Origin of the sequence: Amycolatopsis cynarae, from assembly GCF_026802195.1 — a bacterium.
Classification (GTDB): Bacteria; Actinomycetota; Actinomycetes; order Mycobacteriales; family Pseudonocardiaceae; genus Amycolatopsis_E; species Amycolatopsis_E rhizosphaerae.
On the sequence record NZ_CP113836.1, the window covers coordinates 4,293,750 to 4,349,216 of the forward strand.

Sequence of the window (55,467 nt, forward strand, 5' to 3'; positions counted from 1 at the left end):
CCGTAGGGACGTTCGGCGGGCTCCTGCAGGAAGGTCACCCCGCGGGACCGGAGTTCCTCGTAGGTCGCACGGCAGTCGCCGGTCGCCCACACCACGGAGGTCAGCGCCCCCTTCGCGACCAGGTCGCGGATCTGCTTCTCGGTCTCCGGGTCGTGCTGGGGCGGCCCCGGCTTCATCAGGATCAGGGTGACCTCCGGCTGCCCCTCCGGGCCCACCGTCAGCCAGCGGAAGTCCCCGATGCGCAGGTCGTCGCGCACCTCGAAACCGAGTCTCCCGGTGTAGAACTCCTTCGCCGCATCCTGGTCGAGCACGTACACGGTTGTGTGCGAAAGTGCGGTGATACCTGCCCTGCTCATGGCGTTCTCCCTCGTCTCAGTGGGTACGCCGAAAATCTAGGCCCCGGGCGGCCCGGACCGCTTATCCGAATGTGCTGGGCCGGGTCCACATCATGAGGAAACATCCGGGCACGGCAGGGGCGCCCTGCGCCCGCATCCGGGCCCGGTAGTCCGAAGGCGACTCGCCCACCAGCTCGGTGAACCGGCGGCTGAAGGTGCCGAGGCTGGTGAACCCGACCGCGAGGCAGATCTCGGTCACCGTGAGGTTGGCCGAACGCAGCAGGTCCTGCGCCCGCTCGAGGCGACGGCGCGTCAGGTAGGCCTTGGGCGACTCGCCGTAGAGCGCGGCGAAGGACCGGCCGAAGTGGAACCTCGACCAGCCCGCCACCGCGGCGAGCCGGTCGAGGTCGAGCGGTTCGGCGAAACGCGCGTCCATGTGGTCCTTGGCTCGGCGCAGATGCGGGATGGCGGCAGCAGGCACCGCGGGCACCCGCACCGCGCTCACGCGTCCTCCTTAGTGCGCCGCATCGTTCCACGACCGGCCGGAGCCGACCGAGACCTCCAGCGGCACCGCCAGTGCACACGCCGCGCCCATCTCCTTGCGCACCAGCGCTTCCACCGCCTCGTGCTCCCCCTCGGCCACCTCGAGCACCAGTTCGTCGTGGACCTGCAGCAGCAGCCTGGTGCCCAGGCCCTCCTGCCGCAGTGCCCGGTGCACGTTGAGCATCGCCACCTTGATGATGTCGGCGGCACTGCCCTGGATCGGGGCGTTGAGCGCCATCCGCTCGGCCATCTCGCGGCGCTGGCGGTTGTCGCTGTTGAGGTCGGGCAGGTAACGGCGGCGGCCGAAGATGGTTTCGGTGTAACCGACCTTCCCGGCCTCCACCACCACACTCTGCAGGTAGTCGCGGACCCCGCCGAAGCGGGCGAAGTAGTCGTCCATCAGCGTCTTGGCCTCCTCGGTGGAGATCCGCAGCTGCTGGGACAGCCCGTAGGCGGAAAGGCCGTAGGCCAGCCCGTAGTTCATCGCCTTGATCTTCGCCCGCTGCGCCCCGGTGACCTCCCCGGGCTCGACCGCGAACACCTTCGCCGCGGTGGCCGCGTGGAAGTCGAACCCGGACTGGAAGGCCTCGATCAGGGCCTCGTCCCCGGACAGGTGCGCCATGATCCGCATCTCGATCTGGCTGTAGTCCGCCGTCATCAGCTCGGCGTAACCGGTGCCCACCACGAAGGCGTCCCGGATCCGGCGGCCCTCCTCGGTGCGGATCGGGATGTTCTGCAGGTTCGGGTCCACGGAGGACAACCGGCCGGTGGCGGCGATGGTCTGGTGCAGAGTGGTGTGGATCCGGCCGTCGTCGGCGATCGCCTTGATCAGACCCTCCACAGTGGAGCGCAGACGGCTGGCGTCGCGGTGCTCCAGCAGGTGCTGCAGGAACGGGTGCTCGGTCTTCTCGAACAGCGTCTGCAGGGCGTCGGCGTCGGTGGTGTAGCCGGTCTTGGTGCGCTTGGTCTTCGGCATGGCGAGCTCGTCGAACAGCACCACCTGCAGCTGCTTCGGCGAGCCGAGGTTGATCTGCTTGCCGATGACCTGGAAAGCGTTCTCTTCGGCCTGCCGCACGCGGGCCGCGTAGTGCGACTCCAGTTCGGTGAGCTGCTCGATGTCGACGGCCACCCCGGCTGCTTCGAGCTCGGTGATCACCTCGAGCAGGGGCAGCTCGATCTCCTCGAGCAGGCGGGTGCCACCGATCTTGCCGAGCTCGGCGGTGAGCGAACCGGCGAGTTCGGCCACCGCACGGGCGCGGACGAGCTCGGACTGCACGAGCTTCTGGTCCCCGTCCCCGGCGTCGAGCAGCGACAGCTGACCGTCGCCCTCGGCGCCATCGGAACGCAGCTCACGCTGCAGGTAGCGCAGCACGAGGTCGTCCAGTTCGAACGACCGCTGGCCGGGGCGCACCAGGTAGGCCGCCAGCGCGGTGTCCATGGCCAGCCCGGCGAAGGACCAGCCGCGCAGGAGCACCGCGTGCAGCGCGGGCTTCAGCGCGTGCCCGGCCTTGGCTACCTGCGGGTCGGCCAGCCAGGCCGCGAGCGCCTTCTCGTCCGCCTCGTCCATCGTGGACGGATCGAGGTAGGCGCCCTGTCCGTCCGGGGCGGCCAGCGCGATCGAACGCACGTCCGCGGCCACCGACGAGCCCGTGGTGCGGAAGGACAGGCCGAACGGCCTGCCGCTTTCGCTGTGCTCGGCCAGCCACGCGGTCAGCCCGCCGGTGGGCACCGCGTCACCGGAGACCTCGAAGCCCTCCTCGGCCTCGGGCTCGGCGCTCTGCAGCGTCGCGAACAGGCGATCCCGCAGGACGCGGAACTCCAGCTCGTCGAACAGCCGGTGCACGGCGTCCCGGTCCCACGGGCGCAGCGCCAGATCGTCCGGCACGGCCTCCAGCGGCACGTCGCGCACCAGTTCGGTCAGGTGCCGGTTGAGCAGCACCGCGTCCACATGGGCCCGCAGCGCGTCACCGACCTTGCCCTTGACCTCGTCGACCCGGTCGATGAGGGTGGCCAGCGAGCCGAACTGCTGGATCCACTTCGTCGCGGTCTTCTCCCCCACCCCGGGAATGCCGGGCAGGTTGTCCGAGGGGTCGCCGCGCAGGGCCGCGAAATCCGGGTACTGCTCGGGGCTCAGGCCGTACTTCTCCGCCACCGCGGCCGGGTCGTAGCGGACCAGGTCGGACACGCCCTTGCGCGGGTACAGCACGGTGACCGAATCGTTGACCAGCTGCAGGGCGTCCCGGTCGCCGGTGCAGATGAGGACCCGGTAGTCCTCGGCCACCGCCTGCGTGGCGAGCGTGGCGATGATGTCGTCGGCCTCGTAGCCCTCCTTGACCAGCACCGGGATGCCGAGCACCCCCAGCACCTCCTTGACCAGGTCGACCTGGCCCTTGAAGTCGTCCGGAGTAGCCGAGCGGGTGGCCTTGTAGTCGGCGTAGGTCTCGGAGCGGAAGGTCTGGCGCGACACGTCGAAGGCCACCGCGAGATGGGTGGGCTGCTCGTCGCGCAGCAGGTTGATCAGCATCGAGGTGAACCCGAAGACCGCGTTGGTGACCTGCCCGGTCGAGGTACGGAACCGGTCCGCGGGGACGGCGAAGAAGGCGCGGTAGGCCATCGAATGGCCGTCGATCAGCAGCAGCCGCGCCTGCTCGGCGGTGGCCAAGGTCGCTGTGGCGTTCGCTACGGATTGGTTCTCGCTGGGGCTCACGACAGCGAGTCTAGGGTGAGGGTCTGACAGCTTTGCCTGTCGTATCGGATTAGGAGCCATGCGTGACCGAACACGTGTCAGAAGAGGTCCTCGCCCAGTTCGCGGGGATCGACCTGGCTGCCGCTGACCAGCAGCTCGACGCCAAGATCGGCCTCACACTCGTCGAGGCGAGCGCCGAGCGGGTGGTCGCCACGATGCCGGTGGACGGCAACCGCCAGCCCTACGGTCTGCTGCACGGCGGCGCCAACGCGGTGCTGGCCGAATCGCTCGGCTCCATGCTGGCCGCGCTCAACGCGGGCCCCGACAAGATCACCCTGGGCTTCGAACTGTCCTGCACCCACCACCGCGGTGTGCGCGAGGGGATGGTCACCGGTACCGCCGTCCCGGTGCACGTCGGCCGCGGCACCATCACCGCCGAGATCGTCCTGACCGACGACGCGGGCCGCCGCACCTGCACCGCACGCCTGAGCTGCATCGTCCGCGACCGCCCGCGCGCCTGAACCGCGGGGCTGCGCTTTCCCGCGGAGCCCCTCACGGTCGATACGGCCAGGGTCCCGGCAAAATCCGGTCGGCTCGGCGGTGCGCGGCGCCCCTTCCGCCGGGCGAGTCCCACCCTCCGGCGCTTGTGTCCCACGCTGGTGCGCCCGTGTCCCACACTCAGCCGGGTGAGTCCCAGGCTGGGGCCGGGGCGCGATGCCCTGAAGGTCGCCTTCAGAGTCATAAACGCCCTCAAGGCCACCTTGAGGGCACACCCCACGAACAGGGCCGTGAGGGGGATCCCTCACGGCCCTGTTCGTGTCCGGGGCGGGGTCAGGCGACGCCCAGGTAGGCCTCCTTGACGGAGGTGTCGGCGAGCAGTTCACGGCCGGTGCCGGTCCGGGTGATCCGGCCCGTTTCGAGCACGTAGGCGCGGTGGGCGCGGGAGAGCGCCTGCTGCGCGTTCTGCTCGACCAGCAGCACCGTGGTGCCCTGCCGGTTGATCTCGGTGATGATGCGGAAGATCTGCTGGATGAACTGGGGCGCCAGCCCCATCGACGGCTCGTCCAGCAGCAGCAGCTTCGGCTTGGCCATCAGTGCCCGCCCGATCGCCAGCATCTGCTGCTCCCCGCCCGACAGCGTCCCGCCCGCCTGCGTGCGACGTTCCAGCAGGCGCGGGAACAGCTCGAAGACCCGGTCCAGGTCCTCCTGCAGGTTCTTGCGGTCCTTACGGGCGTAGGCGCCCATGTCGAGGTTCTCCGCGACCGTCATGCCCGGGAACACCCCGCGGCCCTCCGGCACCTGGGAGATGCCCCGCACCACCCGCAGGTCGCCCCGCAGGCGCGTGATGTCCTCGCCGTCGAAGACGACCCGGCCCGCCGAGACCGGCCGGATGCCGGAGATCGCCCGCATCGTGGTCGACTTCCCGGCACCGTTGGCGCCGATCAGGGCGACGATCTCGCCCTCCTCGACCGTGATCGACAGCTCCGACACCGCCTGGATCCGGCCGTAGTGCACGGAAACCCCGGCAAGCTCAAGCAGCGTCATCGTCAGGCACTCCCAAGTAGGCCGCGATCACCGCGGGGTTCTCCCGGATCTCGGCGGGCAGCCCGTCGGCGATCTTCTTCCCGAACTCCAGCACCACGATGCGGTCGGTGACCCCCATGACCAGTTTCATGTCATGTTCGATCAGCAGCACCGTGTAGCCGTCGGCGCGGATCTTGCGGATCAGCGCCATGAGCTCTTCCTTTTCCGCCGGGTTGAAACCGGCGGCGGGCTCGTCCAGGCACAGCAGTTTCGGCTCGGTGGCCAGCGCCCGCGCGATCTCCAGGCGCCGCTGGTAGCCGTAGGGCAGGTTCTTCGCCTTGTCCGCGGCCCGGTCGGCGATGCCCACGAACTCCAGCAGCGCCATCGCGCGCTCCACCGCCTGGCGTTCCTCTTGGTGGTGCCGGGGCAGGCGCAGGAGTGCGCCGATGACGCTCGTCTTGTGCCGGGCGTCCGCGCCCACGACCACGTTCTCCAGCGCCGTCATCTCGTCGAACAGACGGATGTTCTGGAAGGTCCGCGCCACCCCGAGCTGGGTGATCTTGTGCCGCGAGGCCTTGGCCAGCGGCTTGCCCTCCAGCAGCACCTGCCCCGAGGTGGGCCGGTACACGCCGGTCATCGCGTTGAAGCAGGTGGTCTTCCCGGCACCGTTGGGCCCGATCAGCCCGAGGATCTCGCCGCGGCGGATGCCGAAGGAAACCCCGTCCAGTGCGGTCAGGCCGCCGAAGCGCAGGGTCACGTCCCGCATCTCCAGCAGCGTCTCGCCGACCTCGACCTCGATCTCGCGATCGGGCGCGACCACCTCGGCGACCTCGGCCTCGTGCTCGGCACGCTGCTCCGGGGTCATGTGCGCGACCTCGGCGACGATGCCGCCTTCCTCGTTGAGTTCCGTCATTCCTGGACCCCCGTCGGCTCGGGCTCGGGCGCGAGGGCGCTCTCTCCGCTGACCTGGTCACCGCGCCCGAGCAGGCGCCGGTAGGCCATGCGCCCCTTGGCCAGCAGGTGCTGGCGGGCGCCGAGCAGGCCCTGCGGGCGGAAGATCATCAGGATGATCAGCGCGACGCCGAAGATCAGGTATTTCCACTCGGCGATCTGCGAGAACCGCGCCGGCAGGTAGGACACCACGGCCGCGCCGAGCATTACGCCGGCCTTGTTGCCCGCGCCGCCGAGGACCACGGCGGCGAGGAACAGCATCGAGGTGACCACGTCGAAGGACTGGTTGTTGACGAACGCGTAGGTGCCCGCGTAGATGCCTCCGGACAGCCCGCCGATCGCGGCGCCGATGACGAACGCCCAGATCTTGAACTTGTAGGTGGCCACGCCCATGATCTCGGCGACATCCTCGTCCTCGCGGATGGCCACCCAGGCGCGCCCGACGCGGGATCGTTCCAGGTTCCCGACCAGCAGCAGCACCGCGATGATGACGGTGACCGTGAACCAGTACCACTGCGTCGCATCGGCGAAGAACGGCTGGCCTGCCGCGTTGGTGCCGACCCGTTCGAAACCGGACTGGCCGCGCAGCGGGGTGACGTTGTCGGCCAGCAGCCGGATGATCTCACCGAAGCCGAGGGTGACGATGGCGAGGTAGTCACCGCGCAGGCGCAGCGTCGGCGTGCCCAGGATGATGCCGAAGATCATCGTGACCGCCATCGCCAGCGGCAGCGTCCACAGGAACGGCAGCCTGTGCAGCGAGGAGTTCGGGCTGGTGAACAACGCCGTCACGTACGCGCCGACAGCGAAGAACCCGACATAGCCCAGGTCGAGCAGACCGGCCTGGCCGACCACCACGTTCAGGCCGACCGCGACCAGCGCGAAGCGCGCGACGTCGAACATCGCGGTCGGGAAGTCGGTACCAGGAGCGGTGGAGATCAACGGCGGGTTGAGCACCGGCAGCGCGTAGATCAGCACCGCGATCGGGATCAGCACCGCCCACTGCGCCGGACGGGAGAGATTGCTCCACCATTCACGGATGTTGGTCATACTCGTGCCTTCCCGAGCGACTCGCCGAGGAGACCGGTCGGCCGGAACATCAGCACGACGACCAGCACCACGAAGGCGACGACGTCCTTCCATTCCCCGCCGAACAGGGACTGGCCGTAGTTCTCCACCAGGCCGAGCACCAGCCCGCCCAGCAGGGCGCCGCGCAGGTTGCCGATGCCGCCGAGCACGGCCGCGGTGAACGCCTTGATGCCGAGCACGAAACCGCCGTTGTAGATGGCGCCCTGCGGGATCTTCATCATGTAGAACAGCGCCGCCGCACCGGCCAGCAGGCCACCGGCGAGGAACGTCACCACGATGACCCGTTCCTTGTTCACGCCCATCAGGGTGGCCGTGTCCGGATCCTGCGCCACCGCGCGGATGCCGCGGCCCAGGCGGGTCCGGTTGACGAAGTAGTCCGCGACGAACCACAGGAGGATGGCCGCGACGAACAGGATGATCTGGATGTTCGTCACCGCGGCCCCGAAGATTTCGAACATCTTCTGCGGCTGGAGGAGCCGGATCTGCGGCTGCTGGTTCTTGCCGAAGATCAGCATCAGCGCCTGCTGGATGGCGAACGAGGCGCCGATCGCGGTGATCAGGAAGACCAGGCGGGGGGCGTTGCGGTCCCGCAGCGGCTTGTAGGCCACTCGTTCCAGGAGCACCGCGACCCCGCCGGAAGCGGCCATCGAGGCGATACCCGCTATCGCGAGGAAAAGGATGATCTCCACCAGCGACAGGTCCGGTGTGGCACCGGAACGGAAACCGAGCAGGTAGAAGGTGCCCCAGGTGGCGAAGGCGCCCACCACGAACACTTCGGAATGGGCGAAGTTGATCAGTTTGAGCACACCGTAGACGAGGGTGTAGCCCAGCGCGATCAACGCGTAGATACCGCCTTGGGCGAGGCCGTCGACGGTGTTGTTCCAGAACTGCTGGCCCAGGCCGTGGACATCGAATTGGATCCAGCTGTCGGCCTGCACCAGGGAAGTGGTCAGCACGGGGTTCAAGGGTTCACTCTATTCCCGGGTACGGAGCGGGCATGCATGCGGCGATCGGCCGCATGCATGCCCGGGACGGTCAGGAGGCTCAGCTGATCTGGCCGTTGTTCACGATCTTGCCGTTTTCGACTTTGTAGCTCCACACGGGCGTGTCGGACAGCTCGCCCTTGTCGTTCCAGTGGAACTTCTTGGTCAGGCCCTGGCCGTTGTAGTTCTTGACGAAGTTGAGCAGGCCGGCCCGGTCCTTGATGCCGGAGTCGATGCCCTTCAGCATGACCGTGGTGACGTCGTAGCCCTCGGGCGAGTAGGTGCCCGGGTCCGCGCCCTCGATCTGCTTGAAGGCGGCCGTGAAGTCCTTGAAGTTGTCCTCAGGGACGCACGGGCAGGTGAAGTAGGCGTTGGCCGAGGCCGAGCCCGCACCCTTGATGAACTCGTTGTCCTTGACGCCGTCCGGTCCGACGAACTTCGCGGTCACGCCCTTGTCGCTGAGCTGCTGGGCGAACGGGCCCGCCTCGGGGTAGTAGCCCGCGTAGAAGATCGCGTCGACGCCGGCCGAGGAGATCTTGTTGACCACCGCGGAGAAGTCGGTCTGGCCGGTCTTGACCTTGTCGCTGCAGGTGGCCTTGGCGCCCAGCGCCTGGGTCACCTGGCTGGCCAGGCCCATGCCGTAGTCGGAGTCGTCCTCGACCACGCAGACCTTGCCCGCCTTGAGCGTGTCGGTCAGGAACTTCGCGGCGGCGGGACCCTGCACGGCGTCGTTGCCCATGCCGCGGAAGAAGGTCTTCCAGCCGTTGTTGGCCAGGCCCGGGTTCGTGGCCGACGGCGAGATGCTGACCAGGCCGGCCTGGTTGAACAGGTTGCCCGCGGCCTTCGACTCGCCCGAGAAGGGCAGGCCCACGACGCCGATGATGTCCGCCTCGGCGATGACCTGGGTGACGATGCCGGGGGCCTTGTCGGGCTTGCCCTCGGTGTCGAACTGCTTGAGCGTCACCTGGCAGTTCGGGTTGGCCTTGTTGTGCTGCTTGACGGCAAGATCAGCACCCCGAAGGATGTTCTGCCCCAGTGCGGCGCTCGCACCGTTGATGGTGCCCGCGTACGCCAGCGACACGCCGGAACAGACGGCCTTGCCGTCGCCCGCGGGGTTGGCCGCGTCGGCGGCCTGCGAGGGCGCCGCCGCCGAGCCGGTGTTGGTACCCGACGAGCTTCCCTGGTCACGCGCCGCGCATGCGCCCAGCGCAAGCGAGGCCGCCGCGGCCAGCGCGATGACTCCGGTGAGCCGTGCTCTTGACACTCGTTCCTCCCAATGCCGGTGTGGCCGCGGGGTTGGCGGCCCTCCCCCTTTTCGGGGGACCTGACTTGGCCGCTGACCGTAGCGTTCCGACAGAGGGCTGCCCAGCGTCACCCCAGGGTTGTTTCCACATCGTGACGGTGGCACCTATTGTTCATTCACGATTTACACCCGACTGTTGGAATACAACAGCCGGGTGGTAGCAATCAGTGACTTCCGCTCGTCCGAGCGAGTTATGGATCAGCGCTGGCCGATGCTTTCCACCACCGCCTGCGCGACGGCCTTCATGGTGGTGCGCCGGTCCATGGCGGTGCGCTGGATCCAGCGGAACGCGTCCGGCTCGGACAGCCCCTGGTGGGTCATCAGCAGGCCCTTGGCCCGGTCGATGACCTTGCGGGTCTCCAGGCGGTCGGTCAGGCCGGCCACCTCCGCCTCCAGCGCCTGCAGCTCGGCGAACCGGCTGATCGCCAGCTCGATGGCCGGGACCAGGTCACGCTTGGCGAACGGCTTGACCAGGTAGGCCATGGTGCCGGCGTCGCGGGCGCGTTCGACAAGGTCGCGCTGACTGAAGGCGGTGAGTATGACAACGGGTGCGATACGGTCGCCGGTGATCTTCGCCGCCGCCTCGATGCCGTCCAGCTTGGGCATCTTGACGTCCAGGATCACCAGGTCCGGTTTGAGTTCGGCAGCGAGCTTGATGGCCTCTTCGCCGTCGCCTGCCTCGCCCACCACCTGGTATCCCTCTTCGCGCAACATCTCGACGAGGTCAAGCCGGATCAGTGCTTCGTCTTCGGCGACGAGCACCCGACGCTGCGGCTCGGTGGCGACACCGTTGGCCTCGGCAGCCACTTCGGTCACCGGGGTCCTCCTGCGTGCTCGACGGAATGGGAATTCGCGGCGTTTCGCCGCGATCCGAGCCTACCCGGAACGATCCAGTTCGTGAGATGGCGTTCACCACGTGGTGTAAACCGTCCATCCGGTGTAAACCTTCGTCACGCAGGGCTACCCCCGGTGCCCGGCCCGCATGCCCGTGCGCGTAGAGTCTGCCCCCAGCGCCCCCGTAGCCCAACTGGCAGAGGCAACGGATTCAAAACCCGTCCAGTGTGAGTTCGAATCTCACCGGGGGCACACGCAGCAATCACACTAGCGTTGACCTGCGGTTTCGCCGGAGTCCCCGATCATCGGCGGTGGCCGTCGATGGCGCCTGCGCGTCGTGGTGATCGAGTTCGGCGAGCGCGTTGTATCGCTCCCTCAGCCCCTGAGTGCGGGGATCGGCTGGGTCGGCATTCTCAGCCTGACCGAGCAGGTTGCTCTGCTTACGCATCAGGTCGGCGGCATGCTTCTGCAGGCGCACGCGACGCTCGGCACGTCCCGACGTTGACGGTTGTCGACTTGCTCCGGGTGCGGCGGCGCGGTGCCGCGCGCACTCATACTCATCGCCCGATCCGCGGGCAACGGCGAAAATCAGCAAAGAAATCCCTCGGCTCAGCCCGCGAGGACCCGCGGCCCTCGACGTCGCCCCCCTGCTCATGTTTCCCCCGCTGACGCATCTCAGCAGGTCGGAACCCTTTTTTATCGCTTCTTTTCGTGGTTGGAAGCGCTGTTGAAGCGCTTGTGTCACGGTCGTGATGCGGGCGTGAGGCGGTTTCGATGCACCCTGCGTGGCGTCCTGGTGGCCCACCATCCGCTCAATGTCAGGAGCGCACATTTATCTTGGCCGGAAAACGACGGGAAGGACCATGTTATCTTTGTCCGGCGCAATCCGAATTTCGTGACCGACCCTTCGCGTGAATACATCGGCACCTTTGCAGGTGAGCGTGAAAGATGTCATTAAATTGGACATGAACGTCGCCATGTTCGCGATTGGGCTCGCGGCAACGCGAGCGGGTGGCGGTCGGAACTCGTGCGTGCCTTCGGTGAACGGGTTTTCCTGGAGGCGGAACTTTTCGACTTTGCCGGTGGGTGTCACGGGCAGCGCTGGGAGGATTTCGACCCCGCTGATCAAGGACTCGCCCGACCCTCACTCCCCGGCGGTCAACCCTTGCAGTGGGCCGGAGGCCAGGACTCTGGTGACGAAGTTCGCCAAACGTGTCCTCATTCTTTCCCGCGGAACGCGCTCTTCGCCGGCCAGGTGCTCGACGAGGTCGGCTCGTGTGGCGGCGAGAAGGGCGTGGGCGGTGAAGTCGCTGTCGGTCAGGCCGGGGATCTGCTCCAGTACGGCTCGGAGCAGGCTGTGCCACCGCTCGTAGTGCTCCGCCCGGTACGGGCTGCTGCTGGCCCCGCCTTCCTCCAGGGCCAGCGCGAGGCGCCGGTTGTCGAGTTTGAAGCACAGGACGGCATCGAGCAGGGCGGGTACGCGATCCCGCGGTGGGGTCGCGGGCCCCAGGGGTGGCGGGCCGGTCTCGATGGCCTTCCTGATCGGTTCGAGCCGTGCCTCGTACAGCGCGCGGAGCAACCCGGCGCGATCGCCGAAGGCCCGGAAGAGCGTGCCCTTGCCGACGCCGGCCGCAGCCGCGACGTCGGCCATGGTGACGTCCTCGGGACTCTCGCGGCGGGTGAAGAGTGCGTCGGCGGCCGCGAGCACGGCCTCCCGGTTGCGGATGGCGTCCTTGCGAGACGACTGGCGTTCGGGCATGCCGCTCCTTCACTTGCAAAACGGACCCCGGGTCCGTATCGTCGAAACGGACCCAGGGTCCGGCTTCTCTGATTTGGAGGATACCCATGTCCGCACCGACCGCCCCGGCGGATCTGTACCGCCACAGCCTGCGACTGCTGCTCGACAAGGACATTCCCGCGTGGGTCGCCCTGTGGGCCGAGGACGGAGTTGCAGAGTTCCCCTTCGCCCCCGACGGCTGGCCCCGGCGTCTGGAGGGCAAGGAGGCCATCTCCGCCTACATGCGCCACTACCCCGACCACATCGACCTGCACGACTTCCCCGACCTGCGGATCCACCAGACCACCGATCCACAGACCATCGTGGTCGAGATGCGCGGCGTCGGCCGCCTGGTGGAGAGCGGCGCTCCCTTCGACATGACCTACATCGCCGTCGTGACCGTTCGAGACGGACACATCACCTCCTACCGCGACTACTGGAACCCCCTCACCGTCCAGCAGCCCGGCACCGACTTCACCGGGAGCAGCCGATGACCACCACCGGCACCACACTGGTCATCGGCGCCACCGGCACCACCGGAAGCCGCACCGCCGCACAGCTGACGGCCGCGGGTCAGCGCGTCAAAGCCGCCAGCCGCCGGGCCACCCCGGTCGCCGGCACCGAGCCGGTCCCCTTCGACTGGTACGACCCCGCCACCCACACGGCCGCCCTCGACGGCGTCGACCGCGTCTACCTCATACCGCCCGTGGGCGACTCCGACCCCGCGACGACCATGCTGCCGTTCCTCTATCAGGCCCGCATTGCCGGCGTGCACCGCGCGGTGCTGCTGAGCTCCTCGGCCATCTCCGAGGGCGGCCCGGCGGTGGGAAGGGTGCATCAAGCCCTGCCCGATCTGTTCGAACAATGGGCGGTACTGCGGCCCTCGTGGTTCATGCAGAACTTCACCGGCGCGCACGCGCACGCTCTCAGCATCCGCGACGAGGGCATCATCTGGTCCGCCACCGAAAGCGGCCGGGTCGGCTTCGTCGACGCCGAGGACATCGCGGCCGTGGCCGTCCGCGCTCTGACCGGCGAGCAAGCCCCCAACACCGATCTCGTCCTCACCGGACCGGAGGCACTCAGCTACGACGACATCGCCGCGATCGTCACCGAGGTCACCGGTCGTCCCGTGGTCCACCGCCGTCTGTGCTACGAGCAGATGCGCGATCGCCTCACGACGCAGATGCCGGTGGAGTTCGCCGCGATACTGGCCGGCCTGGACCGTGCCATCGCTGAAGGGGCGGAGGACCGCATCACCGACACCGTCCAGCGCCTCACCGGTCGGCCCCCGCGCACCTTCCAGGCCCTCCTGGAGAGGGAGGTGCGATGCAGCAGCTGATGTTCCAGGACGATCAGCAGTTCTGGTTCGAGACCCTGCGTAATCTCGGCCTTGCCGTCTACGGTGGTTCGGACGTCGGTGAAGTCGTCGCAACCGCCTCCCAGATCACCTCCGGCGACTATGACGGCTGGCACGACGCCTGGCTGTCCACCGCCAAGCGTCTGGAGGCCGAAGCCCGTGCAAGCCACCCCGTCAGCGCGCGGGACGGGCTGCTGCGGGCCTCCACCTACTACCGGGCGGCCGAGTTCTTCCTGCATGGCAACCCCCACGACCCGCGCATCGACCACGCCTACCAACGCGGTGTCGCCTGCTTCCGTGATGCCATCGCCCACCTCCCGGGTATCACTCCCGTGGAGATCCCCTATGAGGACGCCGTATTGCACGGCTACTTCTATCGGGCGGCAGGCGAGGGCCTGAAGCCGACGCTGGTGATGCACAACGGATTCGACGGCGCCGCCGAAGAGCTGCACTTCTTCGGCGCCGTCGGCGGACAGGAACGCGGCTACCACGTCCTGACCTTCGACGGCCCCGGGCCGCCCGCGGCCATCCACCGGAACGGGCTGGTCTTTCGGCGGGACTGGGAGAACGTCGTCGGCCCCGTCCTGGATTTCCTCACCCAGCACCCGGGCGTCGACCCCGCCCGCATCGCGCTGCTCGGCGTCAGTCTCGGCGGCTACCTGGCGCCTCGCGCGGCAGCCTAGGACGACGGGGAACTGGACCAGATCATCGCCGACGCCCGTGCGCAGAGCCCGACCGTGCGCTGGGCCTGCGACCATGGCCGCTACGTCACGGGCACCTCGACCGACAGAGCCTTCGTGGCCGAGTACGCCCGCTACAACTTCTACGACAGAAGCGCGGAGAAGATCTCCTGCCCCGTTCTGGTTTGCGAAGCAGCCGCCGACCTGCTCTACCCCGCCACCGAAGAGCCCGATCCGCGCAAGCTGTACCAGCACCTCACAGCACCAAAGAAGCTCCTGACCTTCACCGAGGAGGAAGGCGGCGACGCCCACTGCCACCCCGGTGCTCTTCGCTTGGCGGTGGCGCGCATCTTCGACTGGCTCGACGACACGATCTGACGCCTGGATCTTCCGCCCCTTGTTCAGGGTGCCGCCCCAGATACCCGGTCTCCTGCCTCGCGGCCCCTCCGGGGGCACTTACCCGAAACCGGCGGCGCCGGAGAGTCCGGCGTCGTCACACGGCCCGCCAGGCTGCGGCACATATCACCACGGGAGCACGCCGGTGCGGTCGGTCACGGTGCCGGTGGGGGTGTCGGGCCCCAGAGTGGCGACGCGCACCGCTGCCTCGGCACCCTCCTCGACACCGTGCCCGAGGCCGCCGGTGAACTCGGTCGCGGTCTGGCCAGGGTCCACTGCGTTGAAGCGGACATCGGGGATCGTCTTGGCGTACTGCATGGTCAGCATGGTGACCGCGCTCTTCGAGGAGCCGTAGGCGGCGAGTGGATACTGCGACTCGATACGCTCCGGGTCCTGGGTCAGCGTGAACGACCCGAGGCCGCTGGTGATGTTGATGACGGACGGGGCGGTCGCCGTGCGCAGCAGGGGCAGAAACGCGTGCGTGACGCGAACCAGCCCGAAGACGTTGGTCTCGTAGACGTGGCGTATCCGGTCGGCCGTCATGTCCTCCGGGGCAGTCACCTCGCCGAGGATCCCGGCGTTGTTGATGAGGATGTCCAGATGGCCGGCCTGGGCCCGCAGCGTCTCGGCCGCGGCCTCGACCGACGCGTTGTCGGTCACGTCCAGCTGGACGAAGTCGGCACCGAGCCGGTCGGCAGCCTTACGGCCCATCTCGGCGTCCCGGGCTGCGATCCAGACCTTCTGGCCTGCCTCGATGAGTCGGCGCGCCACCTCGTGTCCGAGTCCCCGGTTGGCGCCGGTGATCAATGTGGTCGTCATTTTCTGTTCCCTTGTGCGTTGGGTCGGTGCAGTTGTCCCGCCACCTAGTGGGCGGGGCGGAACGGACGCAGCAGACGGATGCCGTCCTCGATGGATCCGTCGATCAGTTCGAGCATCTGGGGGACGAGTTCCAGCATCCGGGGCGCGGCGAGGTGGGAGTCGAGGTGGGCGCGTGTTTCCCAGCGTTCGTAGATGACGAACGAGCCGGGCTGCCCCTCAACTTCGTGGGCCTCGTAGTCGATGTTGCCCGGGTCGTTGCGGGAGGGGGTGACGGCTGCGGTGATGAACGCTTTGAGGTCGGCCTCTCTGCCGGCCTTCGCCTTCGCGTCCCAGATGACGGTCACGTAGCCGTTCGATGTCGCGGTCATGTTGATCCCTGTTTCTCTTGTGTGCTGAAGAGCTGACTGCCGGTACGAGGCCGGTGTCAGCAGTTGATGAAGTCGAGGAGGTCGGCGTTTACGGTGCCCATGCCGTGCGACAGGCGTGGTAGACCTTCAGCACCGCACCGCGTTTCCGGCCAGCGTGGCGGTCAGCTCGGCGGATTCGGCGACCGGAACGATCTGATCGTCGTCGCCGTGCATGACGAGCGTGGGCACGTCAATCGCTTGGAGGTCGTCGGTGAAGTCGCTCTCCGAGGGTCGTCGGGTCTCGGCCAGAGCGAGGCCGATCAGTGAGCGGACTGGGTGTGGTCCTGCTCCACATACACCTTGAGGGCCTGGAACTCCTCAATCGCTCGCGGGCCGCACAGGTAGCCGTAACCGCTGCCCTTGACGCCGCCCTCCTCGAAGTCCTCGCTGATGGCTCCCCAGGTGTTGATCCATACGGTGCCGGTGCGGATGCGCCGGGCGATCCGGCGGGCCTTCATCGAGTCCGAGCTGAACACCGAGGCGGCCAGACCGTAGATGGTGGCGTTCGCCTTGGTCACGGCGTCGTCCTCGTCGTCGAAGATCTCGAACGTCTGAACCGGACCGAAGACCTCTTCCTGCACGATCCTGACGTCGGTGCGGTCCACCTCGATCAGGCTCGGCCGGTAGAACGCACCAGCGGCCAAGGGGCCGTCGGTGACCACACCGCCGCGCAGCAGTACCGTGCCGTACGAGGTGGCCTCCTCGACGATCGCGTCCACCCGCTGGGCGGACGCCCGGTCGATCACCGGGCCGAGCTGGGCCTTCTCGTCGTCGCCCGAGCCGAGCCGCACCTGCGCGAGCGCGCTGGCAAGCCGAGTGCGCACCTGGTCGGCGATGTCCCGGTGAACCAGTACGCGGGAGCCGGTGCAGCAGAACTGCCCGTTCATCAGCACCAGCGCCTGCACCACGGTCGGGATCACCATGTCCAGATCGGCGTCGGGAAAGATCACCATCGGAGCCTTGCCGCCCAGTTCCAGGCCGAGCCGCTTGAGCGTGGGGGCGGCCGCGGCCGCGATCCGGCGCCCGACCGGTGTGCTGCCGGTGTAGTTGATCACGTCGACCTTGTCCGAGGAGACCAGGAACGGGGCCCCGGTGTTGCCGGACTCGGTGAACACGTTGACCACGCCCGCCGGAATTTCCGAGACCGAGGCCAGCACCTGCGCGAAAAGCTCATTGGTCAGCGCCGTCTGAGCCGGAAGTTTGACCACGACGGTGCAGCCGGCGGCCAGCGCCGGGCCCAGTGCCCGCACGGTCAGCATGATGGGGGAGTTCCAGGGAGAAATGATCCCGGCGACACCGAGTGGCTCGGGCACCGAGTGGGTGTACTGGCCGGGTGCCGTCTCGGCGGCGCGCCCGGCGCTCTGGGTGCGCGCGGACGCCGCCGCGTACCGCAGCCACCCGGCCGCACCGCTGACCTCCCACGTGGTCTCACCCAGCAGCTTGCCGTTCTCCCGGGACAACATGGCCGCGACCTCGGGCACCCGGGCCTCGAGGGCCTCGGCCAGCCGGTCGAGTGCGGTCGCCCGGAGCGAGGGAGTGCGCGCCCATTCGGTGGTCGCGAACGCGGCGGCCGCGGCGTCCACGGCGGCCGAAGCCTCTGCCTCGCCACCGTCGTAGAACGAGCCGGCGACTGCGCCGTCGGCCGGGTTGATCGATTCCAGAACCGAGCCGGAGCCGGTCCACTGTCCGTTGATCCAGTGCTGAGCAATGGTGTTCATGACGTCGATCCTGCAATCGCACCGAGCCGGCAAGAAGGCACAGATCTTCGTCGTACCGCCAGTACGACCCTGGAGCCGGAGGTGAGGGAACATGGAGACATGAACGAACTCGGGCAAGTCCTGCGGGCGTGGCGCGAACGCCTGACTCCGGAGGCCGTCGGAATCCCGCACAACTCTCCCCGCCGCGTCGCCGGCCTGCGCCGCGGCGAGTTGGCGACGCTGGCTGGAATCTCCGCCGAGTACGTGGAACGGCTGGAACAGGGTCGCTCCCTTACCCCTTCTCCTCAGGTCTGCACGGCCATCGCCCGCGCGCTTCAGCTGTCCGACGACGAACAAGCACACCTCATGCGCCTGGCCGGCCACGCCGCGGGACCGGACCGGATTCCTCAGCTGATCCCGTCGAGCCTGCACCGGCTGATGGAACAACTCGCCGTCAACCCGCTGGCCGTCTACAGCGCTGCCTGGCAGTTGTTGCACTGGAACGAACTTTTCGCGGCGACCTTCGGTGACCCGAGCTCTTCCGACGATGACGGCCGCAACCTCATGCTGTCCCAGTTCGGGCCGGGCCCCCAGTTCGGGCCGGGACCCGGACGAATGCGGCTGACCAAGGCCGAACAGGACGCGTTCGAGAGCTCTCTCGTCGCCGACCTGCGCGCAACCACCAGCCGTTACCCGGACGACCCTTCCCTGGCGGCGCTCGTCACGAAGCTGCGTCGTATCCCCCGCTTCCTGTCGTGGTGGGCCCAACCAACCGTGGGCGACCTCCAGAGTGCGCGCAAGGTCGTCGTGCACCCTCAGGTCGGCGAGATCGCCCTCGAGTCCAGCGTCCTGACAATCCAGCCCGCGGACCTGCGCCTCGTGGTCTTTCTGCCGCGCCCCGACACGGACGCCCGCAGCAAGCTGGACCTGGCGGCCACCCTAGGCCTTCAGCAGTGGGTTTAGCGTTGCAGTGTGGTTTCGTGATCTATCCGGTCGGTTCATCGTCGATAGTGCCTGCGGCGGGCTGGGCTGACGTGGCCATCGACTCTCCGGCGGCGACCGCGGGAAGACCGGTGCTGGGTGTGCGCGGCTCGTATGGAAGCTGGCCCCCGGCTCCAGACGACCGGCGAGGCTGACCTTCGACCTTTTGCGCCCCGGCAGCCGCAAGAAATTTCTTCGCATTCTCAGGGTTCGCCGCCCCTTTGGGCAGACGCGGGCCGCATTGATTACTCCGGCCCGGCTGCCGCAGCTTGAACCGCAAGTTTCGCTTTTCTCGTTACACGGCATTCCACGCCCAGCTCCTCTTCGGGAGCGGCCGCAGCGCATATCACCAAGGCGAGCACCTGACGAAGTGTTCCAGGCTGTGTCATGAGCCACGTAAAGGCGCGCTTGGTGGGGTTGTCCACCCTGTTGCGGTCCGGTTCTCCAGAGCGGTGAAACGCCTGGTGGCACCGTGGCTCGTGGGGAGGCGCGTTGAGAAGGTCGAGGTGTCCCAGCACCGCAGCGCCGCCTCTGAAGGAATCTCCTATGCGCAGCTCCCGTCTCGTTGCCGCTTCCCTGGTCGGGGTCGTCTCCGGTCTTGTCATCTCGACCGCAGTCCCGGCTTCGGCCTTGGCCGCCTCGCACGCGCCGACACTGTCTGCGTCAGCGAACCCCGCGAGGGGCCTGACGCTCACGCTTCCTGCGCCACGCGGCCGCTACGCCACCGGCGAGTCGACCTTCCGGCTCGTCGACGGCAAGCGCCCGGATCCGTGGGTGCCCAGCCAGCCCTACCGCGAGCTGATGATCAGCGTCTTCTACCCGGCGGTCCACACCGGAGGCCTCCCGTTCACGAACCAGTTTCCGGCGGCGGTGGGCGCGGCGTTGGGTGCCGCGGTCGAAAGGAACTTCACCCTGCCGGCCGGGCTGGTGGACTGGGCCGCGACCAAGACCCACTCGGTGCGGGACGCCACGATGGCGCCGGGCCGCTTCCCGGTCGTCCTGTATTCGCCGGGCGCCGGGGACCCGCGGAACTGGAACGTGTCGCTGGCCGAGTACCTCGCTTCGCACGGCTTCGTGGTGGTCACCATCGACCACACCGGGGATGCCCCGGCGGTGCAGTTCCCCGACGGCCACGTGGTCGGCAACGGGCCGTTGCTGACGGCCTGGTCCCAGTCGTTCCGGAACGGCACGACGCTGGCGTTCTTCACGAAGCTGATGGACGCGCGCATGGCCGACACCGAGCTGGTGCTGAACCGGCTGACGAGCCTGCCGGTCCGGCTGTCCGGGGGCATGGACCTGAACCGGATCGGCATGTTCGGGCACTCCGCCGGCGGGTTCACCACGGCGAACATGATGTTCGCCGATCCCCGGATCAAGGCCGGCATCAACATGGACGGCACCATGGAGTACACCGTCAAACCCGACGGCACCAACCTGAGCGAGGTCGCCCTGCACGGGCTCGACCGGCCGTTTCTGCTGATGGGCAGCAGCTCGGCAGGCGGCGGGAGCGACGTTCACCGCGAGCCGTCGTGGGCCGCGTTCTGGCAGCACCAGCGCGGCTGGAAGGCTGACGTCACGCTGGACGACTCGGTGCACGCGTCCTTCACCGACGCCGAGGCGCTGCTGCCGCAGTTGGCCGGCCGCGTGCCGGCCGCGACGCTGGCCGCAGCGGTCGGAACGGTCGACCCGCACCGTGCCGTGGCGGCGGACCGGGCGGTGGTGGCCTCGTTCTTCGACCGGTTCCTAAAGGGCCACAACGACCACCTGCTGGACGGCGGCGCTTCGCGATACCCGATCACCTTCGTGCAGTAGCCCACATGGTGCAGTCCACTCGCGATGCGCTTGCTCGCAACCAAGCCGCCACTGTTCATGCTTCCGCGTGAGAGCGCTGCAACCGGGGAGCAACGCGGTTTTACTGAAGTGGGTCCACACCTCGGCGCGGGCCCGGCAAAACTGCGCAGAAAATCTTCTACCCCGATATCCCCGAAAAGGAAAAGCAATGAAATTCCCGAACATTGCGAAGGTCGCCGGAGCAGGCGCTTTCTTCCTGGCGCTCACCGCCGTCCCGGCTCCCGCTCAGGCGGCGACGATCTCCGTGCCGTGCAACGCCGCGGACTTGATCAACGCGGTCAACACCGCCGCCGCGGGAGACACGCTCAGCCTGACCCAGGGGTGCGTCTACACCCTGGACAACACCAATCCCGGCCCGCTGGTGGTCAACCGGCCACTCACCATCCTCGGCCACGGCAGCGTGATCCAACGCGACCCGTCGGCCTTCGCGTTCCGGATCTTCACGGTCAACGCCAATCTGGCCCTCGACCTGGTCACCATCCGAAATGGCGATGCGACGGGCAGTTTCGGCGGCGGGCTGGCGGTCTTCACCGGAAGACTGACCCTGACCAGAACCACCGTCACGAACAACAGGGCCGACTTTTCCGGAGGGATCGGTGTGCTCGGTGGCGCCTCCGCCGACATCCGCAACAGCGCGTTCACGTTCAACGTAGCGACGAGAAACGGTGGCGGGATCGCCAACGACGGCACCATGACGATCGACCGCACCGCGATCACGGACAACACCGCGTTCGGGCAGAACGACACGGTGGGCGGCGGCGGTATCGCCAACGACGGCGAACTGGGCATCACCGGCAGCAACGTCGTCCGGAACCACGCGACCGGCGCCAAAGGCGGTGGCATCGCCAACATCCTGGGCGGCAGGGTGACCACCTCCGGCTCCAACATCAACACCAACGACGCACTCGGCGGCGGGACGGGCGGCGGCATCGCCAACATCAACAGCACGGTGTTCCTCAGCAGGAGCAACGTGAACAACAACGCCTCGACCAACGCGCCGGGCGGAATCGACAACGAGGGTGGTGCGGTGACCCTGGACCGGACCAATGTCCGCAACAACACCCCCACGAACTGCAGCCCGACCCCGGTACCGGGCTGCCTCGGCTGACCAGCGCACTCGGCCCTTCACCGGGTTCCGGTGAGGCGTTTGCCGTGAAGGGACCCTTCACAGTCGATTCGACCGTGAAGGGTCCCTTCACGGCCCGCCCCAGACCGAGTGGTGGTCTGGCCGAGCCCGCGCCTACTTCCGCGTCCGGCGCCGCCGCGGCATCGCGAAGAAGACCAGGATCGCGACGGCCACGGGCAGCAGGGTGACGACGAGCATGGTGAGCCGCACACCGTTGGTGTAGTCCAGATCCAGCGCCAGGCCCGTCCGCTGCTGGACCAGGTTGGGGTCGAACTTCGGGGTGCCGGGACTGGTCGCCAGCGAACTGCGGACCGCGTCCACCCCGCTCTGCGCCTGCTGCACCGACTCGCCCGCGGTACGCGCGTCGGCCACCCATTCCCGGTGGAAGAACAGGTTCAGCAGCAGAATGTAGATCGTCGGTCCCAGCGCGTAACCGGTCATGCCGAAGGTGGGCTGCACGGCCGCCACCGCTCCCGCGTCCGCCGGGGTGGCCCGCGCCAGGATCGTGTCCGACGCCGGGGTCGCGGTCACGAAGGAACCGAGGTTGATCAGCCAGGTGGCCAGGATCAACAGCCACAGCGCCATCACCGGCGAGGCACCGAAGGCCACCACCAGCCCGCCCGCGATCATTACCAGCAGCCCGGTGAGCAGCACGCGCCGGGCCCCGTGCCGGAGCACCATCCGCCCGGTGAGCACGCTGGTCACCGCGAGCAGGACCGTGCCGGGCAGGTACAGCAGCCCCACGGCCCGCGGCGGCAGCCCGAGGATGAGCCCGCCGAACCGCCCGAGTATCACCCCCAGCCCCGCGACCAGGAAGTTGAACGTCAGCACCGCCAGCGTCGCCGCCACGAAGTCGCTCCGGGTGAACAACGACAGGTCCAGGGCCGGGTGCCGGGCCCGCCGCTCGTGCCACAGGAACGTCGCGAAGCCGACGGCCGCGATGACCAGCGGCACCCAGGTGCGGGGCGAGGCGAACCCGTTCTGCGCGGCGCTGATCCCGTAGACCAGGCTCAGCAGCGCCAGTCCGAAGAGGCAGACCCCGGTGACGTCGACCGGACGCGCGGGCCGCCGGGGCGGGTCGGGGACGTATCTGGCCGTCAGCAGCAGCGCCACCAGCGCGAGCGGCGGGGTGATCACGAACAGCCACCGCCACCCGGCGGCCCCGACGACCCAACCCCCGAGCAGCGGCGAAATCCCGTACAGGGTCGCCTGCGAGGCCAGGAAGATCCCGATCGCGGTGGGCCGGAACTCGTCCGGCACGGACACCGTGAGCAGGGCCAGTGACAGGCCCAGCAACGCGGTCAGCGCGAAGCCGTCGGCGAAACGCATCGCGAGCAGGAACCAGTGATTCGGCGAAAGCGCGGCGAGGAGCTGGAAAACGATGGTGGCGGCCAGCCCGTAGATCAGCAGGCGTTTGAGTCCATAGCTGTCGCCCAGGTTCCCCACGGCGAGGACCGCGGCGGCGACGACCAGGGTCGCCGCACTGCCCAGGAGGCCGACCTGGGCGGGCGGGACATGCAGTCCCCGGCTGATCTCCGGGAGGTTCAGGGTGAGCAGCACCGGATCCACGGTGGTGATCGCGAAGGCGAGAGCGGGTCCCAGCACGGTGAGGACGGTGCGCATCCCCATCCGGGGATGCCGCACCCCGGGCTGGGGCGGGTTGACGGCCACACCGGGATTCTCCCCCCGATCGCCGCACCGCTCTCGCCGAAGTTCTGCCCGGTGCCTTCCCGGTGAGCGACTCACTCGCGCTGCGTCGTCGCGATGAATAAGTATCCTGGAAGAAGCCGCGGCGACTCCAGGAAAATCCCTTCCCATTCTGCCCGAAACGATGTCGCGACACAGCGTCGGGACGGGTCGGGACAGGAGGAAAATGGCCCACGGGGCAGCGCACGCTCACACCCGGCGCACGGCGCCGGAACAGCACTACCGTCTGCGATGTCAGGGCTGTGACGCACTGTTCGAGGACGACGGGTTCCTCCTCGAGTGCCCGAACCGCCACGAACCCGCCCTCGTCGTCGCGGAATACCGAAACACTCGTTTCGAACCAGACGTGGGTATCGAAGGCCTGTTCCGGTACCGCAACTGGCTGCCCGGCACCCGGGTCCTGGCCGGCGCGGGCAGCGGCGCGACCTATCGGAGCGAACGGCTGAACCGCCTACTGGGGCTGCCCGGCCTGTGGGTCGCGTTCAACGGCTACTGGCCGGAAAGGGGCGCGACCCTCGGCACCGCGACCTTCAAGGAACTGGAGGTGTGGCCGGTCCTCTCCCGGCTCCCACGGCCGCGGGAGCAGGTTCTCGTCGTGGCCTCGGCGGGCAACACCGCCGCCGCCTTCGCCAGGGCCTGTTCGCTGAACACCATTCCCTGCCTGATCATCCTGCCCGTGGCCGGGGCCGCCTGCCTGAGGTTTCCCGATGCCCTCCACCCGTGCGTGAAGATCGTCTCCCTGACCGGGTGCGCCGACTACTCCGACGCGATCGCGCTGGCGAACCGCGTTGCGCGGATCGACGGTTTCGTCGCGGAGGGGGGCGTGAAGAACATCGCGAAGCGCGAGGGGCTGGGCACGACGGTGCTGAACGCGGTCGAAACGATCGGGCGGATCCCCGACTACTACTTCCAGTCGATAGGAAGCGGAGCGGGAGCTATCGCGGTCTACGACGCCACGATGCGGCTCACCCGTGACGGACGATTCGGCCGCAGGCCCCCGAGGCTCGTGCTGAGCCAGAACCAGCCGTTCGTGCCGGTCCACCGGTCCTGGCGGGCGCGCCGCCGGGAACTGGTGGAGATCGACGACGAGGTCGGGAAGAACCAGATCCGGCAGATCACCGCGCACGTGCTGTCGAACCGGCGGCCCGCCTACTCGGTCCGGGGCGGTGTCTACGACGTCCTCACCGGCTCCGGGGGCGACACGCGCACCGCCGACAACCTCGAGACCCTGCAAGCGAAACGGTTGTTCGAAGAGGTCGAGGGAATCGACATCGACCCGGCGGGCGCGGTCGCACTGGCCACCCTGATCAAGACCGCCCGCTACGGCGGGATCGACCGAAGAGCCCTGATCCTGCTGAACATCACCGGCGGCGGACGCCGCAGGCAGCATCGGGGCAGGAAACTGCGCCCGGCAGGAGTCGCCCTCGAAATCGACGGGAAGGAATTGCAGCGTGACGAAACCCTGGACCGGGTCGTCGGCCTCTTCCGGTGACGGGTCCGATGTGGAGCGGCTCTACCGGAGCCTCACCCCGACGTCGCACGAGTACTTCCTGGAAGGCAGCCGGTACCTGCCGGGCGCCGATTCGCGCAGCACCCTCTTCCACCTTCCGTATCCCCTCGTGCTGTCCGAGGGCCATGGCTGCCGTGTATCCGATGTGGACGGCAACGAGTTGCTGGATTTCACCGGGAACCACACGTCCCTGGTCCTCGGCTACGGTCATCCGCGAGTGCGCGAGGCCGTCCGGGACCAGTTGGACAGGGGAACCTGCTTTCCCGGAGCCACCGCGCTCGGAGTCCGGATGGCGAAACTGCTGTGCGACAGGATTCCCTCCGTCGAACGGGTCCGCTTCACCAACTCCGGGACCGAGGCGGTGATGTACGCCGTCCGGGCCGCCAGGGCCTTCACCGGACGGCCCGGGGTCGCCAAAGTGGAGGGCGGCTACCACGGCAGCTGGGACGACGTGATGGTGAGCACCCGCCCGGCCGGGCAGGCCGGAGACCGGGTACGCCCGGCCGCGGTTCCGGCGTCCCCGGGTCTCACGCCGGGCGCCCTCGGCACCACCGTGGTGCTGCCGTTCAACGAGGCGGAGGCCGCGGCGCGGCTGATCGAGCAGTACGGCGAACAGCTCGCCGCCGTCGTCGTGGAACCGGTCCTGGGCTCCGCCGGCATGATCCCCGCCGACCGGGACTACCTCGTCATGCTGCGCGAACTCACCGCACGGCTCGGCATCGTGCTGGTCTTCGACGAGGTCGTCAGCTTCCGGATCGCCCACGGAGGCGCACAGGAACACTTCGCCGTGTCACCGGACCTGACCTGCCTCGGGAAACTCATCGGCGGCGGCTTCCCGCTCGGCGCCTTCGGCGGCCGCGGCGACATCATGGCCCTGTTCGACCCCTCCGGCGGCGGGCCGCGGATGCCCCATCCCGGCAGTTACAACGCCAACCCGGTCAGCCTGGCGGGCGGCCTGGCCACCCTCGAGGTGCTCACCGGGGAAGCGATCGGGGGCCTGAACGCCCGGGGTGCCCGCCTGCGGAACCGGATGCGGGCCGCCTTCGCCGAGGCCGGTCTTCCCGCGCAGGTCACCGGCCTCGGCTCGCTCTTCGCGATCCACCCGGTCGCACACCCGGTGCGCGCCTACCGGGACACGATCGGTGCCGACGCCGGGTGCCGTCACCGGATCTTTCTCGGCCTGTTCACCGAAGGCGTGCTGATCGACCCCCGCGGGGTGGGGTGTGTTTCCACCGCTGCCGGGGAAGCCGAGGTGGACCGGTTCACCGGCGCGCTGCGGACCGTCCTGGAGGGACTCGCTCACCGCACGCGGTAGGCGAAGATCCGGACCTTGAGCCCGGGATCTTCGTACCGCAGGTGCGAGAAGGGCTCACTCGTCTCCAGCAGACGCCATTTCCCTTCCCTCTCCAAGGCGTCCTGCCTTTCCCGGAAGCCGCCTTCCACGTACACGTCGGTGCGCACGCTGAAGATCACGCACCCGCCGGACCTGCTCACGCGAACCAGTTCCGTGAAGGACTCCGGCGGGGCGTGACCGGCGGCGAAGACGCCCGTCGACACGACGGCGGCGAAGGTGCGGTCGGGAAAATCCAGCCGCCTGCCCAGTTCCATCCGCCGCAGGTCCCGGTACGCCCCCTTCTCGCGGGCCACCTTCAGCATGTTCTCCGAAATGTCGATGCCCGTGATGTCGTGGTAGCCCAGCGGCGCGAGGACCTGCCCCATCATCCCGGTGCCCGCCCCGGCGTCGAGCACCGCTCCGGCCCCGGGTGCGACGTAACGGCCGAAGAACCCGGCCGCCACGGCCGGCGTGGAGTACCCGTAGCTCAGGATGCGCCGTTCGTAGTCTTCGGCCCAGTCGTCGTAGATCCTCGCGGCCTCCTGGCTGTTCGTGGCCGTGGTCGCGACATCGGTTCTGTAGGTGATCCGCAGGGGTGCGAACTCGTCGGCGCCGGTCAAGGGACACCTCCGGAGGCGGGAGTGCCTTCACCCTAACCCCCGGCGGACGCCACCGCCCGCCATGGGCGCGAGCCGGTGTCCGGTAAGCGCTTTCCCCCTCGCCTCCGGGTTTGACCTCCGGCGAATCGGGCACGTTCCCCGCGAGGACGAGCGGGAGGTGCGGATGGTCCCCCTGTCGGAGCAGCGGCTCCGGATGCGCGACCGGTTCCTCGACCAGGCCGTGCGTGAACTGTGGAAGTACGACGACCGGGTGCGCGGGCTCGGCATCGACGTGCGGTTCGACCGCGGGGTCGCGCACCTGACCGGCGAGGTCGACGACGCGGGCCGGCTCGACACGGCACGGTCGCTGATCGGTCGGCTGGACGGTGTGCTCGCGGTGTGGGACCGGGTGCGCGTGGCGGGCCGGGACCCGGTGGTCCTCGATCTCGGCTGCGGAGCGCAGAAGCAGTATCCGGGCAACCTCGGCATCGACCTCCACCTCACCTCCGAGGTCGACGTCCGGGCCGATGTGTCCGCTCCCCTGCCCTTCGCGGACGGCTCGGCCGACCGGGTGTTCCTCGTGCACATCCTGGAGCACCTGGTCGACTTCCTGCCCCTGGTCGACGAGGTGCACCGGGTGCTGCGGCCGGACGGGATCGCCTTCGTGCTGTCCCCCTGGTGGCGCTACGTCAACGCCGTCGCGGACCCGACGCACGTGCGCCTGCTCGACGTGCAGACGATCAAGGGGATCTGCCGCCGCGCGGGATCACGGCGGCTGTGGAACCCGCTGCACGTGGGCTGTGACGGCGCCGGCGTCTTCGCCGAACTGCGACCGCTGACCGATCCCGCGGACTTTCCCGGCGAGGCCGAACTGGCCCGGTTCTTCGACTGACCCGGCGCCGTCCCGGGCGGCAGCCGCCGGTCACGCCCGGCCACGGCGTCAGCGGAATCACCAGATTTTCGCGTTGCCCCGCGACCGGATTCCACTCTAAACGCGGTAGCCGCCAATCCCCCGGTTGCGCCGGGAAAAACTACTCCATCAGATCAACCCCGCCCACCTTTTCGAGTGTTCGGCCAGCGGACGAACTGATGCCGCCCGAAGGCGCGGATAGTGTCGACTCGCCAGCCACGTCGATCCCAGCTGTCACAGGAGATGGACTGAACCCCAGCAGTCCCTGGCGTCACGGAGCCGGCAAGCGGAAAAACATGCAGTCCGTAGAGAAACACTATCCCCCAGAAAGGTTTTCAGGCGATCAACAAGAGTCGTGAAAGCGATTTCCTCCCTGCCTTCCGGAGAATCAGATGATCACACGAAATATTCGGACCTTCTTACACGTTTTCGGCCGGCGGCGAACCTGGCTGGCGGCGCTCGTCGCGGTCGCTTCCGCGGCACTGGTCGGCCTGGTGCTGATCGGGACCGCACCGCGGGCGCAGGCGCAGGCCCCCCAGCCGGGGGCGGCGGCCGCACAGCAGGTCGACCCGCGCGGGGACGACGGCCGGTGCCTGCCCTGGTCGCCGCACTGCCATTGCCCAGGGGCGCATCACCACTGCAGGCCCAAGCCGCCCATGCCCACTTTCCCACCGCCCAAGCCGTGCTGTAAGCCCGGGCCTCCCGGGCCGCCCGGACCCAGCGGACCTCCCGGACCGACCGGTCCTCCCGGCGCTACCGGACCGACCGGTCCGACCGGACCGACCGGTCCGACCGGACCGACCGGCCCCAGCGGACCGACCGGCCCGAGCGGCCCCTCCGGCCCGAGCGGACCTTCCGGCCCGAGCGGACCTCCGGGACCGAGCAGTGGCATCGACACAGTGACCCAGGGCAATTCCCAGTACATCGGGTACGTCAACGGCACACCGTCGGTTTTCGTCTACGACTCGTCGAACGGGACGTGGTACAACCTCGGCCCCATCCCTTCCGGGAACGCCGTTGACATCGGCTTGTCCGTCGGCCAGCCCACCGGCAACACCCTCGATGTCACGGTCCTGACGAGCACCGGAAACGTCTACCAAGACCAGTGCACGATCAACCCGGCTCCCATCCACGCCTGCACGGGATGGGTGCCCTTCACCCCGAACACCACTTCGCCGAGCACGCCGTCACCGTAGGCAGCCCGGAGGAAGTCGGTCGAAACGCACGTGGTGCCGCCCGGAACCTTCCGGGCGGCACCACCCCTCCCGCACAGAATCGTTTTCCGAAACCGAGGTGGCAGATGACGGACAGGCACCCGATCAACAGGCTGGCGGTGGTCATCGGCGCGGCGGCTGTCTTCACCGCCGGCTGCTCCCAGCACAATCCGAGCGCCCGGGACCAGCTCGTGCTGCCCCCGGTCAGCCCGCCGCCGGGCCTCGTGACGGACGCGCCGGCAACCGACGGGCTGCCCGTCGTCGCCGTCGCGCAGGCGCCGGGCATCGACCTTGCGCTGCACCTGTCACGGAACCGGTGCGGGGTGAGCGCGGCCGGACCCGGCCGGACCGCTCTCGGCGCCTCCGCGCCACGGAACGACCAGGAGCACGGTGATTCCTCGGACGAGTTGCCGGAACAAGTCCGGAACGCCCTGGGCACGGCGAACAAGGCCGTGACGCCCTGGGGTGCCGGGCAGCTCGAACTGTTCTGCGGCAAGTACAACATGGCGGTCCTCCTGCCTCCGGTCGATGCGCCGGTCCACGTCCGCGGCTCGGGCAGCAGCAGCCGGGTCGACGCGGCGGGAGCCCCGTCCCGCACTCTCGTGGTGGCCGGGCCTCCCGGAGAGCTGTACGTACCGCCCCTGTACCCGGGCAACGCCCCGCCCGCGAGGTGACCACGGAGTCGATACGGCCGTGAGCGGTCCCCTCACGGCAACTCACAGCCAGTGGGAGTGACATCGCCGACCCCGGCGGGTGGACGGGACGGCCGGGCGGGCGCCGCTCACTAGGCTGGACGGAGTACCGACCCGGGAAGGACTGGCGAGAGCATGAGCGTGGAGGCCGCTGCCGTCGACGCGGCATACGAACGGTTGCAGGGCGTCGTGGCCCGCACTCCCCTGCAGCGCCACGAACGGCTCTCCGCCCGCACCGGCGCGGACGTGTGGCTCAAGCGCGAGGACCTGCAGGTGGTCCGCTCCTACAAGCTGCGCGGCGCCTACAACCTGCTCGCCCAGCTCGACCCGGACCAGCGGGACCGGCCGATCGTGTGCGCCAGCGCGGGGAACCACGCACAGGGGGTCGCGTTCGCGTGCCGGGCGCTCGAACTGCGAGCCCGGATCTTCGTCCCGCGCACCACACCCCGCCAGAAGCGGGACAGGATCGCGCTGCTCGGCGGCGACCGCGTGGAGACCATCGTCGGCGGCGACACCTACGACGCCGCCTTCGCCGCCGCGCGGGAGGACGCCGAGCGCACTGGCGCCGTGATGGTGCCCGCCTTCGACCACCCCGACGTGATCGCCGGTCAGGGCACGGTCGCCCGGGAGATCGCCGAACAACTCGGCACCGCCCCGGACGTGGTCGTCGTCCCGGTCGGCGGTGGGGGCCTGGTCGCCGGGATGACCACCTGGCTGGCCAAACACCACCCCGCGACCCGCGTCCTGGGTGTCGAACCCCGCGGCGCGGCGAGCATGGCGGCCGCGATCGCGGCCGGACGGCCGGTCGAACTGGCCGCCCTCGACGGTTTCGTGGACGGCGCGGCGGTGCGCAAGGTCGGCGCCCACACCCACGGTGTGCTGGCGGAGCATCCCATCGACCTGCGCGAGGTGGACCCCGGCGTGCTGTGCGAGGAGATGCTCGACCTGTTCGACGTCGACGGCATCATCGCGGAACCGGCCGGGGCGCTGGCCACCGCGGCGCTGCGCACGTCCGGCCTCGTCGCGCCGGGCGAAACCGTGGTCGCCGTCGTCTCCGGTGGCAACCACGACGTGAGCCGCTACGCCGAGGTCATCGAACGGGCACTGGTCTCACGCGGGGTGAAGCACTACTTCCTGGTCGAGTTCCCGCAGGAACCGGGGGCACTGCGCCGGTTCCTGGACGAGGTGCTCGGCCCGGACGACGACATCACCCTGTTCGAGTACGTCAAGCGCACCAACCGCGAGTTCGGCCCGGCACTGGTGGGCCTCGAACTGGGTGCCCCGGAGGACCTCGCGCCCCTGCTCGCGCGCCTCGACGCCTCCCCGATCTCGGCGCAGAAGCTGTCGCCCGACGACCCCACCTTCCGCTTCCTGATCTAGGCCCGGTCAGGGCCGCGACGAGCCGTGAAGGGAGCCTTCACAGTCGATTCGACTGTGAGGGGTCCCTCCACGGCCCATGCCCGAGGGTTCACTGGTGCGCGCTGGCGTGCAGGGCGACGGTGCCCGGGCAGGGCGGTGCGGCGGGCACCGCGGCGGGCGCGGGTTCCCGCCTCCGGGACGCGCCGAGGTAGGCCGCCGACGCGATGACCGCCAGCACGATGATGCCCAGCCCGTAGGCGGTCGCCGTGGTCACCAGGCCCACGCTGCGCACGACGGCCCCCGCGGCCAGTGCGGGCAGGCTCATGCCGAGGTAGGAGACCACGTAGATGGCCGCGACCACGCCGGAACGCTCCGCGGCGGGCGAGGCGGCGGTGAGCACCTTGAACGCCCCGCTGAAGGCCGGGCCGAAACCGAAGCCCGCGATCGCGGTGCCGAGGAAGAACAACAGCTCCGATCCAGTGTGGACGGCGTCGAGGATCAGCACGACCCCGGCGATCAGCGCGACCGAACCGCTCAGCAGCGCCCGCCCCGCGGGCCAGTTCGAAGTCAGGCTCGAGGTGAGCGCCCCCGCACAGGCCAGCACCGTGATCACCAGTCCGGCGGTCAGGTGGCTGCCGCTGTGCAGCAGCGTGCCCGTCACCGAAGCGCCGAGCGAAAGGTAGAGCCCGCTCAGCGACCAGAAGGCGAACAGCGAGGGGGCGATCGCCACGAACAGCGAACGGGCACTGCCCGGCACCACCACGCGCGGCCGCAGCGCGGGCAGCCACCGGCCGTCCGGTTCCGCGGTTTCCGGCATGAACAGCGCCGTGGCGGCGGCCAGGACGAACAGTGCGGCGAGCAGCCAGTAGATGAGCTGTGTCGGGTACGGGCCGTGTTCGACGAGCAGGCCGGAGCCGAGCGCGCCGGCACCGAGCCCCAGTGACGGCGCGATGCTCGCCACCTGCGCCCCCAGCCGGGGCCGCGAGGACGGCTGGAGGTCGATCAGGCTCGCGCTCATCGCGCCCGTGGCCAGGCCGGTGGCCAGGCCCTGGACCACCCGCGCGACGATCAGGGTGCCCACCCCGCCCGCTTCCGCGAACACCACCATCGCCGCCGCCTGCAGCAGCAGCGCGGCGAACAGGACGGGCCTTCGTCCAATGTGGTCACACAGCGTCCCGGTGCACACCAGCGCCAGCAGCAGGCACAGCACGTAGACGGCGAACACGACCGTCAGCACGATCGGGGAGAACCCCCAGCGCTGCTGGTACAGAACGTACATGGGGGACGGGGTGCTCGCGGCGAACAGCAACAGCCCCAGGGAAACGGCCACCGCCCAGAAGGAAACGGTGCGCGGCAGGGTCGGACGTCCCGCTCTTCCAGATGTCACGGACGTCACTCTAACCGCCGGGCACCCCGCGCATCAGTGGATTTCGAAGGCGCGAACGGCAATACCGTTCAGCCGCCTGCGCGGCGCGCCCGAGATGCCGGAAATCAGTTCCGTCCGCCCCAGTCCAGGCGGTCGGCCAGCCCGGCGGTGGTGAAGGCCGCGACCAGATCATCGCGACCTTCCGTGAAATGGGCCCAGCCGTCGTAGTGGACGGGAACCACCCGGCGGGCTCCGAGGATCCGGGTGGCCTCGGCGGCCCGGGTGCTGTCCAGGACGATCGGCTGGTTGTCGAAGAGAACGGGGAAGCGGGGAGCGCCGGCGAAGAGGATGGCGGTGTCGACCGGGGCGAACCGGCCGGCGATCTCCCGGACCGCGTCGAGCGAGGCGTTGTCGCCGCTGACGTAAACGGTGGGCAGGCCCTGCCCGGTCAGCACGAAACCGACGACCTGGCCGGTGACCGGCTCGATCTCCTCGCGGGAGCCGGGGCCGTGGAGGGCGGGGACGCCGGTCACGGTGATCGTGCCGCCGTCGGGGCGGTTCAAGGCGATGGTTTCCCAGTCGGCCAGGCCCTTGGCCGTCCCTCCCAGGCGCTCGCCGCCGCCGGGCGTGGTCAGGGTGAGGGGAACGTCGGCGAGCAGGGCCCGGCCGGACCTGTCGAGGTTGTCGGCGTGCTCGTCGTGCGAGAGCAGGACCACGTCGATGCGGCCGAGCTCCGCCGGGGTGGTGGCCGGGGGCGCGGTCTTGGTCAGGACCGGGCGGCCGGGCCGGGCCTGGTCACCGGGACCGTCGAAGGTCGGATCGGTCAGGAACCGCAGGCCGCCGTACTCGAAAAGCGCGGTCGGGCCACCGAAGGCGCGGACTGGGAACCGGTCGGTCGTCACGGGAAGGGAAGACATGGGAACCTCACGGATAGATACGGATGAACCGTGAGTGACGGTAGCGGATTCTCATGGATGTGCGCAAGACTTACCATGAGAACCGTGAAGGAGCCCGCGATCGGAGACCCCGGCCTGCCGCCCGCCGAGGGCGAGGAAGAACACCTCTCGCTCGCCCTCGCCAACAGCACGATCGCGCTCCCCGGCGGGCTCACCATCGATCTCCTGAGCACTCCGGCGCAGGCGAATCAGTGGCTGGCCGAACGGGGTCTCGCCCCTGCCGACGCCGGCATGCGGGAGATGTGCGCCGCTCAGCTGCGCTCACTGCGCGAACAGATCAGGTCGTTGTTCGCCTCCCGGGCCGCAAGTCTTCCCGCCCTCACCGCCGCGGTCACGGCCATCAACGACGCCATGACCCGCGTTCCGACCGCCCCGCTCCTGCAGTGGGACGACGAGACCGGCCCCTACCGCGCCACCCCGCACCCCATCACCGCGATCGTCGACCACGCACTGGCCACCCTCGCCGCCGACGCCGCCGACCTGCTCACTTCCCCCGATGGCGACCGTCTCACCGCCTGCGGCTCCGCCCCCTGCAGCCGCTACCTGCTCCGGCGCGGCCGCCGCCACTGGTGTTCCACCCGCTGCGGCGACCGTGCCCGCGCCGCCCGCGCCTACAGCCGCCGCCGCAACTCCGGATGACACCGGAATGACCCCGCCATTCGCCCGTGGAAAACGGCGGGGGGACGGGGTCCGGTGGGAGGGCCCGTGCGGACCCTCCCACCGGCGTCAGGCGGAGAACCGGACCGGCAGTTCCAGCAGACCGCGGAACGGGGACGCCGCCGGAAGCCTGCGCAGCTCCTCGACGGGTACCCCGAGCCGCAGCCCCGGCAACCGGCGCAGCAGCGCGCCGATGCCGATCCGGGCCTCCATCCTGGCGAGTGACACCCCGAGACAGTAGTGGACACCGTGACCGAAGCCGATGTGGCCGACCCGCTCCCGGCAGACGTCCAGTTCATCCGGTTCGTCGAAATGCTCCGGATCGTGGTTCGCCGCGTTGATCACCACGCCGACGATCGATCCGGCGGGGATGCGCACTCCTCCGTATTCGACGTCCTCGGTGGCGATCCGGGGGCTGGCCACCGGCAGCGGGCCGTCGAACCGCAGCAGCTCCTCGATCGCCGCGGGCAGCAGATCCGGCTCGGCGCGCAACAGGGCGAGTTGCTCGGGATGGGTCAGCAGCGCCACCGTCGCGTTGCCGAGGAAGTCCGCGGTGGTCTGGTGCCCGGCGAACAGCAGCAGGAAAGTGGTCGAGACCAGTTCCCGTTCCGACAGTTTCCCTTCGTGGTCGCACGCCTCGATCAGGGCGCTGATCATGTCGTCTGCCGGATGCGCGCGTTTGGCCTTCACCAGGCCGGCCAGGTAGTGGTGCAGCCTGAGCTGCACCTCCTGCACGGCCGCCCGGTCCTGTTCGGGCTTCCGGCTCGACCCCGAGGTCCGGATCACCTGCGTCCAGTCGAGGACCCGCTTCTGGTCCTCGCCCGGAACGCCGAGGAGATCGCAGATCACCCGCATCGGCAGCGGGATGGCGAAGTCCTCCATCAGCTCGGCCCGGCCCTGCGGCACGATCCGGTCGAGCAGTTCGTCCACGATCTGGGCCACGCGAGGCCGCAGCGCCTCGATCCGCCGCGGCGCGAACGCCTGCGAGATCATCCGGCGCAGCCTGCTGTGCTCGGGCGGATCGGAGTTGAGCATGTTCCGGTTGAGCGCCTCGGAGTTCGGCCCGAAGATCCGCAGATAGTGCTGCCCTGGGCCGTAGAGGTCCTTGGACAGCCGCGGATCGGTCAGCGCCGCTTTGGCATCGTCGAACCGGGTGATCAGGTAGGAGTCGAACCGCGGCGAGGCGACCGGGCACACCGGGCTGTTCTCCCGCAGGCGGGCGAAGGTGGGATACGGATCGGCGGCGAAGGAGTCGGTGTAGACCTCCGAAGCAGGCACAGCGGGAACGGCCGGAATCGTCTGGTCGGTCACCGGAGGACCCCCGGTTCGCTCGCCACCGTGTGCAGCACCTCGTAGGTGTTGCGCTGCGCGGATTCGCGCAGTTCCCGCACCACCCGCAGCAGCCGGTCACGGTGCTCGCTGCGCCCGAAGGCGTCCAGCCGCTCCCGGTCCGCCCATTCGCTGATGATCAGGTAGTTGCGCGGGTCGTCGGCGTCGCGCACCAGGTCCTGGCTCAGGCAGCCGTCCAGCCCCCGGATCTGTTCGGCGGCCGACCGCCATTCCGCCTCGAACCGCTGCTCGCAGCCCGGCTTCGCGCGCATCGCCAGCACCGTCCGCACCTTCGTCATCGCGCACCCCCGAACACCCGGCGCAGGTTGTTCCCGAGCGCGTCGGCGTCGATCGGGCGGCTGCGGAACCCGATCTGCCCGTCCGGGCGGATCAGGTACAGCGCGGTGCCGTTGACGCCGTAGGCGGCCCGGAACTCGCCTTCACTGTCGCGCACCACGGGCGGATCGAGCATCCACGGCACCCGCGCGTCCGGGCTCGCCACCAGGTACACGTCGATCTCCCCGCACGTCTGCTGCCGGACGTCCGCGCACAGCTTCTCCACGGCGGCCATCTCCGCCTCGTTCGCCGAGGCGTCCGCGTAGAGCAGCAGGGTGTGGCGGGTGCCGCGCGTCAGGTCGCGCAGCCGCAGCGGGTGCCCGACTCCGCGCCGGTACAGGCCACTGGCGTCGCGGGCGCGCTCGCCGGGCCCCGGTCCCTCCAGGGTGCCGGGGCGGGCGACCGACTCACCGACCAGCGGAGAGTCCGCATAGGACAGCAGCAACGACATCTCGTCCAGGAACTGGCGTTTCAGATCCTCCCGGTCCAGCTCGTCGGTGAAGGCCATCCGCACCGCCCGTCCGACGATCCGCTCGCCCTCCGGGCGCCGCTCCGCCTCGTAGCTGTCCAGCAGGCCGGGCGCGGCGATCCCCCGCACCGCCAGCGCCAGCTTCCAGCCCAGGTTCCACGCGTCTCCGATCCCGGTGTTCATGCCCTGGCCGCCCGCGGGCGGATGCAGGTGCGCCGCGTCGCCCGCCACGAACACCCGCCCCTCCCGGTAGCGGTCCACGATGCCGTGGCTGATCCGGAACACCGAAGACCAGCGCAGGTTCGACGCGCGCGTGCCGGGCGGGGCGAGCTCGTCCAGCACGGTCTGCACGTCGGCCAGCGTCGGCTCGGCGAGCTCCTCGGCGAACCCGGGCGGCGCGTCCTTCCCGCCGGTCTGGGCGAAGAACCGGGGCGGCGCCATCGTCGCGATCCGGTACCGCGACTCGCCCCGCAGCGGAACGCACACCAGCATGTTGTCCATCCGGCCGCCGGTCTCGTGCAGGAACCGCAGCAGGTGTCCCGGCGGCATGTCCCAGTCGACGTCCACGTCCCCGAGCATGAACAGCTGGGGGAACCGGCCCAGCCCGCCGGAAAAGGTCAGCCCCAGCAGTTCGCGCACCTTGCTGTGCGCGCCGTCGCAGCCGACGAGGTACTTCGCGCGCACGGTCTCCCTGCCGCCGCCGGCGATGTCGAGCGTGGCCAGCACACCGTCGTCGTCCTGGCTGAACGCGACCAGCTCGGCCCCCCGCCGCGGGCGCACCCCCAGCGTGGCCAGCCGGTCGGTGAGGATCCGCTCGGTCTCGTACTGCGGAAGCCCCAGATGCGCGTACGGCAGTTCCGGCAGCTCCCAGCTCATCCGGTGCGTTTCCTCGCCGTTGACGAACACCATCTGGCCGGTCAGCCAGATCCCGGCGTCCATCGCGTCGCGCACGATGCCCTGGTCCTCCCAGATCTCCATGGTGCGGCAGTGCACGCCGATCGCCTTGTCGGCCTGCGCGGGCGGTTCCGCGCGCTTTTCCACCACCCGGCAGTCGATGCCGCGCCGGGCCAGTTCGACGGCGGCGGTCAGCCCGGCGGGCCCCGCCCCGACGATGAGTACGTCCGTTGTCGTGTGCACGGTTTCTTCCCCGCTCTCCCTGCCCGTACTGGGTCCTCGCGTGGTTTCGGAAGTGGTGTGGAGGTGGAACAGGCGGCGCCGGAAGTCCAGGAGGAACGGCGCGATCGGGCCCGCCTCCTCCTCCGCGTGCGCCGGGTCGCCGATCCAGCGGAAGAACTCCGCTTCACCGGCCCACTCCGCGAAGATGTGGTAGACGTCGGAACCGGGCTCGCGCAGCAGGTCCTCCCGGAGGTAGCCGGGCACCCCGGGCATCCGCGCGGCGACCTGCGCGTACCCGCGGGCGAACTCCGCCAGCCGCACGGACGGCACGGTCACCTCGACGTCCACGCAGATCCTGGCCCCGGGGCCGCCTTCGGGGGCCGACATCACGCGGTAGCCGCCCTCCTCCACCGGCTCGCACAGCGGGCGGAAAAGCTCGGCCAGGCGCGCGGCCACCGGCCCGTTTTCGTGGTCGCGCAAAGCGGATTCGTCCGCCCATTCGGTCACCACGACGAACGTGCGCGGCTCGGCGGCGTCCAGGAGCAACTCCGCCGCGAGGTTGCCCGCCAGCCCGCCGATCGTTCCGGCGACCGTGCGCCACGCCGGCTCCACATCCTGTTCGCATCCCGGATGCGCCCGCACCCGCTGCATGGCCCGGATCATGCCGCCTCCTGTGTCCTGCGGGACACCCGCACCCGGTCGGCCGCACGACCAGGGGCTCCGCCAGTGTCGATCATGCGACCTCCTGTGTCCTGCGGGACACCCGCACCCGGTCGGCCGCACGACCAGGGGCTCCGCCAGTGTCGATCATGCGACCTCCTGTGCCAAAGCCGGAACCTTCAGCACGACCGAGCTGTTGAAGCCCCCGTAGCCGCGCGCGTTGACCAGGACCGTTTCGACCGTCTTCCGGCGCGGCTCGCGCACGAAGTCGAGGCCGTACCCGGGATCTGGGTCGCTCAGATTGCCGACCGCGGGGATCACCCCGTCCCGGATCACCAGCGCCGCGACGACCAGGTTCAGCGCGGATCCGCCCGCGCACAGCCGCCCGATGAACCCCTGCGGCGCGGTCACCGGGATCCGGTCCGCCCGCGGCCCGAAGGTGTCCCTGATCGCGCGGACCTCGAGCGCGTCGAACTCGGGGCTGCCCGCGCCGTCGGCGATCACGAGATCGATGTCGTCCGGCGACAGCCCGGAGTCCTCGATGGCCAGCCGCATGCACCGGGCCAGTTGCGCGCAGTCCCCGGGAGGCCGGTGGTGGTGGTACGCGTCGTGTGTGGCGGCGTAACCGGCCACCTCGGCGTACACCTTCCCGGCGCCCCGCCGCGCGGCCTCCCCGGCGTCTTCCAGCACCAGCACGGCGCCGCCCTCACCCGGCGCGTACCCGTTGGCCGCCGCGTCGAACGGTTTGTAGCCCTGCCGCGGGTCGCGGCTGGTGGTCATCCGGCCGCTCGCCGACTGGCAGGCCAGGGAATACGGGCACAGCGGGGCCTCGGTGCCCCCGGCCAGCACGGCCGGGGTGCCGCGGCGGATGGCCCGGCGCGCCCAGCCGACGCTGTCCAGCCCGCCCGCGCCCTCGGTGACGAGCACGGTGGACGGCCCCTTGGTGCCGTTCTTGATCGACACCTGGCCGGTGTTGGCCGCGTAGAACCAGGCGATCGACTGGTAGGCGCTCACCGCGCGCCTGCCCTGTGTCCACAGTGCCTGGATCTCCCGCTGTCCGAACTCGACACCGCCCGAGCCGCTGCCGAAGGCCACGCCGGTGTGGTAGGGATTCCGCTCGCCGACGTCGTACCCGGCGTCGGCGAGCGCGAAATCCGTGGCGGCGAGCGCCATCCAGGTCCACCGGTCCGTCTGCACCGCGAGCCGGTCGTCGAGGTAGTCCTCCGAACGGAAGCCGGGCACCTGACCGGCGATGGTGGTGTCGTAGCCGCTCGCGTCGAACGCCTCGATCGGCCGGACGTGCAGTTCGGAGTCCACAGTGGAACTCCAGTACGCCTCCGTCCCGATCCCGCTCGGCGCGATCACACCGGCGCCGGTCACCACGACGGCCGTCATGACGTCCGGCCCGGTTTCGCGAGCAGGATCGCGGACTGGAACCCGCCGAACCCGCTGCCCACCGACAGCACCACGTCCAGCGCCTCGGCCCGCGCCGTCTTGGGCACGTAGTCCAGGTCGCACAACGGGTCCGGCTCCTCGTAGTTGGCGGTGGGGGGCACCACCCCGAACTCGATCGCCAGCGCGCACGCGGCCACCTCGATCGACCCGATCGCGCCGAGGGAGTGGCCGACCATGGACTTGATCGAGCTGACCGGCACCCGGTAGGCGTGCTCGCCGAGGCTGCGCTTGAACGCCGCCGTCTCGTGCACGTCGTTCTGCTTGGTGCCCGAACCGTGCGCGTTGACGTAGCCGACCTCCTCGGGGCTGATCCTGGCCTGGCGCAAGGTCTCCTCGATCGCCGCGGCCATCTCGATCCCGTCCGGCCGGAGACCGGTCATGTGGTAGGAGTTGCAGCGGTTGGCGTATCCGGCGATCTCGCAGTACACGTGCGCGCCGCGGCGCCGGGCGTGCTCGGCCTCCTCCACGACGAGCACGGCCGAGCCCTCCCCCATCACGAACCCGTCCCGCCGGGCGTCGAAGGGCCGCGAGGCGTGCTCGGGGTCGCTGTTGCACGCCGTGGTCGCCCGGATCGCGTCGAAACACGCCATCGTGATCGGCGAGATCGGCGCGTCGGTGGCACCGGCGATCACCACGTCGGCGTCGCCGTCCTCGATCAACTGGTGGGCGTAGCCGACCGCGTCGATGCCGGAGGTGCATCCGGTGGAGACCACCGCGGCCGGGCCGTGGGCACCCAGCCGCACGGCGACCTCCGCCGCCATGCTGCTGGGCACCAGCGCCTCGTAGAGGAACCTGGTGGCGTAGCGGGGATCCACCAGCCACTGGCGGCCCCCGTCGGAGACCACTTTGTACTCGTTTTCCAGCCGGGTGGTGGCGCCGACCGCGCTGCCCAGTGCGACGGCCAGCCGGTCGTGGTTGAGCGACTCCCGGTCGAGTTCGAGCCCGCTGTCCGCGACCGCCTCGCTCGCCGCCGCCAGGGCGAACTGCACGAAACGGTCGCAGCGGCTCACCTCCTGCGGCGTCAGCCCGGCCTCGAAGGGATCGAAATCGCACTCGGCCGCCACCTGTGAGCGGAACGGGTCCGGATCGAAGAACGAGATCCGCCGCGTCGCCGTCCGGCCGCTGGTGATCAGCTGCCAGAACTCCTTGCGCCCGTTGCCCCCCGGAGCCACCACCCCGACTCCGGTGATCACGGACGAGCGTCCGTTCATCGTTGCGCCTCCCCTGGTAGCGGCTCGGTGTCGACGTGGCCGAGGTCGGGGCGGGGTGCGAGCGGGCCCAGGCAGAACACCGCGAACGCCGTCTCGCCGGACTCGTTCATCAGCCGGTGGCGGACACCGATCGGGATGAGCACGCCCTCGTCGGCGCGCAGGGTGTGCGCTCTGCCGTCGAGCCGCACCGTGATCGTGCCCCGCACGCAGTACAGGAACTCCTCGGAGTACGGGTGCCAGTGCTCGGTCACCACCTCGCCGGGTTCGAGCGTCACGGTGCCCATGAAGCCGGCGGTGGCACCGGTCGTGGCGGGCGAAAGCACGGTCCTGACGTCGCCTCCGCGCCGCCGGTTCGGCGGGACGCCGTCGCGGGCCACGATGCGGACGGCGTCGGCCTGGTTCGCCGGTTTCGGCGCCGCGGTGGTCATGACACCCGCGCCGCGGCGAGTTCGACCTTGCGCGCGATGACGCCCATCTGGATCTTGGAGTTCTCGTTGATCCGCCGGGTCATCGCCGCGTCGTCGAGGGGGGCGTCCGGTCGCAGGTGGAAGTCCTGCACCCAGCGCATCCGGGTCCCGCCGCCCTCCTCGTGATAGGTCCATTCGATGTTCATGTATTCGAACGGTCCCTTCTCCACCCGGTGCGCGAGCACCCGGCGTTCCTCCGGGTACATCGTCCGTTCGGACACCCAGGACCAGACCTTCCCGTTCTCGTCCGGATGCATCGAAAGCCGGAAGGTCACGGTGTTCCCCTTGCGCGAAAGGACCTGCGCCGCGGAGTACTCGGTGAACAGCTCGGGCCAGGAGGCCACGTCGTTGGTCATGGTCCAGACCAGATCCAGTGGTGCCGCGATGTGCACCGTGTTGTCGGTGTGGCCCGCCATCACGCCTTCACCTTCTCGAGTCGCTCGTTGACCGCGTCCACGATCTCCCGGAACGTGGCGTTCTGCAGGCTCTCGTCCTGCAACTCGAACCCGTACCGGCTCTCGAGCGTCGCCTGCAGGGCGAGGAAGGCCAGCGAGTCCAGCCCGATCTCGGTGAACGTCAGGCTCGCGTCCGCGGTGCGGTCCGATGCCGGAAGCCCGGCCTTGTCTTCGAGGATGTCCATCAGGTCCTCGAGGCGGAACGGTTGCGTGCTCATCATTCTGCGACTCCTTCTCCGTGACCGGCACTGGCGTCGGCGAACGGGATCGGTTGCCTCACCCGCGGCGCATGCCGGATGTCTCACCTGAGGTGTGTGCCCCGGGCGGTGGTCATCGCCCGTCGGCCCGCCAGCGGTAGAACTCCTTGGCCACCGCGTCCTGCGGACTGCGCCAGGTTTCCGGGTTGTAGGCACTGATGTACGGGCTGAGGTCGTCCATGATCTTGCTGAAGGCGGGCTTGTGCTGGTTGTGGTGCACCGCCTCGGAGAACGCTGCCTCCTTGCGTTCCAGCACGTGCAGGTAGACGTCGTCGAGCGAGTACAGCCAGCGCCCGATGACGCCCATCTGCGCCGGCAGCGGCCCCTTGTCGGAGTGGGCGAAGATGCGCGCCACCTCGGACTCCGCGCCGGGCTTGATGCGGGCGACGATGACGGTCATGTGCTCGATGGGCTCTTCCGGCTTCTTGCCGGGAGCCCAGCTGTAGAACTCCTTGGCCACCGAGTCGGAGGGCACCTTCCAGTTCCTGGGATAGGGCGTCACGTACGGGGCAATGGCCTCGCTGACCTGCTGGAACCCGGGCAGTCCCCGGGTCTTGCCGGACACCTTCGGGTCCTGGTCGCGTTCGATCACGTGGATGTAGAGATCGTCCAGCGAAAGCAGCCTTCGCCCGATCACACCGAAGTCCTGGGGCCGGGCCGTCTCGTCGGTCCGGCGGAAGACCTCGGCGACCTTGTCCTCACTTCCTGGCACGATTCGAGCGACAATGACGCTCCGGAAACTCATGACTTCTCCTTAAAAGGATGCCGGCGACGGCTCGGGCGAATTCGGTGTGCAGACCGCGTGAACCCCAGGAAAGCCGCCTATCGTCACCGGTGCGTATTCGCCGGAGGGGGAACCGGCCGGGAAACGCAACCGTGACCGTACCGTTGCTTTTCCCTTGTGCCTCCCGGCACGGCTGGGCCGGGCTTCGACTTCTGGGAACGGGGAGACCGGAGTGGGTGAAACGGGATTTCCGTCACCGGACCTTTCGGCCTGGCGAGAATGAGATGAGGGGAAATCGGGATCCGCCGCGCGATTACTCCACTGTGGAGGGTTATCCGATCGCCTCGGCGACGAAGCGCAGAGGCACGCCGCCCGCGGTCAGGGGCACCGGCCGGGCCGCGGGTTCCAGGAACCGGACGCCGAACCCGAGGGTGACCATATTTTGGGAGACCTGTCTCTCATAGAGAGACGACCGCTTCACAGCGACAGCACAGGCGGCCGGTGCCAGGATGACCGCGAAACCATGGCGAGAGGACCAGGAAAATGCCCCAGGAATCGGAGGAAAGGGACGCGCCCCACGAGGACGAGACCCATGAGCACCTCGCCGCGCTGCATTCGTTGCGCACCGAGCTGCTCCGGCTCGAAGAGCTGCTGTGCCGCGGAAGGCACCCCGTGTCCGGTTCGGCGGCGAAGCTGGCCGGTACGGCGAACCAGGCGCTGCCGGCCTGGCTGCGGGTGACCAACGGCGAGCAGCGCTGGGCGGTCACCGGCGCCATCGCACTGGCGGTGGTCCTGCAACTGGTCCTGCCCGACCGGCTCGCCTTCCATCCGCACTGGCTCCTGCCGTGCCTGGAGGTGGCACTGGTGGCGGTGCTGATCGCCTTGAACCCGGTGCGGATCAGCCGCGAGCATCCGTGGCTGCGCCCGCTGTCCATCGCACTCATCGCGGTCATCAGCCTCGCCAACGGCTGGTCGGCGGTGCTGCTGGTGAACAACCTGCTCACCGCCCGGGCCGGGGAGGACCCGGGGCCGCTGCTGGGCAGCGGGGGCGCGATCTGGCTGACCAACGTGATCGCCTTCGCACTGTGGTACTGGGAATGCGACCGGGGCGGGCCGGTGGCCCGGGCGCTGGCCAAGCGGCCGAAACCGGACTTCCGCTTCCCGCAGATGGAGGATCCCGCCGAGCACCCCGACTGGGAACCGCATTTCCTGGACTACTTCTACCTGTCCTTCACCAACGCCACGGCGTTCAGCCCCACGGACGTGATGCCGATGTCGCGCTGGGCGAAGGTGCTCATGCTGTGCCAGTCCGCGGTCTCACTGGTCACCCTCGCCGTGGTCATCTCCCGGGCGGTGAGCCTTTTCAAGTAAGGGGCACTCAGGCCACTCGGACGCAGGCACAAGGACGGGCGAATCGGCGCGAACCGGCCCAGGGAAACCCTTTTCACCCCGAAACACCCCGCACCATCGGCGGGCGTCCGAGATCCGGCCGCGACAAGGCGTTAGGGTGCCGGGGCATGTCCCTCGCCTCCCCGGCTTCCGTCCTGCCCTCCCCCGTCCGCACCGATCCGCTCGCGCGGATGCTCGCCTGGGCCGGGCACGGCGCGTTCACCGTGGCCGCCACCCTGCTCGTGGTCCTGCATCTGGATCCGGACTGGGGCGGTGGCAAGGATCCGGTCACCGCGATGCTCAGCGAGTACGCGCTCACCCCCGGCCACTGGGCATGGGCGCTGGCGCTGACCCTGACCAGCGCCGGGTCGGTGGCGGTGCTGGTGTCGTTGCGGCGCACCGGTGTCCTGGCCGGCGCGGCCGCGCCCGCCTGGCTGGCGGTGTGGTGCGTGGCGATCGCTCTGGTGGCGGTGTTCAGCAAGGACCCGCAGGGCGGCGCGGTGAGCCTCACCGGAAAACTGCACCTCTACGCCACCGGCGTGAGCTGCGCGGCACTCCCGGTCGCCGGACTCGTCCTCGCCCGCACGCACCGGGCACATCCGTCCTGGCACCGCTTCGCACGCTGGTCCCGGTGGCTCGCGCTGACCTCCGTCCCGTTCTTCCTGCCGTTCATCGTGCCCTTCGCGGTGCACGTCCTGCTTTCCCGTGGCTTCCCCACCCCGGCCACCGGACTGGTCGAACGGATCATGGCCGGGCTCGAACTCGCCCTGCTGGCCCTGCTCGGCGGCTGGGCCCACCACGCGTCCCGCCCCACGGTCCACACCGGACATCCGGCGGAGATTTCCCAGGCGGACCAAAGGGAACAAGTCGTCCCATAACGGCACGGACGTTCCGGCGTGCCCGCCCTCACAGTGAAGGACCGCGAGACCGGGGTCTACACTGGGCGAGGTTTCGACGGGTACCTCGTTAGGTGAGGCTCCTGTCCGGACACAGGCCACTGATCTGACGACGTCGAGAGACGCCCAAGACCAGGACAGGTATCCCCGGGTTAAGGGGTTACCCGAAGTGGCTTCCCGCCCCGCGCGGGACACGCCGGGCAGTGCCAAAGCTCTTACGTGAGTGGTGCATCGTCCCTTCGCGGTGACGATGGTCCGTGGTCAGGAAATCCGGCGCCGGAGTGTTCCGGCGTCCAGCCCGGGATGGAGGTGAGGACCGTGCGGAGCAGTAGTCCGGGTCGAAGTCGGCCCCTTCCTCGTCGCTGTCCCCGATCGTCCCGATCTTTCCCGGGCATCCGGTAACCCTTGCGGCAGTACTGATCCGCGCCCTTTTCCGCCCGCCCGACGGGTGGTGCTCAAGGGTGCGCGGACGGTGCCCGGATGTCCCTTTGTGCGGCCCTTCCGGGCCCAGGAGGTGGATTTCTCATGTCCGCGACCATCGAAAACCCCGGCGCCGTGCTCGACGAAGCACACGTCGGCGACATCCGGGGCGCCCTCGGCACCATCCGCGTGGACGACACCGGCGTCCGCCGCGGCCCGGGGGCGAAACTCAAGACCCTGCTGGCGATCGTCGGTCCCGGCCTGATCGTGATGGTCGGCGACAACGACGCGGGCGCGTTCGCCACCTACGGGCAGGCGGGCCAGAACTACGGCACGCATCTACTGTGGACACTGCTGCTGCTCGTGCCGGTGCTCTACGTCAACCAGGAGATGGTGCTGCGCCTCGGCGCGGTGACCGGGGTGGGCCACGCCCGCCTGATCCTCGAACGGTTCGGCCGGTTCTGGGGCGCCTTCAGCGTGCTCGACCTGTTCCTGCTCAACGCGCTGACCCTGGTGACCGAGTTCATCGGCATCACACTGGCGACCGGTTACCTCGGCCTGCCCAAGGTCCCTTCCGTACTGCTCGCCGCCGCCGTGATCGTCGCGGCCGCGTTCACCGGCTCGTTCCGCCGGTTCGAGCGGATCGCGATCACCTTCTGCGCCGGCTCGCTGGTGCTGATCCCGATCGCGCTGCTCGCCCACCCGCCCGCCGGGCAACTGGCCCACGATTTCGTGGTGCCGTCGCTGCCCGCCGGCTCCTCGGGCATGTCCGCGCTGATGCTGCTGATCATCGGCATCGTGGGCACCACGGTGGCCCCGTGGCAGCTGTTCTTCCAGCAGTCGTACGTGATCGACAAGCGCATCACGCCGCGGTTCCTGCGGTACGAGAAGGCGGACCTGTGGCTGGGCATCGTGATCGTGGTGGTGGGCGCGGCGGCGGTGATGGCCTTCACCGCCGCCGTGTTCACCGGCACCGGCGGGGCCGGTCACTTCACCGACACCGCGGGCATCGCCCAGGGCCTGCGCGCCACGGCGGGCAGGGCGGCGGGAGCACTGTTCGCGGTGGCGTTGCTGGACGCCTCGGTCATCGGCGCGTTCGCGGTGTCGCTGTCGAGCGCCTACGCCCTCGGAGACGTGCTGGGCGTCAACCACTCGCTGCACCGCGGGGTGGGCCACGCGAAGGGGTTCTACGCCGCCTACGCGGGCCTGGTCGCCGTGGCCGCGGTCATCGTGCTCGTCCCGGGTTCGCCGCTGGGCCTGCTCACCGAGGGGGTGCAGACCCTGGCCGGGGTGCTGCTGCCGTCGGCGACCGTGTTCCTCCTGCTGCTGTGCACCGACCGGGACGTGCTCGGCCCGTGGGTCAACCGGCGCGCCACCACCGTGTTCACCGCGTTCGTGGCCGGGGTGCTGGTCACGCTGTCGGTCGTGCTGACGGCCGCCGTGCTGTTCCCGTCGATCACGGCCGGGCAGATCCTGCTGATCATGGCGTGCTGCGCCGGGGTGGGTGTGCCCGCCGCGGTCTACAGCGTGCTGAGCGGCCGGGGCCGTCCCGCGCCCGTCCCGGTGGACCGCGCCGGGCGCCTGTCGTGGCGCATGCCGCCACTGACCGAGCTGCCCCGGCCCGCCCTGTCGACCGGCCGCAAGATCGGCCTGGGCCTCCTGCGCGGCTACCTGCTGGCGGCGATGGTCCTGGTCGTGGTCAAGATCGTCGAAACCGTGCTCGGCCACTGAGCACGGGCGCTCCCCGGGATCAGGTGCGGGTGGCGAGGGCGAGGTAGCGGTCCGGCCCGTCGTCCACCGAGTCGCACCGCCATCCGGTCGAGGCCAGCGCGGACCGGATGTGCGGCTCGGCCCGGATGTCGTCGGGCCGCAGTGCGTGCCCCCGGCGCGCGGCGAGCGCGGCCCTGCCGATGGGGTGGAACACGGCCAGGCGGGCACCCGCACGGGCCACTCTGGCCAGCTCCGCCAGTCCGCGCAGCGGGTCCGGGAGATGGGTCAGCAGGCCGGCCGCGAACACGGCGTCCAGGCTGCCGGTCGCCAGCGGTAGCCGCATCGCGTCGGCCAGCACCAGGACGGCGGACTCGCGCCGCCCGAGCCGGGTGGCCTCGGCGAGCATCTCGGCGGTCAGGTCGATGCCCAGTACGGTGCCGCCCTCGCCGACCGCGGCGCGCAGCTCCGGCAGTGCCCGCCCGGTACCGCACGCGACGTCGGCGACGGCGCCGCCGGGCGGCGGGCCGAGTTCGGCGACCGCACGCCGGTAGCCCGGCACGTCGTCGGGGAAACGGTCCTCCCAGCCCGCCGCGCGGGGCCCGAAAAACGCCCGTGTGGCCTCGATGTCCGTTGCGGGCGCCTCACCGCCGGTGCCGTTCATGGATCAGGCTTAGCAGCACCCCACCCGGCCTGCCACCGGCGGCCCCGCCTGCCGGATAGTGGATGACCGTGGAACGGATCTTCGCCACCCTCGGCACGGCCGCCGCGCTGTTCGCCGCGACGAACCTCGACGACCTCGTCGTGCTCGCGGTGTTCAACGCCTCGGCGCAGGCGGGAGGTCGGCCGCGGCGGTGGGAGATCTGGGCCGGGCAGTACGTGGGCATCGCCATCCTCGTCGCCGTCTCGCTGGCGGCCGCCCGCGGACTGGCCGTGCTGCCGCGGAACTGGCTTTGGCTGCTGGGCCTGCTCCCGTTCGGGCTCGGCGTGGTGAAACTGGTCTCCGCGGTGCGGGCGAACGGCCAGGAGCCGCCGCCCGCCGTGACCGGGCTCGCCGGGGTGATCGGGGTGACCGTCGCCAACGGCGGCGACAACCTCGCCGGGTACATCCCCTTCCTGCAGTCGGCGACCGTCACGGACCTCGCGCTCACCCTGGCCGTGTTCGCGGCCGGAATCGCCCTGTGGTGCCTGGCCGGCTCCTGGCTGGTCTCCCGGAAGAGGGTGCAGACCATCCTTCACCGCTGGGGACGCTGGATCGTGCCCGCGGTCTACCTCTTCATCGGACTCTATATTTTCGGTAAAACCGGCGTGCCCGGACGATGGCTTTGATCATCGCGGGTGGTTCCCGGGCGGCCGCGGCGGCCCCGAGGCGCGCCCAGGGCATGTGGAGCCGCCGCGCCGGCCAGCAGGACCAGCGCGATCGTGCCCACGAGCCAGTGGCCGACGACGATGTCGACGACGCACAATGCTCCCCACAAAGCAACCCTCACGGCACCGAGTCTACGTATTACCACCGACATTTTCGCTCCGTTTTCCGTTGTCCCTGGAGCGGGAAACCGGGAAACTCTCCGGCGCGGCCTACCCGTTTTCCCGAAAGCTACTCGCCTTCCTGTTCTTCCACCGCGCGGTAGCGCGGATCCCGCAGCAGCAACCCGCCGTCCTCCCGCTCGGCCGTGCCGGTGACCCGGAGCCGCTGGCCGACCTCGATGTCGGCGCGGGCCCGCTCGGGGAACTCGACCCGCAGGCTGCCGGTGGCATCGGTCAGCTCCCCGACCAGGAAGGTGTGCGCGTCGGTCCGGTTCAGGCGCAGTTCGTGCAGCCGCCCCACCACGGTCACGCGGGTACCGGCGTGCACTTCCGTGATGGGAACCGCGTCCCCGGGCGGCCGCGGCTGCTCGAAGGCCTTCTGCTCCGGGGGTTCACCGGCCAGCTGGTCGGCGAAGCGTTCGAAGGCCTCGGTGATCCGCTCCTCACCGGGCCGCGGCGGGTAGACCTCGTGGATCTTCGACTTCACGTCGTAGGGCACGATCGTCGCGGCGGCGTGTTCCACCTGGCTGATCGCGCGGGCCATGCGATCGGCCGTGCGGTCGTGCAGCAGCCAGCCCAGCGACGGCGTGTAGCTGCGCCGCGGCAGCAGGGCCGTCACCCCGGTGCCCCGGCGGCTCGCCGCCTCCGCGATCAGCGTCTGCGCGGCACGGGCGACCCGGCGGTCCGGGCAGTCGATCACCCGCAGCGGCACCCGGATCCGCAGCTCGTCCCAGCGCCGCTCGAGCCGCTCGGCGTGCACCCGGTCGATCATGAAGTGCACCGCGGTCAGGTCCGTGCCCCGCAGGTTGCGCCCGTAGCGCAGCGCTTCCAGCACCGCCAGGTCCGCGCTGTTGACCAGCACGAACACCCTGTGATAGGCGTAGTTGACCGCGTCGAGGGGATGCTCGCGGACGCGGTCGAGGATGGCCGCCTCGGCCCGGTACTCGCGGTTGAGGCGCATCAGCACCAACACCAGCAGCGGGAACACCACGACCACCAGCCAGGCACCCTCGGTGAACTTGGCGACCGCGAAGATCCCCACCACCACCGTGGCCAGCACGCCGGCGCTGAGGTTCACCGCGAGCCTGTGCCGCCAGCCCGGCTCCTTCTCCCGGAGGTGGTGCCGCGTCATGCCGTATCCGGCGATGGCGAAGCCGGTGAACACGCCGATGGCGTAGAAGGGCACCAGGCCGTTGACCGAACCACCGGTCAGCACCAGCAGCACCACCGACAGCGCGGTGAGCACCAGGATGCCGTTGGAGAACACCAGCCGGTGCCCGCGCTTGGTCAGCTGTCGCGGCAAAAACCGGTCTTCGGCGACGAAACTCGCCAGGAACGGGAATCCGTTGAAGCTGGTGTTGGCGCCGGTGTAGAGGATGAGCGCCGAGGCCAGTTGCAGCATCCCGAACAACACCGCGCCCACCGTGCCCTGGCCGAACACGGCCCGTGCCTCCTGGGAGAGCACCGACGGGTAGCCCGCCTGGTAGGGCGTGGCGTGCGTGACCGAGGCGAGATAGGACACGCCGCCGACGAGGAACCCGAGCACGCACGCCATCACGGTCAGCACCGTGCGGGCGTTGCGGCCCTGGGGTTTGCGGAAGGCGCTGACCGTGTTCGAGATGGCCTCGACACCGGTGAGCGAGGACCCGCCGTTGGCGAACGCGCGCAGCACCACCAGGATGGTCGCCCCCATCACCAGCCCGTTGCCCTGCTGGACGGGGACCGCACCGGCCAGCTGGGCCGGGTCGTACCGGGGCAGCGTGCCCGCGAAGTCCCGCACCAGCCCCACCACGATCATCAGGACGACCATCCCGGCGAAGAAGTAGGTGGGCACCGCGAACGGACGGCCCGCCTCCCGCAGCCCGCGCAGGTTCGCGTAGCACAGCAGGATCACCACGCCGATGGTGATCTCCAGGTGGTAGGGGCCCAGCACGGGGATCGCCGAGACCACCGCGACGGTGCCCGCCGCGGACTGCACCGCCACCGTCACCACGTAGTCGATCAGCAGCGCCGCCGCGGCGACCTGCGCGAAGCGCGGCCCGAAGTTCTCGCGCGCCACCACGTACGAGCCGCCCGCGCGGGTGTAGGTCATCACCACCTGGCGGTAGGACGCGGTCACCAGGATCAGGATGAACAGGATGACCCCGGTGATCGGCAGCACGAGGGAGAAGGCGGCCAGCCCCGCGTAGGGCAGGAGCTCGATCAGGATCTCCTCGGTGCCGTAGGCGGAGGACGAGATCGCGTCCGGGGACAGCACGCCGAGGGCGACCGGATTGGACAGCCGTTCGCTGTGGAGCCTGCTGCTGATCAGGGGCCGGCCGAGCAGGAGGCGCTTGAGGATGTAGCCGACCGATTCCGGCACGGCGACCGGCTGGCGGCCGGGACGTTCCGCCATGCCTCCATCTTGTGCGCCACGCCGCCCCGGGGCCACCGAAGCCACGCCCGGTACCGCCGCACCGGCGTTACAGTCGGCCCGTGTCCCGGCTCCGCCTCCCCGCCCCGTGCCGCTTTGCCGTGACGGGATCCCTCACGGCAAACCTTCCCCCGTTCGTGACGGACGCCGCCGTCGTGCTGGGGTGCCTGCTGGTCTTCTGGCGGCCGTCCGGCCCGGCGGCCGCCACTTCCCCGGCGCTGCGGCTGGGCCTGGGCTGCGTACTCGTCGCGGGTGTGCTGGTCCGCTCGCGATGGCCGCTCGCGGCGTTCACGCTCGCCGCCGCGGCGACTCTCGCCGGGTTGCTGCTGGGGGCGACGACCGACCCGTTCGCCGCCGCGGCCTGGACGCTGTATCCGGTGGCGGTCCGCCACGGCGGCGGCTTCTCGCCCGCCGTGCTCACGGCCGTGCTCGGCACGCTGCTGTTCGCCCTCACCTTCCTCGGCAGCCCGCGGATCGCCCCCGTCCTGCGGTTCGCGCTGCTGAGCCTGCTCGTCCTGGCCGGGACATGGCGGCTGGGTGCGGCGGTGCGGCGGGCACGCGAGGAGTCCGGACGGGCCGCCCGCGCCGAGCGGGACAGGGCGCTGCTGGCGGAACGCCTCCGGCTCGCGCGGGAGGTGCACGATGTTGTGTCGCACTCACTGAGCACGATCGCGGTCACCGCCGGGGTCGCCGCGGTGACCGCCTCGGGCGATGCCGGGCGGATGCGGGACAGGCTCGCGGATATCGAGCGGGTGAGCAGGGCGGCGCTCGGGGATCTCCGGGGCGTGCTGGGTACGGTCCGCGAGGCTGCCGAGCCCGCCGAGACCGCCGGACACCGCCCCGCACCGGGCCTGCAGGACCTCCCGGAACTGGCCGAGCGGGCGTGGGCGGCGGGGACACCGGTCCGGCTGGACGTGGCGGGCCCCGAAGTGGTGCCCGCCGGCCTCGGCCTGGCCGTGTACCGGATCGTGCGGGAGGGGCTGGTCAACATCGCGCGGCACGCACCGGGAGCCCGGTCCGTGGTCACCGTCGGCGGCGGGGGCGGCCGGATCGAGGTCGAGGTCGTGAACGAGGCGACGAGCGAAGGCACGCCGCCGCGGTCCGGCGAGCCTGGCTACGGCCTGCTGGGCCTGCGCGAGCGGGTGGAGTCGCTGGGCGGGCGGTTCACCGCGGGCCCCCGGCCGGAGGGCGGGTTCCGGCTCCACGCGGTCATTCCGGTGCCGGAGGAGGCGCGATGAGCGAGCGCATTCGCGTCCTGGTCGCGGAGGACCAGGACCTGACCCGGGCCTCCCTCGGCGAACTGATCGCCGGGGACGGGGCACTGACGCTGGCCGGGGAGGCCCGCGATGGCCGGGAGGCGATCCAGGCGGTCGCGAGGCTCCGCCCGCAGGTGGTGCTGATGGACATCCGGATGCCGGTGCTGGACGGGCTCGAAGCCACCCGGGCGATCTGCGCGTCCTCGCCTTCGACGAAGGTGATCGTCCTGACCACGTTCGACCTCGACGAGTACGTCTACGAGGCACTCAAGGCGGGAGCTTCCGGTTTCCTGCTCAAGGACGGCCTGGTCACCGAGATCCCCAAGGCGATCCGCACGGTCCACGAAGGACACGCCATGCTCGCGCCCGAGGTGACGCGGCGCGTGATCGCGGACTTCGCCGCGCGCCGCGTCCGGCGGGCACCGGCACGGGCCCGGTTCGACGGGCTCACCGGCCGCGAACGCGACGTGGTCGCGGCGATCGTGCGCGGCCTGTCGAACGACGAGATCGCCGCGGACCTGTTCCTCAGCCTTGCGACGGTCAAGACCTACCTGAGCAGGCTGTTCGCCAAGCTCGGCGTCCGCGACCGCACCCAGCTGGTCATCCTCGCCTACGAATCGGGGTTCGCGGAAACGCTCAGGCCCGGCGGGTGACCATCGCGCGGTCCCCGTCCGCGGGTTTTGTCAACCTTTGGCCGATGTGGGTGGCTGGGTCCGCGCCCACCCTGGACCCATGATCGAAATCAGCGGACTCACCAAACGCCACGGCCGGAAAACCGTCGTGCGGGACGTCGGTTTCACCGCCTTGCCCGGCCGGGTGACCGGATTCCTGGGGCCGAACGGGGCGGGGAAGTCTTCGACCCTGCGTGTGCTGCTCGGCCTCGACTTCGCCGACGCGGGCACCGCCCTCATCGCCGGAAAGCCCTATCGGAAACTGGACCGTCCCCTGCGCACCGTGGGCGCCCTGCTCGACGGTGGCGGCGCGCACCGCTCCCGCACCGCCCGCGCCCACCTGTCGTGGGTGGCCGCCAGCAACGGGATTTCCCGGAAGCGGATTCCGGAGGTGCTCGAACTGGTCGGGCTGGGCGAGGCCGCCCGCAAACGGGCGGGCACCTTCTCCCTGGGCATGGCGCAGCGGCTCGGGCTGGCCACCGCCCTGCTGGGCGAACCCGAGGTGCTCGTCCTTGACGAACCGGTGAACGGCCTCGACCCGGAAGGCATCCGGTGGATGCGGCGGTTCCTGCGGTCCTTTGCGGCCGAAGGCCGGACCGTCCTGCTCTCCAGCCATCTCATGAGCGAGACCGCGGCCACCGCGGACGACCTGGTCGTGATCGATCGCGGCCGGATCGCCGCGCGGGGAACCGTCGCGGAGATCACCGGCGGCCACGCCGGCCTGGAGGAGGCGTTCTTCGCGCTGACCACTGGGGCGGACGGGGGACGCACACGGTGAAGGTGGTTTTCGCCGAGTTCCGGAAGCTCTTCTCGCTGCCGTCCGCCTACGTCGCGATCGGCCTGTCCCTCGCCGGAACGCTCGGGATCGCCGCGGCGAACGTCTCGTCACTGCGGGCGAAGCTCGACTCGGGCAACCTCGGCCCGCTCCCCCGCGTCGGCACCCTCGACGCGGGCTTCGCCACCACGGTCATCGGCACCATCGGCGTGATCGTGCTCGGTGTCGTCGTCGTCAGCAGCGAGTACAGCCGGGACACCGATGACGCGGCCCGTGGCAGGCAGATCATCACCACCCTCGTCGCCCTGCCCCGGCGCGGAGCGCTGATCGCGGCGAAGGCGCTGGTCGTCGCGCTCACCAGCGGGGTGCTCGCGGCGGTCACCATCCCGGCGACGATCCTTCTGTCGCAGTCGCTGCTGGGGCGGCATGGCCACCCGGCGGCCGAAGTCATGTCCGCCCTCGCCCCGCGGGCGGCGGGCGAGATCCTGTACTGGGTCCTGACCGCGCTGCTCACGTTCGCCGTCACCACGCTGGTCCGCAGCGGGGTCGTCCCCATGGTCGTGCTGATCACGAACACGTCGCTGGTGTCGGTCACCCTCCTGCTCGCCAGGTGGCTGCCGCCCGCGAGGTACCTGCCCGACGTGGCCGGGGCCCAGATGTTCGCCGTCGGCTACCCGGCCCCGGACATGCTGTCCCCGGTGTCCGGTGGCGTCGTGATGGCGCTCTGGACGTTCGCCCTCCTGGTGGCCGCGGCGATCGTGTTCGCCCGGCGGGACGCGTGAGGCGACGTGATCATCCGTCTGCTGTCCGCGACCCGTGCGGAACTGATCAAGCTCGGCACCCTGCCCGCCGTGCTCGGCACGATGGCCGGGACGGTGCTGGTCATGCCGGTTCTGACCGTGGCACTGGCCCGCACCGGGCACGCCGCGGGCCTGCCCGCCACTGCCTACGCCCAGGCGGGCCCGATCCTGCTCGGTGTTCTCGCGGGGGCGGGCGAGTACACCGGCGGCCGGATGCGGACCACCCTGCTGGCCGTTCCGGACCGGAGGGTGCTGCTGGCCGGGAAGACCCTGGCCTGCCTGGCCATGGCGGCGCTGACCGCGCTGCTCGCGGTGACGGCCGCCGGTCCCTTCGCCGGATGCGGAGTCCCCACGCTGCTCGGCGCCGCCGCGTATCTCGTGGCGATGGGGCTGTTCGGCTTCGAGGCCGCGCTGCTGCTCCGCAGGGTCGTCGCGGCACTCGTGTCGGTCCTGGGGCTCGTCTTCGTCGTCTCCCCTCTCCTGGCCGGGGTGACCGCCGCCGCGTGCTACCTCCCCGACCGCGCCGGGGCCTTCCTGTACGGGGCGGCGCCGGGTGGAGGCACGGCCGCGGCGGTGCTGGCCGGGTGGCTGGTGTTCCTGCTGGGCGCCGCCGGTCTCGCGCTGGCCGTCCGGGATGCCTGAGCCTTCCGGCGCGGGCTTGCCCCGGCCGCTAGGCTGCCCGCCATGAACCGGGCGAGCAGGCGGTGGGCCGCGGCAGCGCTGACGGCGGTGTCCTCGCTGCTCCTGGTCGCCTCAGCCTCCCCGCTTCCGCCCGCCCTGGCGACTCACGCGCCGGAATCCCCGCGAGACACCCCACGAGAAACCTCGCGCGCCGAACCGATCCCGCCGCCTGAGCCCCCCGCCGAGAGCACCCCCGCGGCCCCCGACCCCACCCCCGCCCCGGCGCCGGGATTCGACCGGGATCTGACCGGGCGCATCGCGGCGGCCCAGGCCTACGCGCTGACGCGGCCGGGGGTCACCGGCATCGTGGTGCGGGACCGGCAGACCGGCGCGGTGTGGCGCAACGCCGCGGCCGGTCAGCTCATCTGGGCGTGTTCCACCCCGAAACTCGCCATGGTGGTGGACCTGCTGCTGCGCGACGACCGCGGCGCGATCCACCTCAGCGCCGGGGATCGCGAACTGATGCACCGGATGCTCAACTCCAGCGACGACGACGCGGCCACCACGCTGTGGTACCGCTACGGCGGCGAGCACGAGTTCGGCGCCCGCTTCCCGTCCTACGGGATGACGGACATGCGCTTCACCGCCGCGCACCCGCACCACTGGGGCTGGATCCTCACCACCGCCGACGATCTCGACCGCCTGATCGGCTACGTGCTGACCGAATTGCCCGCGCGGCACCGGGACTACATCGTGGGCGAACTGCAGCACGTCGCCCCCGACCAGCAGTGGGGCGTGTGGGGCGCGGGGCCGGCGGCGCAGCCGGGCAACAAGGACGGCTGGTCGGACGACAACGACGACGGCTCGTGGATCA

Annotated in this window: 54 protein-coding genes, 1 tRNA gene and 1 riboswitch (2 of these 56 running past the window's edge); of the genes, 27 read left to right on the forward strand and 28 right to left on the reverse strand. The window is 69.9% G+C overall.

Annotated elements, in window-relative coordinates; all coding sequences use genetic code 11:
• The 3 genes from ORV05_RS20520 to polA form a co-directional block, all read right to left on the reverse strand.
• Positions 1-356, reverse strand: partial view of a VOC family protein gene (locus ORV05_RS20520; RefSeq protein WP_268441336.1) — the 5' portion only. 88 nt of this gene lie to the left of the window's left edge; the window shows 356 of its 444 coding nt (coding positions 1-356); its start codon is at positions 354-356; its stop codon lies beyond the left edge, outside the window.
• Between the two features lie 61 nt (positions 357-417).
• On the reverse strand, positions 418-771 hold the full coding sequence (locus ORV05_RS20525) for a helix-turn-helix transcriptional regulator (protein ID WP_268759838.1): 354 nt from the start codon (positions 769-771) through the stop codon (positions 418-420).
• A gap of 78 nt (positions 772-849) precedes the next feature.
• Entirely contained in the window at positions 850-3,585 is a 2,736-nt protein-coding gene (gene polA, locus ORV05_RS20530; RefSeq protein ID WP_268441338.1) for a DNA polymerase I, read from the reverse strand.
• Positions 3,586-3,647: 62 nt separating this feature from the next.
• On the opposite strand from polA, the gene ORV05_RS20535 reads away from it, so the two are divergent.
• Positions 3,648-4,085 (forward strand): hotdog fold thioesterase, encoded by a 438-nt coding sequence (locus ORV05_RS20535; RefSeq protein WP_144591530.1) that lies wholly within the window; start codon positions 3,648-3,650, stop codon positions 4,083-4,085.
• A 310-nt stretch (positions 4,086-4,395) separates the two neighbouring features.
• On the opposite strand, the gene ORV05_RS20540 is transcribed toward ORV05_RS20535, so the two are convergent.
• The 6 genes from ORV05_RS20540 to ORV05_RS20565 form a co-directional block, all read right to left on the reverse strand.
• Positions 4,396-5,109 (reverse strand): ABC transporter ATP-binding protein, encoded by a 714-nt coding sequence (locus tag ORV05_RS20540; protein WP_268441340.1) that lies wholly within the window; start codon positions 5,107-5,109, stop codon positions 4,396-4,398.
• Positions 5,096-6,001: an ABC transporter ATP-binding protein gene (locus ORV05_RS20545; protein WP_268441342.1), complete on the reverse strand. Its 906-nt coding sequence runs from the start codon at positions 5,999-6,001 to the stop codon at positions 5,096-5,098. The genes ORV05_RS20540 and ORV05_RS20545 overlap by 14 nt, the downstream gene beginning before the upstream one ends.
• Positions 5,998-7,086 (reverse strand): branched-chain amino acid ABC transporter permease, encoded by a 1,089-nt coding sequence (locus ORV05_RS20550; RefSeq protein WP_268441345.1) that lies wholly within the window; start codon positions 7,084-7,086, stop codon positions 5,998-6,000. The genes ORV05_RS20545 and ORV05_RS20550 overlap by 4 nt, the downstream gene beginning before the upstream one ends.
• Entirely contained in the window at positions 7,083-8,081 is a 999-nt protein-coding gene (locus ORV05_RS20555; protein WP_407652789.1) for a branched-chain amino acid ABC transporter permease, read from the reverse strand. Before ORV05_RS20555 ends, ORV05_RS20550 begins: the two co-directional genes overlap by 4 nt.
• Positions 8,082-8,169: 88 nt before the next feature.
• Positions 8,170-9,372: a branched-chain amino acid ABC transporter substrate-binding protein gene (locus ORV05_RS20560; protein ID WP_268441349.1), complete on the reverse strand. Its 1,203-nt coding sequence runs from the start codon at positions 9,370-9,372 to the stop codon at positions 8,170-8,172.
• Positions 9,373-9,609: 237 nt separating this feature from the next.
• Complete coding sequence (locus ORV05_RS20565) at positions 9,610-10,227, reverse strand: ANTAR domain-containing response regulator (RefSeq protein WP_268441351.1); 618 nt, start codon at positions 10,225-10,227, stop codon at positions 9,610-9,612.
• 196 nt (positions 10,228-10,423) lie between these two features.
• Between ORV05_RS20565 and ORV05_RS20570 the strand changes: the two genes are divergently transcribed.
• Positions 10,424-10,497, forward strand: a tRNA-Leu gene (locus ORV05_RS20570).
• 85 nt (positions 10,498-10,582) lie between these two features.
• On the forward strand, positions 10,583-10,750 hold the full coding sequence (locus ORV05_RS20575; protein WP_268441352.1) for a hypothetical protein: 168 nt from the start codon (positions 10,583-10,585) through the stop codon (positions 10,748-10,750).
• 639 nt (positions 10,751-11,389) lie between these two features.
• On the opposite strand, the gene ORV05_RS20580 is transcribed toward ORV05_RS20575, so the two are convergent.
• Positions 11,390-12,004, reverse strand: a complete 615-nt coding sequence (locus tag ORV05_RS20580; RefSeq protein ID WP_268441354.1) for a TetR/AcrR family transcriptional regulator — start codon at positions 12,002-12,004, stop codon at positions 11,390-11,392.
• An 86-nt stretch (positions 12,005-12,090) separates the two neighbouring features.
• Between ORV05_RS20580 and ORV05_RS20585 the strand changes: the two genes are divergently transcribed.
• The 4 genes from ORV05_RS20585 (at position 12,091) to ORV05_RS20600 (ending at position 14,437) form a co-directional block, all read left to right on the forward strand.
• The gene (locus ORV05_RS20585) at positions 12,091-12,516 is read left to right on the forward strand and encodes a nuclear transport factor 2 family protein (RefSeq protein WP_268441357.1); all 426 of its coding nucleotides are present in this window, start codon (positions 12,091-12,093) and stop codon (positions 12,514-12,516) included.
• Positions 12,513-13,361, forward strand: coding sequence for an NmrA family NAD(P)-binding protein (locus ORV05_RS20590; RefSeq protein WP_268441360.1), 849 nt, complete (start codon positions 12,513-12,515; stop codon positions 13,359-13,361). Before ORV05_RS20585 ends, ORV05_RS20590 begins: the two co-directional genes overlap by 4 nt.
• A complete protein-coding gene (locus ORV05_RS20595; RefSeq protein ID WP_268441362.1) occupies positions 13,349-14,062 on the forward strand; it encodes an alpha/beta hydrolase family protein in 714 nt (237 codons plus the stop codon). The genes ORV05_RS20590 and ORV05_RS20595 overlap by 13 nt, the downstream gene beginning before the upstream one ends.
• Before the next feature lie 114 nt (positions 14,063-14,176).
• Positions 14,177-14,437, forward strand: coding sequence for a hypothetical protein (locus ORV05_RS20600; RefSeq protein WP_268441365.1), 261 nt, complete (start codon positions 14,177-14,179; stop codon positions 14,435-14,437).
• Positions 14,438-14,581: 144 nt separating this feature from the next.
• Here ORV05_RS20600 and ORV05_RS20605 read toward each other — a convergent pair whose 3' ends face one another.
• From ORV05_RS20605 to ORV05_RS20615, 3 genes are all read right to left on the reverse strand, one after another.
• Positions 14,582-15,274, reverse strand: a complete 693-nt coding sequence (locus ORV05_RS20605; RefSeq protein WP_268441368.1) for an SDR family NAD(P)-dependent oxidoreductase — start codon at positions 15,272-15,274, stop codon at positions 14,582-14,584.
• 44 nt (positions 15,275-15,318) lie between these two features.
• Positions 15,319-15,642: a putative quinol monooxygenase gene (locus ORV05_RS20610; protein WP_268441370.1), complete on the reverse strand. Its 324-nt coding sequence runs from the start codon at positions 15,640-15,642 to the stop codon at positions 15,319-15,321.
• Positions 15,643-15,941: 299 nt separating this feature from the next.
• Positions 15,942-17,399 (reverse strand): aldehyde dehydrogenase family protein, encoded by a 1,458-nt coding sequence (locus ORV05_RS20615; RefSeq protein WP_268441372.1) that lies wholly within the window; start codon positions 17,397-17,399, stop codon positions 15,942-15,944.
• 99 nt (positions 17,400-17,498) lie between these two features.
• On the opposite strand from ORV05_RS20615, the gene ORV05_RS20620 reads away from it, so the two are divergent.
• The 3 genes from ORV05_RS20620 (at position 17,499) to ORV05_RS20630 (ending at position 21,318) form a co-directional block, all read left to right on the forward strand.
• The gene (locus ORV05_RS20620; protein ID WP_268441374.1) at positions 17,499-18,341 is read left to right on the forward strand and encodes a helix-turn-helix transcriptional regulator; all 843 of its coding nucleotides are present in this window, start codon (positions 17,499-17,501) and stop codon (positions 18,339-18,341) included.
• A gap of 564 nt (positions 18,342-18,905) precedes the next feature.
• Entirely contained in the window at positions 18,906-20,171 is a 1,266-nt protein-coding gene (locus ORV05_RS20625) for an alpha/beta hydrolase family protein (protein WP_268441377.1), read from the forward strand.
• 187 nt (positions 20,172-20,358) lie between these two features.
• Entirely contained in the window at positions 20,359-21,318 is a 960-nt protein-coding gene (locus ORV05_RS20630) for a right-handed parallel beta-helix repeat-containing protein (RefSeq protein ID WP_268441380.1), read from the forward strand.
• Positions 21,319-21,450: 132 nt separating this feature from the next.
• Here ORV05_RS20630 and ORV05_RS20635 read toward each other — a convergent pair whose 3' ends face one another.
• On the reverse strand, positions 21,451-23,007 hold the full coding sequence (locus ORV05_RS20635) for an MFS transporter (RefSeq protein ID WP_268441383.1): 1,557 nt from the start codon (positions 23,005-23,007) through the stop codon (positions 21,451-21,453).
• Between the two features lie 202 nt (positions 23,008-23,209).
• On the opposite strand from ORV05_RS20635, the gene ORV05_RS20640 reads away from it, so the two are divergent.
• Entirely contained in the window at positions 23,210-24,535 is a 1,326-nt protein-coding gene (locus ORV05_RS20640; protein WP_268441386.1) for a cysteate synthase, read from the forward strand.
• Complete coding sequence (locus tag ORV05_RS20645) at positions 24,495-25,868, forward strand: aspartate aminotransferase family protein (protein WP_268441388.1); 1,374 nt, start codon at positions 24,495-24,497, stop codon at positions 25,866-25,868. Before ORV05_RS20640 ends, ORV05_RS20645 begins: the two co-directional genes overlap by 41 nt.
• On the opposite strand, the gene ORV05_RS20650 is transcribed toward ORV05_RS20645, so the two are convergent.
• Positions 25,853-26,506: a class I SAM-dependent DNA methyltransferase gene (locus ORV05_RS20650; protein WP_268441390.1), complete on the reverse strand. Its 654-nt coding sequence runs from the start codon at positions 26,504-26,506 to the stop codon at positions 25,853-25,855. The genes ORV05_RS20645 and ORV05_RS20650 overlap by 16 nt on opposite strands.
• Before the next feature lie 163 nt (positions 26,507-26,669).
• Here ORV05_RS20650 and ORV05_RS20655 point away from each other — a divergent pair, with 163 nt between their 5' ends.
• From ORV05_RS20655 to ilvA, 4 genes are all read left to right on the forward strand, one after another.
• Positions 26,670-27,377 (forward strand): BON domain-containing class I SAM-dependent methyltransferase, encoded by a 708-nt coding sequence (locus ORV05_RS20655; RefSeq protein WP_268441391.1) that lies wholly within the window; start codon positions 26,670-26,672, stop codon positions 27,375-27,377.
• Between the two features lie 917 nt (positions 27,378-28,294).
• A complete protein-coding gene (locus tag ORV05_RS20660; protein WP_268441392.1) occupies positions 28,295-28,591 on the forward strand; it encodes a hypothetical protein in 297 nt (98 codons plus the stop codon).
• A 104-nt stretch (positions 28,592-28,695) separates the two neighbouring features.
• A complete protein-coding gene (locus ORV05_RS20665) occupies positions 28,696-29,283 on the forward strand; it encodes a hypothetical protein (RefSeq protein ID WP_268441394.1) in 588 nt (195 codons plus the stop codon).
• Between the two features lie 153 nt (positions 29,284-29,436).
• Positions 29,437-30,681, forward strand: coding sequence for a threonine ammonia-lyase IlvA (gene ilvA, locus ORV05_RS20670; protein WP_268441396.1), 1,245 nt, complete (start codon positions 29,437-29,439; stop codon positions 30,679-30,681).
• An 88-nt stretch (positions 30,682-30,769) separates the two neighbouring features.
• Here the strand turns inward: ilvA and ORV05_RS20675 are convergent, their stop codons facing one another.
• Both ORV05_RS20675 and ORV05_RS20680 read right to left on the reverse strand, forming a co-directional pair.
• Complete coding sequence (locus ORV05_RS20675) at positions 30,770-32,047, reverse strand: MFS transporter (RefSeq protein ID WP_268441397.1); 1,278 nt, start codon at positions 32,045-32,047, stop codon at positions 30,770-30,772.
• Positions 32,048-32,151: 104 nt separating this feature from the next.
• On the reverse strand, positions 32,152-32,943 hold the full coding sequence (locus tag ORV05_RS20680; RefSeq protein ID WP_268441399.1) for an MBL fold metallo-hydrolase: 792 nt from the start codon (positions 32,941-32,943) through the stop codon (positions 32,152-32,154).
• An 84-nt stretch (positions 32,944-33,027) separates the two neighbouring features.
• Here ORV05_RS20680 and ORV05_RS20685 point away from each other — a divergent pair, with 84 nt between their 5' ends.
• Positions 33,028-33,621, forward strand: a complete 594-nt coding sequence (locus ORV05_RS20685; RefSeq protein WP_268441401.1) for a CGNR zinc finger domain-containing protein — start codon at positions 33,028-33,030, stop codon at positions 33,619-33,621.
• A gap of 87 nt (positions 33,622-33,708) precedes the next feature.
• Here ORV05_RS20685 and ORV05_RS20690 read toward each other — a convergent pair whose 3' ends face one another.
• The 9 genes from ORV05_RS20690 to ORV05_RS20730 form a co-directional block, all read right to left on the reverse strand.
• Positions 33,709-34,950: a cytochrome P450 family protein gene (locus tag ORV05_RS20690; protein WP_268441403.1), complete on the reverse strand. Its 1,242-nt coding sequence runs from the start codon at positions 34,948-34,950 to the stop codon at positions 33,709-33,711.
• Positions 34,947-35,267 (reverse strand): putative quinol monooxygenase, encoded by a 321-nt coding sequence (locus ORV05_RS20695; RefSeq protein WP_268441406.1) that lies wholly within the window; start codon positions 35,265-35,267, stop codon positions 34,947-34,949. Before ORV05_RS20695 ends, ORV05_RS20690 begins: the two co-directional genes overlap by 4 nt.
• Positions 35,264-37,552, reverse strand: coding sequence for an FAD-dependent oxidoreductase (locus ORV05_RS20700; RefSeq protein WP_268441408.1), 2,289 nt, complete (start codon positions 37,550-37,552; stop codon positions 35,264-35,266). Before ORV05_RS20700 ends, ORV05_RS20695 begins: the two co-directional genes overlap by 4 nt.
• 144 nt (positions 37,553-37,696) lie before the next feature.
• Positions 37,697-38,944, reverse strand: a complete 1,248-nt coding sequence (locus ORV05_RS20705) for a beta-ketoacyl synthase N-terminal-like domain-containing protein (RefSeq protein WP_268441410.1) — start codon at positions 38,942-38,944, stop codon at positions 37,697-37,699.
• Complete coding sequence (locus ORV05_RS20710) at positions 38,941-40,215, reverse strand: beta-ketoacyl-[acyl-carrier-protein] synthase family protein (protein WP_268441413.1); 1,275 nt, start codon at positions 40,213-40,215, stop codon at positions 38,941-38,943. The genes ORV05_RS20705 and ORV05_RS20710 overlap by 4 nt, the downstream gene beginning before the upstream one ends.
• Positions 40,212-40,643, reverse strand: a complete 432-nt coding sequence (locus ORV05_RS20715; protein WP_268441415.1) for a cupin domain-containing protein — start codon at positions 40,641-40,643, stop codon at positions 40,212-40,214. The genes ORV05_RS20710 and ORV05_RS20715 overlap by 4 nt, the downstream gene beginning before the upstream one ends.
• A complete protein-coding gene (locus ORV05_RS20720; RefSeq protein WP_268441417.1) occupies positions 40,640-41,098 on the reverse strand; it encodes an SRPBCC family protein in 459 nt (152 codons plus the stop codon). Before ORV05_RS20720 ends, ORV05_RS20715 begins: the two co-directional genes overlap by 4 nt.
• On the reverse strand, positions 41,098-41,358 hold the full coding sequence (locus tag ORV05_RS20725; protein WP_268441419.1) for an acyl carrier protein: 261 nt from the start codon (positions 41,356-41,358) through the stop codon (positions 41,098-41,100). The genes ORV05_RS20720 and ORV05_RS20725 overlap by 1 nt, the downstream gene beginning before the upstream one ends.
• 109 nt (positions 41,359-41,467) lie before the next feature.
• Positions 41,468-42,139 carry a TcmI family type II polyketide cyclase gene (locus ORV05_RS20730; protein WP_268441420.1) on the reverse strand — a complete coding sequence of 224 codons (672 nt, stop codon included), beginning with the start codon at positions 42,137-42,139 and terminating at the stop codon, positions 41,468-41,470.
• A gap of 522 nt (positions 42,140-42,661) precedes the next feature.
• On the opposite strand from ORV05_RS20730, the gene ORV05_RS20735 reads away from it, so the two are divergent.
• The 3 genes from ORV05_RS20735 to ORV05_RS20745 all read left to right on the forward strand — a co-directional run bounded on the left by ORV05_RS20735 (position 42,662) and on the right by ORV05_RS20745 (position 46,554).
• Entirely contained in the window at positions 42,662-43,489 is an 828-nt protein-coding gene (locus tag ORV05_RS20735) for a hypothetical protein (protein ID WP_268441422.1), read from the forward strand.
• Between the two features lie 146 nt (positions 43,490-43,635).
• On the forward strand, positions 43,636-44,385 hold the full coding sequence (locus ORV05_RS20740) for a DUF998 domain-containing protein (protein WP_268441424.1): 750 nt from the start codon (positions 43,636-43,638) through the stop codon (positions 44,383-44,385).
• A 77-nt stretch (positions 44,386-44,462) separates the two neighbouring features.
• Positions 44,463-44,636: riboswitch (M-box (ykoK) riboswitch) on the forward strand.
• A gap of 292 nt (positions 44,637-44,928) precedes the next feature.
• Positions 44,929-46,554 carry an NRAMP family divalent metal transporter gene (locus ORV05_RS20745; RefSeq protein WP_268441427.1) on the forward strand — a complete coding sequence of 542 codons (1,626 nt, stop codon included), beginning with the start codon at positions 44,929-44,931 and terminating at the stop codon, positions 46,552-46,554.
• Positions 46,555-46,573: 19 nt separating this feature from the next.
• Here the strand turns inward: ORV05_RS20745 and ORV05_RS20750 are convergent, their stop codons facing one another.
• A complete protein-coding gene (locus tag ORV05_RS20750; RefSeq protein WP_268441429.1) occupies positions 46,574-47,194 on the reverse strand; it encodes a class I SAM-dependent methyltransferase in 621 nt (206 codons plus the stop codon).
• 62 nt (positions 47,195-47,256) lie between these two features.
• Between ORV05_RS20750 and ORV05_RS20755 the strand changes: the two genes are divergently transcribed.
• Positions 47,257-47,859 carry a cadmium resistance transporter gene (locus ORV05_RS20755; protein ID WP_268441431.1) on the forward strand — a complete coding sequence of 201 codons (603 nt, stop codon included), beginning with the start codon at positions 47,257-47,259 and terminating at the stop codon, positions 47,857-47,859.
• 268 nt (positions 47,860-48,127) lie between these two features.
• Here ORV05_RS20755 and ORV05_RS20760 read toward each other — a convergent pair whose 3' ends face one another.
• The gene (locus ORV05_RS20760) at positions 48,128-50,452 is read right to left on the reverse strand and encodes an amino acid permease (RefSeq protein WP_268441433.1); all 2,325 of its coding nucleotides are present in this window, start codon (positions 50,450-50,452) and stop codon (positions 48,128-48,130) included.
• Positions 50,453-50,607: 155 nt separating this feature from the next.
• On the opposite strand from ORV05_RS20760, the gene ORV05_RS20765 reads away from it, so the two are divergent.
• From ORV05_RS20765 to ORV05_RS20790, 6 genes are all read left to right on the forward strand, one after another.
• Entirely contained in the window at positions 50,608-51,708 is a 1,101-nt protein-coding gene (locus ORV05_RS20765; protein WP_268441435.1) for a sensor histidine kinase, read from the forward strand.
• A complete protein-coding gene (locus tag ORV05_RS20770) occupies positions 51,705-52,379 on the forward strand; it encodes a response regulator transcription factor (RefSeq protein ID WP_268441437.1) in 675 nt (224 codons plus the stop codon). The genes ORV05_RS20765 and ORV05_RS20770 overlap by 4 nt, the downstream gene beginning before the upstream one ends.
• Before the next feature lie 79 nt (positions 52,380-52,458).
• The gene (locus ORV05_RS20775; RefSeq protein ID WP_268441439.1) at positions 52,459-53,175 is read left to right on the forward strand and encodes an ABC transporter ATP-binding protein; all 717 of its coding nucleotides are present in this window, start codon (positions 52,459-52,461) and stop codon (positions 53,173-53,175) included.
• A complete protein-coding gene (locus tag ORV05_RS20780) occupies positions 53,172-53,954 on the forward strand; it encodes an ABC transporter permease (RefSeq protein ID WP_268441442.1) in 783 nt (260 codons plus the stop codon). The genes ORV05_RS20775 and ORV05_RS20780 overlap by 4 nt, the downstream gene beginning before the upstream one ends.
• Before the next feature lie 6 nt (positions 53,955-53,960).
• Positions 53,961-54,614, forward strand: a complete 654-nt coding sequence (locus ORV05_RS20785) for a hypothetical protein (protein WP_268441444.1) — start codon at positions 53,961-53,963, stop codon at positions 54,612-54,614.
• Between the two features lie 42 nt (positions 54,615-54,656).
• Positions 54,657-55,467, forward strand: partial view of a tat pathway signal sequence gene (locus ORV05_RS20790; protein ID WP_268441446.1) — the 5' portion only. Its footprint extends 146 nt past the window's final position; 811 of the gene's 957 nt are visible here — the first part of the coding sequence; its start codon is at positions 54,657-54,659; the stop codon falls past the right edge of the window.

Excerpts from the sequence above, each read along its gene's own strand:
- ORV05_RS20525 (WP_268759838.1), bottom strand. The coding sequence starts at position 771 with ATGGACGCGCGTTTCGCCGAACCGCTCGACCTCGACCGGCTCGCCGCG.
- ORV05_RS20540 (WP_268441340.1), bottom strand. The coding sequence starts at position 5,109 with ATGACGCTGCTTGAGCTTGCCGGGGTTTCCGTGCACTACGGCCGGATC.
- ORV05_RS20545 (WP_268441342.1), bottom strand. The coding sequence starts at position 6,001 with ATGACGGAACTCAACGAGGAAGGCGGCATCGTCGCCGAGGTCGCGCAC.
- ORV05_RS20550 (WP_268441345.1), bottom strand. The coding sequence starts at position 7,086 with ATGACCAACATCCGTGAATGGTGGAGCAATCTCTCCCGTCCGGCGCAG.
- ORV05_RS20580 (WP_268441354.1), bottom strand. The coding sequence starts at position 12,004 with ATGCCCGAACGCCAGTCGTCTCGCAAGGACGCCATCCGCAACCGGGAG.
- ORV05_RS20585 (WP_268441357.1), top strand. The coding sequence starts at position 12,091 with ATGTCCGCACCGACCGCCCCGGCGGATCTGTACCGCCACAGCCTGCGA.
- ORV05_RS20590 (WP_268441360.1), top strand. The coding sequence starts at position 12,513 with ATGACCACCACCGGCACCACACTGGTCATCGGCGCCACCGGCACCACC.
- ORV05_RS20595 (WP_268441362.1), top strand. The coding sequence starts at position 13,349 with ATGCAGCAGCTGATGTTCCAGGACGATCAGCAGTTCTGGTTCGAGACC.
- ORV05_RS20605 (WP_268441368.1), bottom strand. The coding sequence starts at position 15,274 with ATGACGACCACATTGATCACCGGCGCCAACCGGGGACTCGGACACGAG.
- ORV05_RS20610 (WP_268441370.1), bottom strand. The coding sequence starts at position 15,642 with ATGACCGCGACATCGAACGGCTACGTGACCGTCATCTGGGACGCGAAG.
- ORV05_RS20615 (WP_268441372.1), bottom strand. The coding sequence starts at position 17,399 with ATGAACACCATTGCTCAGCACTGGATCAACGGACAGTGGACCGGCTCC.
- ORV05_RS20620 (WP_268441374.1), top strand. The coding sequence starts at position 17,499 with ATGAACGAACTCGGGCAAGTCCTGCGGGCGTGGCGCGAACGCCTGACT.
- ORV05_RS20625 (WP_268441377.1), top strand. The coding sequence starts at position 18,906 with ATGCGCAGCTCCCGTCTCGTTGCCGCTTCCCTGGTCGGGGTCGTCTCC.
- ORV05_RS20630 (WP_268441380.1), top strand. The coding sequence starts at position 20,359 with ATGAAATTCCCGAACATTGCGAAGGTCGCCGGAGCAGGCGCTTTCTTC.
- ORV05_RS20640 (WP_268441386.1), top strand. The coding sequence starts at position 23,210 with ATGGCCCACGGGGCAGCGCACGCTCACACCCGGCGCACGGCGCCGGAA.
- ORV05_RS20655 (WP_268441391.1), top strand. The coding sequence starts at position 26,670 with ATGGTCCCCCTGTCGGAGCAGCGGCTCCGGATGCGCGACCGGTTCCTC.
- ORV05_RS20665 (WP_268441394.1), top strand. The coding sequence starts at position 28,696 with ATGACGGACAGGCACCCGATCAACAGGCTGGCGGTGGTCATCGGCGCG.
- ilvA (WP_268441396.1), top strand. The coding sequence starts at position 29,437 with ATGAGCGTGGAGGCCGCTGCCGTCGACGCGGCATACGAACGGTTGCAG.
- ORV05_RS20680 (WP_268441399.1), bottom strand. The coding sequence starts at position 32,943 with ATGTCTTCCCTTCCCGTGACGACCGACCGGTTCCCAGTCCGCGCCTTC.
- ORV05_RS20695 (WP_268441406.1), bottom strand. The coding sequence starts at position 35,267 with ATGACGAAGGTGCGGACGGTGCTGGCGATGCGCGCGAAGCCGGGCTGC.
- ORV05_RS20700 (WP_268441408.1), bottom strand. The coding sequence starts at position 37,552 with ATGATCCGGGCCATGCAGCGGGTGCGGGCGCATCCGGGATGCGAACAG.
- ORV05_RS20705 (WP_268441410.1), bottom strand. The coding sequence starts at position 38,944 with ATGACGGCCGTCGTGGTGACCGGCGCCGGTGTGATCGCGCCGAGCGGG.
- ORV05_RS20710 (WP_268441413.1), bottom strand. The coding sequence starts at position 40,215 with ATGAACGGACGCTCGTCCGTGATCACCGGAGTCGGGGTGGTGGCTCCG.
- ORV05_RS20715 (WP_268441415.1), bottom strand. The coding sequence starts at position 40,643 with ATGACCACCGCGGCGCCGAAACCGGCGAACCAGGCCGACGCCGTCCGC.
- ORV05_RS20720 (WP_268441417.1), bottom strand. The coding sequence starts at position 41,098 with ATGGCGGGCCACACCGACAACACGGTGCACATCGCGGCACCACTGGAT.
- ORV05_RS20725 (WP_268441419.1), bottom strand. The coding sequence starts at position 41,358 with ATGATGAGCACGCAACCGTTCCGCCTCGAGGACCTGATGGACATCCTC.
- ORV05_RS20730 (WP_268441420.1), bottom strand. The coding sequence starts at position 42,139 with ATGAGTTTCCGGAGCGTCATTGTCGCTCGAATCGTGCCAGGAAGTGAG.
- ORV05_RS20735 (WP_268441422.1), top strand. The coding sequence starts at position 42,662 with ATGCCCCAGGAATCGGAGGAAAGGGACGCGCCCCACGAGGACGAGACC.
- ORV05_RS20740 (WP_268441424.1), top strand. The coding sequence starts at position 43,636 with ATGTCCCTCGCCTCCCCGGCTTCCGTCCTGCCCTCCCCCGTCCGCACC.
- ORV05_RS20745 (WP_268441427.1), top strand. The coding sequence starts at position 44,929 with ATGTCCGCGACCATCGAAAACCCCGGCGCCGTGCTCGACGAAGCACAC.
- ORV05_RS20750 (WP_268441429.1), bottom strand. The coding sequence starts at position 47,194 with ATGAACGGCACCGGCGGTGAGGCGCCCGCAACGGACATCGAGGCCACA.
- ORV05_RS20755 (WP_268441431.1), top strand. The coding sequence starts at position 47,257 with ATGACCGTGGAACGGATCTTCGCCACCCTCGGCACGGCCGCCGCGCTG.
- ORV05_RS20760 (WP_268441433.1), bottom strand. The coding sequence starts at position 50,452 with ATGGCGGAACGTCCCGGCCGCCAGCCGGTCGCCGTGCCGGAATCGGTC.
- ORV05_RS20770 (WP_268441437.1), top strand. The coding sequence starts at position 51,705 with ATGAGCGAGCGCATTCGCGTCCTGGTCGCGGAGGACCAGGACCTGACC.
- ORV05_RS20775 (WP_268441439.1), top strand. The coding sequence starts at position 52,459 with ATGATCGAAATCAGCGGACTCACCAAACGCCACGGCCGGAAAACCGTC.